The organism is Nocardia sp. NPDC003693 (assembly GCF_053981095.1).
The window spans coordinates 1-57,671 of the sequence record NZ_JBSFNO010000039.1; the positions used below are offsets into that span (position 1 = coordinate 1).

Below are 57,671 nucleotides of genomic sequence, written 5' to 3' on the forward strand. Positions count from 1 at the left end.
GGGGGGGGGGCGCGCAATTGTGGGGGGGGGGCCCGGAAAACAGAAAAGGCCGCGAGCAATGCTCGCGGCCTTTCCGGATACTGCGACCCTGACGGGACTCGAACCCGCGACCTCCGCCGTGACAGGGCGGCGCGCTAACCAACTGCGCCACAGGGCCTTACCGAAGCAGGCCATCCGGCCTGGCGACGTCGCAAACAGTATCACGCACCCGGCCGGTACATGAAATCAGCTGGTCACGAGACCGGACTAGCTCAGCAGCCGATCGGCGGCGGTGGCGATGCGCTCGTCGGTGGCGGTCAGCGCGATCCGGACGTGCTGTGCCCCACGGGGTCCGTAGAACTCGCCCGGCGCGGCCAGGATGCCGCGCTCGGCCAGCCAGTCCAGGGTGGTGCGCCCCGGCTCGTCCCGGGTCGACCACAGGTACAGTCCGGCCTCGGAGTCGTCGATCCGGAAACCGGCGTCCTGCAGCGCCTTTCGCAGCACGTCGCGACGGGCCCGGTAGCGCTCGCGCTGGATCGCCTCGTGGTTGTCGTCGCCCAGGGCCGCGGTCATGGCCGCCTGGATCGGGAACGGCAGCATCATGCCCGAGTGCTTGCGCACCTCGAGCAGCTCGGCCACCAGCGCCGGATCACCGGTCACGAAGCCGGCGCGGTAACTCGCGAGATTCGAAGTCTTGGAAAGGGAGTGGATCGCGAGCAGCCCGGTGTGATCACCGTCGCTCACCTCCGGATCGAGGATCGAGACCGCCCGGCCCTCCCAGGGCAGCCCGAGGTAGCACTCGTCCGAGGCCAGGATCGCACCGCGCTCGCGCGCGAATTCGACCACCTTGCGCAGATGCTCGACCCCGAGCACCTTGCCGGTCGGATTGGACGGCGAGTTCAGGAAGATCAGCGCCGGGGATTCCGGGCCGAGCCGCGTGACCCCGTCCGCGCGCAGGATTCGCGAACCCGACAGCAGCGCGCCCACCTCGTAGGTCGGGTACGCGATCTCCGGGATCACCACCAGATCCTCGGCGCCCAGGCCGAGCGTGCGCGGCAGTCCGGCGATCAGCTCCTTGGTGCCGATCACCGGCAGCACCGCGTCGGCGGCGATGCCGGTGATGCCGAAACGCCGTTTCAGCGCGGCCACAACGGCTTCCCGCAATTCCGGGGTGCCGTGCGTGGTCGGATAGCCGGGTACCGCCGCCACCGCGCTCAGCGCCCGCTGGATCAGCGGATCGACCGGGTCGACGGGGGTGCCGACGGACAGATCCACGATCCCGTCCGGATGCGAAGCGGCCTTCGCCTTCACCGAAGCGATGGTGTCCCAGGGGAAATCGGGTAGCAGCGCACTGACCCGGCCACGCGTACTCAAGGTCGTGCCTACTCCGCGGCCATGGGCGGTAGCGCGGCGATGAACGGCGGGTCGTAGTCGACCTTGCCGACCTTGGTCGCGCCGCCGGGCGAACCCAGATCGTCGAAGAACTCGACGTTGGCGTTCACGTAGCCGCTCCACTGATCCGGGGTGTCGTCCTCGTAGAAGATCGCCTCCACCGGACAGACCGGCTCACACGCACCACAGTCCACGCACTCGTCCGGTTGGATGTACAGCATGCGACCACCCTCGTAGATGCAATCCACGGGGCATTCCTCGATGCACGCCTTGTCCTTCACGTCAACGCACGGTTCAGCGATGATGTACGGCACTGCCGCTCTCCTAGTCTGTCCTCACACCCTGCGGGATAGTCCGCCCCGCGAAACAGTATCCCGGCGCTGTAACAATACTCCTGGTCAGCCAACCCTAACTTCACCCTCCGCGACGCTGCGGATGGTTCGCGGTGCTCACGACCCGGGACCTCGCCGTCCCGCACCGGCTCACCTCGGCCGGCGGGAGCCCCGAATCCCGGCGCGGGTGCGCGACAGCGGCTGTTCACCGTCCGCCACGGGCGCCGGGTGGGCTCCCCTCAGCCTAGCGCCAGCGGGGATTTCGCCGAAGTGTGCTGCGGCACACCGTAGGTGGTGGTGCGCTGGCGCACCGGCCTGCCGATGCCCGTCGCGATCTCGGTCAGCTCCTCGACGGTCTTGGCCGAGCCGTGCTCGGAACCGGCCATGCGGGAGATGGTCTCCTCCATGAGGGTTCCGCCCAGATCGTTCGCGCCGCCGTTCAGCATCAACCGGGTGCCCGCGGTGCCGAGCTTCACCCAGCTGGTCTGAATGTTGTGGATCCGCCCGTGCAGCATGATGCGCGCCAGCGCGTGCGCGGCCCGGTTGTCCCGCACCGTCGGACCCGGGCGCGAGGCCCCGGCCAGGTACAACGGGGCGCTCTGATGCACGAAGGGCAGCAGGACGAACTCGGTGAAACCGCCCGTGGAGTCCTGGATTCCGCGCAGCACGCGCAGGTGCCCGACCCAGTGCTTCGGGTTGTCGACGTGCCCGTACATCATGGTCGAACTGGACCGGATGCCGAGTTCGTGCGCGGTGGTGATGACCTCGATCCAGGCCGAGGTGGGCAGCTTGCCCTTGGTGAGAACCCAGCGCACCTCGTCGTCGAGGATCTCCGCCGCGGTGCCCGGGATGGTGTCCAGCCCGGCCTCTTTCAGCGCCGAGAGCCAGTCGCGGATGCTCTGCCCGCCGCGCGAAGCCCCGTTGACGACCTCCATGGGACTGAACGCGTGCACGTGCATGTCCGGCACCCGCGCCTTGATCGCCCGCACCAGATCCGCGTAGCCCGTGACCGGCAGTTCCGGGTCGATGCCGCCCTGCATGCAGATCTCGGTCGCGCCCTCGACGTGCGCCTCCCAGGCGCGGTCGGCGACCTCGGACGCGCTCAGGGTGAACGCGTCGGCGTCGCCCTTGCGCTGCGCGAACGCGCAGAAGCGGCAGCCGGTGTAGCAGATATTGGTGAAGTTGATATTGCGGTTCACGATGTAGGTCACATCGTCACCGACCGTGTCGCGGCGCAGCTGATCGGCCAGCGCGGTGATCGCCTCCAGCGCCGGGCCGTCCGCGGTGGCCAGCGCCAGATACTGATCGTCGGTGAGCCCGGCCGGATCCTTCTCCGCGGCGTGCAGCGCGGCCAGCACATCGGAGTCGAAGCGTTCGGGGGCGGCGACCGCCAACTCCTTCACCTGCTCGCGAATGGTCTCCCAGTCACCGAACGCGCCGAGCCCGTCGTTGCCGAGCGCGGAGTCGCTGCGGGATTCGGTGTTGCGGCCCTCGGAGTCGATGGCGGTGTTGAGATCGACGCGGCCGACCGACTCCCAGTCGTGGTCCGGCTCCTGCCAGGGCAGGCCGGTGGGATTCACGGTGCGCGCCAGACCCGTCGTCGGATCGGCGAGCGCGGCCACGTGCCGCGAGACCCGCGGGTCGATCCACGGGTGGCCGGCCAGCACGTACTTCGGATGCGCGGTCAGGCGTTCGGTCAGCACGTAGCCCGCGGCGGCGGTGACCTCGGCCAGGGTGTCCAGATTCGGCCAGGGGCGTTCGGGATTCACGTGATCGGGGGTGAGCGGGGAGACCCCGCCCCAGTCGTCGATGCCGGCGTCCAGCAGGGCGCGGCACTCCGCGAGCGAGACCAGGTTCGGCGGGGCCTGGATGCGCATCTTCGGGCCGAGCAGCAGCCGGGACACCGCGATGGCGGCGCGGAATTCCTCGAGATCGGCATCGGGGGTGTCGCGCATGGCGGTGTCGTGCTTGGCCAGGAAGTTCTGCACGATCACCTCCTGTACGTGCCCGAAAGCCTTGTGCGACTTGCGAATCGCCATGATCGACTCGGCCCGCTCGACGAGGTTCTCGCCGATGCCGATCAGGATGCCGGTGGTGAAGGGCACCGAGAGCCGACCGGCATCGGTGAGCGCGCGCAGGCGCACCGCCGGATCCTTGTCGGGGCTGCCGTAGTGCGCCTGACCGGGTTCGGTGAACAGCCGGGTGGAGGTGGTCTCCAGCATCATGCCCATGGACGGGGCCACCGGCTTGAGGCGGGACAGTTCGGCCCACGTCATCACACCCGGATTCAGGTGCGGCAGTAGGCCGGTCTCCTCGAGTACCCGGATCGACATGGCGCGCACGTAATCCAGGGTGGAGTCGTAGCCGCGCTCGTCCAGCCACTGGCGCGCCTCGGGCCAGCGCTCCTCCGGGCGATCGCCGAGGGTGAAAAGCGCTTCCTTGCAACCGAGTTCGGCGCCCTTGCGCGCGATCTCGAGGACCTCGTCGGGTTCGAGGTACATGCCGCGGCCCTGGGCGCGCAGCTTGCCGGGCACGGTGACGAAGGTGCAGTAGTGGCACCTGTCCCGGCACAGATGGGTGAGCGGGATGAAAACCTTGCGCGAGTAGGTGATCGGGAGGGTCTCGCCCGCGTACCCGGTCTCGCGGAGCCCGGCGTCGCGCACCCGCGCTGCCGAGGTACACAGATCCACCAGATCGGCGCCGCGCGCCTGCAGCAGCACCACCGCCTCGTCGAGGTTCAGGGTGGCCCCGTCACGGGCGCGCCGCAGTGCCCGGCGCATGCCCGCGGGGCTCGGCGCCGGTGCGGGCGGACTCGGGTTCGGTAGATCCGTCACGTCTTCGATCATGCGCCATCCATCCGACTGATCCGACTCGGGTGCCATAGAAGCTGGCAACCGGTGGTACCGGCACGCTATTCCGTCGCGAGCCCGGCGATATTCTGACCCACCCGAGGCCCGGTGGCACGGCGTGACGAGCCGAACGGTACAAATCCTTGCCAGGGTTGACCTGCTCTTCTATGGTGTCCGGCACGATTAATCGCATCCATCGATGCGAATATTCGCATTCAGGCTCATACGCAGGGCTCGGGCCGTTTCGCCCGGGGATGACGAAACGGGGAATCCGTGTTCGAGAGACTTGGCCGCGCGAGCGCGATGCTCGCGGCCGCCGCGACGCTGACGCTGACCATCGCCACCGGATCGGCCGGAGCGGCATTCGGTCCGCTACCCCCGGCCAATCCGTACCTCGGCCCGCTCGGCACCGCGACCATGCACGGCGACGCCGCCTCCTCGGACGCCACACCCTTCCCCGGGCCCGGGTCGGTGAGCGTGCGCGCGGACTTCCACGAACTCGCCGCCGCCTGCCCGACCATCCTGCAGGGCGCGGACGGCATCCCACAGGCGCTGTGTACCAAGATGATCGACCGCGCGCCGACCGTCTACCTGCTCGATCCGGCCAACGGCGACACCCTGGCCTCGCTCGATCTCGCCAAGGGCAGTCTGCTCGGCGGCGTGTACGCCTACCTCGACGAGCAGGACCGCATGGTCACCGTGGACGGCAGCGGGGATCTGCTGCGGATCGGGCACGAGCGCGGAGCCGACGGCCGGTGGAAACTGTCGATCACCTCGAGAACCAATGTCTCCCAGGCGGTTACCGCGCACTGCGGCGGCGGCAGCTGCGACGCGGTGAGCTCGGTGATGCCCGACTACGACGGCCGGGTGTGGTTCGCGACCGACAACGCCGCCGCCGGATTCGTGGATCCGGCGACCGGCGCGGCCAAGGCCATCCTGCTCGGACCGGGTGAATCGGTGGCCAACAGCATCTCCAGCGCGCCCGAGGGCGTCGCCATCGCGACCTCGCACGCGCTGTACCTGGTGGACGCCGACCCCGCGGGCAACCCGCGCGTGCTGTGGCGCCGAGCCTACGACCGCGGCCCGGCCCGCAAGCCCGGCCAGCTCAGCTGGGGCAGCGGCGCGACCCCGACCTTCTTCGGGCCCGGCAGCGGCACCGAATACCTGGCCATCACCGACAACGCCGCGAACAAGGAGAACCTCCTGGTGTTCGACACGGTGACCGGCGCGACCGTGTGCTCGATCCCGGCGATCAACGGCACCGAGAACTCGCCCGTCGGCTCGGGCAACAGCGTCTACGTGGCAAGCACCTATGGCTATCCCTACCCGCAGCTGCCGGCCAACGCCGGGCCCAGTCAGCCCGAGAGCGCGGCCTTCACCGGCGGCATGACCCGGATCGACGTGACCGGCTCGGGGTGCTCGGTGGTGTGGACCATCGACGTGCCCTCGGCCGCGGTCCCGCGACTCTCGGTCGCCGACGGCAAGATCTACACCATCACCCGGCGCGGGCCGTTCGGCTCCGGCAGCGGCGGCTCGGGCAGCCTGGGCACCGGCAGCGGCGGCGGGTCCGGCAGCGCGGGGGCGGTGACCGACTCGTACAAGTACACGGTGATCGACGCGGCCACCGGCAAGGTCGAGACCGAGCAGACCATCGGCGCGAGCATCATCCAGGACACCCTGCAGATGGTCGGGACGATCGCGCCCGGGCAGGTCCAGTACCAGGGCACGCTGAGCGGGTTCTTCCGGATCACCGCGCGCTGACGCGCGTACCCGGGCGAAAAGGGACCGCGCGGCTTGTATCAACCCCGCCCGGGCGGGTAATCGTGCAAGCATGGCAGGCATGTCCGAGCCCACCGCCGCAGGCGGCACGTCGACCGCCCCGGGCGGCATCCTCGCGGATCCCGCCCGGCGGCCCAGCCCGCGCGCCAAACTGCTGTGGGCGCTGAGCGCGATCCTGTCGTGGGTGTTCCCGATCCTGGCCGTGCTGGTGTGGATGCTGCTGGATCCGGACAGACGCGCGGTGCAGCTGATCGTGCTCGGAATCATGCTCGCGGCAACGGTATTCAACATCGCCGTGGTGCCGTGGTGGCGCTACGCGGTGCACCGGTGGGAGATCACCGACGAGGCCGTCTACACCCGCACCGGCTGGTTCACCCAGGAAAGCCGCGTCGCCCCCATCACCCGCGTGCAAACGGTCGACACCTACCGCGGCCCCCTCGAACGCCTCCTCGGCCTGGCGACCGTCACGGTCACCACCGCCTCCTCCGCGGGCGCGGTGCACATCAGCGCCCTGGAACTGGCCGATGCCCGCGCCACCGTCACCCACCTGACCGAGATCGCCGCCCGCCACCGGGGCGACGCCACATGACCTCCACCCCCGGCCCCGAGCACCCGGCCCCGGCGGACGCTCCCGGCGCCGTCGCCACGGCCGGCGCGGAGACCTGGGAGCGGCTGGACCGGCGCATGTTGCTGGTGCATCCGGTCACCGAGTTGATCCGGTTCATTCCGGTGTTGCTGGCCTCGCTGATCGCGGGAGCGCGGGCGGACAGCCCGGTGTGGAGCCTCATCGTCGTGGGGGCGATCGTCGTGGTCGCGGTGACGCGGTGGTTCACCACCACCTACCGGATCACGCCGGACAACGTCGAACTGCGCACGGGACTCATTCAGCGCAAACGGCTTTCGGTACCGCGCAACCGGGTGCGGTCGGTGGACGTGGAAGCCGATCTGCTGCACCGGGCGCTGGGACTGGCGGTGCTGTCCATCGGCACCGGGCAGCAGGCCGAGCGCGGGGACCAGTTCAAGCTCGACTCGCTGGACGCGAAACTGGTGCCGAACCTGCGCACCGAACTGCTGGCGCACACCCGGGGCGGCGCGGAAGCGCCCGCGCCCGAACAGGTTTCCGGCGGCGAGCCGGGTACGGCGGTCACGCTGCCCGGCGCGGAGACACCGGCGCCGCCCACCCGCGAGCCGGTCGAGATCGCGCACTGGCGGCGCGAATGGGTGCGCTACGCGCCGCTCTCGCTGACCGGTTTCGCCATCATCGCGCCCATCGTCGGCCTGGCGTTCCAGTACGGCATCGCCGGGGTCATCTTCGACTCCGACGCCGTGCAGGGCGTGGAAAACGGTGGCGTGCAGATCATCGCGCTCGCCGTCGCCGCCCTGATCGTCGCGCTGGTGCTGATCGTCAGCCTCGCCGCCTGTGCCCGCTACCTGGCCACCTACCACGACCTGCGCGTGGTCGACGACGGCGCGACCCTGCACATCCGCCACGGCCTGTTCACCACCCGCCAGATCACCCTGGACCTGGCCCGCCTGCGCGGCGCGACGGTGAACGAGCCCCTGCTGCTGCGCTGGGCGGGCGCCGCCGAGCTCGAAGCGATCATGACCGGCGCCGACCCCCGCCAGAAACTCCTCCCCCAGGCCCCCCGCGCGGCCGTCGACCACACCCTCGCCCACCTACTGGACGACACGGCCCGCGTGGACGCGGGCGGCCCGACGAGGCACACCGGCGGCGCGACCGATCGGAATCGAGCGGGCGTAACCGCCGGCGCCGGTGCCGATTCGGCGATCCTCCCGGCGCAGACATGCGCGGCCGAGCTCGGGCCGGGCGAGCTCGCCGCGCCGGCGCCGGTCGCCGTGGAGCTGACCCCGCACGGACCCGCCGCACACCGGCGGCGGTACACGCGGGCGCTGTCGCCGGTGGGCACCGTTGCCGGCGTCCTGCTCGTGATATCGCTTGCGGGCGTGCATATCCCGGCGTGGATCTGGGCGTTGAACCTGCTCGCCGTACCCATCGCCGTAGCGCTGGCCTGGGACAGGTACCGGGGGCTCGGGCACGCGGTCGTGCCCGCCGCGCACGGCAAGCCGACCTGGCTCATCACCCGCAGCGGGTCGCTCGACCGCGACCGCGACTGCCTCGAAGCCCCCGGCGTCATCGGCTGGACCGTGCGCCAGAGCTGGTTCCAGCGCCGGGTCGGGCTCGCGACCGTCACCGCGGCGTCCGCGGCGGGCAAGAAGCGGTATCACATCATCGACATCCCGCTGGCCGAGGCGTGGCCGCTCATCGAAGCGGTGACACCGGGCCAGCTCGGGAGCCGCTGACCGCCCGAAAACCATTGCCCCCCAGCGATCGACGGCACCGCTGCTATCCAACTGCGCGCCGCCAGGGACCAGCGCACGATCGCTTCGCCTGACAATGAAACGAACGAGGCCCGGCGGCGGACCGAAAGATCCTGTGCCGGGCCTTGATTCGCGGAACGACGCGGGGCTCACCACTGGCCGGGCACGTACTCACCGCCCGTCATCCCCGCGATCACGTTCAGGCGGTTCCAGGCGTTGATGGTGGCGATCAGGGAGATCAGCGCGCCGATCTGGTCGTCGTCGTAGTGCTTGCGGACCTGGGACCAGGTGTCCTCGGAGATCCCGTGGGAGTTGTCCGCCAGGCGGGTGCCCTCCTCGGTGAGGGCCAGGGCGGCGCGCTCGGCGTCGGTGAACACGGTGGACTCGCGCCAGGCCGCGATCAGGGCCAGGCGGACGGGGGTCTCGCCGGCGTGCACCGCGTCCTTGGTGTGCATGTCCAGGCACATGCCGCAGCTGTTGATCTGCGAGGCACGGATTTTCACCAGTTCCTGGGTCGGCTTGGGCAGCGGCGACTCGTCGATCACACGGGCGGCGGTCACCAGGCGCTTGGTGAACTTGGCGGCGATCTCGTTGGCGTACAGGGCGAAGCGGGTCATCGTCTGCTCTTCTCTGCGAGGTTGTTCGTCGGCTACGTGAAGGGGACGACGCGGCGGGACGGGGTGTGACATAGGGTGGGATGTGACACCGGACACAGCAGGTCGAGACCGGGTCGAATCACGCCTGATGTAATCGGCGATTCACTTTTTCTGCACCGGGTTCCACCAGCTCGAACGGCGAGTTGGTGAGCGGCCATTCCTGCCGCTGTGGTACAAATCACCCGAGCTTTACGAAGGGTGGATTTTCGTCATGGAACCAACGGCCGCGCAGCGGGCGGCACTGGGCATGATCTGCGATACGTTCCTGCCGGGCGACGGACTGACCCTGCCGCCCGCCTCGGAACTGGGCGCGGTCGACACGATCTTCCGGATCCTGGGGCGCAACCCCCGCGAGGCGGACAAGAAGCAGCTGGCCATGCTGCTCGGCCTGTGGGATTCACGCCTGACCGGCCTGCTCACGGGCAACGGCCCGCGCAAGTTCTCGACCCTGTCGCAGGAGCAGCGCGAAGCCGCCCTGCTGCGTCTCGGCGATTCCTCGCTGGCTCCCGTGCGCGCCATCTTCCAGGCACTCAAGGGCGCGGCCCTGCTGTCCTACAACGTGACTCCCGGCCCCACCGGCGTCAATCCGCTGTGGAAGGAGATCGGGTACCCGGCTCCGGCGGGCGCGCTGCCCACCGCGCCGCAACCGGCGCTCGCCCCGCTGCGTTTCACCGAATCCACCACGCTCACCTGCGATGTCGTGATCGTGGGCTCCGGCGCGGGCGGCGGCACGGCCGCCGCGGTCCTGGCCGCGGCCGGTCTCGACGTCATCGTGCTCGAACGCGGAAACTACTACGACGACCGCGATTTCGGCTCCGGCGAGCTCGCCGCGATCACCGACATGTACGCCCCGGGCCCGCCCTCGTCGGCCGAGGGACAGATCACCCTGGTCGCCGGTACCTGCCTGGGCGGCGGCACCGTCGTCAACTGGAGCACCTCGCTGCCGACCCCGGACGGCGTGCGCGCGGAATGGGCCGAGCTGGGCGCGAAGCAGTTCGCCGAGGCCGAGTTCGGCGACGCCCTGGACGTGGTGTCCCGGCGCATCGGCGTCACGACCGACCGCTCGCCGCTGTCCGCGCGCGACGGCGTCCTCGAACGCGGCGCGCAGGCCCTCGGCTGGGACATCGACACCCTGCCGCGCAACGTCTCCGACGCGTGCGACGCCGGAACCGAGTGCGGCCGTTGCGGTTACGGCTGCCGCCTGGGCGCCAAGCAGTCGGTGACCAAGACCTGGCTCTCGGACGCCGCCGCCGCGGGCGCGCGCCTGGTGGTCGACGCCAACGTACGCCGCGTCGCGGTGAAGAACGGCCGGGCCGAATCGGTGTCGGCGCTCACCTCCGGCGGCGCGGAGATCACCGTCAACGCCCGCGCGGTGGTCGTGGCGGCGGGCGCGATCCAGACCCCGGCGCTGCTGCACCGCTCGGGCCTGAAGAACAAGAACATCGGCAGGCACCTGCGCCTGCACCCCGCCGGCGCCGTCTTCGGCGTCTTCGACGACGAGATCCGCGCCTGGGAAGGCGGTCTGCAGACCCGGATCAGCCGCAGGCACGCCGATCTGGACGGCAAGGGCTACGGCGTCATCTACGAGACCGGCCCGCTGCACCCGGGCCTGGCCACCGGCTTCATGAGCTGGCGCGGCGCGGCGCAGCACCGCGCCACCATGCTCGACTTCGCCCGCTCCAACGCCATCGGCGTCATCACCCGCGACCGCGATTCCGGCACCGTGAGCGTCGACGGCTCGGGCGAGCCGATCGTGAAGTACCAGATCTCGGATTACGACGCCGCGCACTTCCACACCGGAATCGTCGGCGCGGCCGAGCTTCTCGAAGCCGCAGGCGCGAAGCGCATCTTCTCCGGCCATCAGGCCGGGGTGTCCTACGAGCCCGGCGTGCGCGGCTCGCACGCCGAATTCGACGCCGCCGCCAAGGCGGCCGGCTACGGTCCGGGCCGATGCGCCATGGGCGCCCTGCACATCATGGGCTCGGCCCGCATGGGCGGCTCCGCGGACATGTCGGCCACCGATCCGGACGGCGCGACCTGGGAGGTGTCCAACATCGTCGTCGCGGACGGCTCCAGCTTCCCCACCGCCCCCGGCGTCAACCCCATGGTGAGCATCGAGGCCATCGCCCACATGAACGCCACCCGCCTGGCCGCGCGCCTGAGCTGAGCCCTACATGGCCCGAATGCCCTCCAGCACCGCGGTCAACAGCCCCATATCGGTGCTGTTGCCCGTGGGCGGCGAGCGGAAGAGCAGCCTGCCGTCGTCGATGAGATCGCCGATGAGCAGTTTGGTCACCGTCAGCGGCAGGTTCAGATGCGCCGACACCTCCGCCACCGACAGCGCGGTCCGGCACAGCCGCACGATGGCGGCGTACTCGGGCTCGGTGCGCCGCAACGGCTTTCCGCGCTCCACGTCGACCACCAGCGTGGTGACGCTGAGTTCGGGACGCTCGGCCGTACTCCGGCCGCGCGTCAGGGCGTAGAGGCGGACCAGGGGCCCGGCCTCGTCCTCGTACCAGTGCTCGCGCGGCTCGTTCATGGATGCTGGGCGCCGCCCGCGTTGCTGCGCGGGTCGACCGACAGATGACTGCCGACTCGTTGCACGGTCTGATTCATCTCGTAGGCCACCAACCCCATATCGGCTGTCTCCGAAGCCAAGAGCGCCATACAGGCGTTCTCCCCCGCCGCGGTGATGAACAGCACCGCCTGATCCAGTTCCACGACCGTCTGGCACACCCCGCCCGCGTTGAAGTGCTGCCCGGCGCTGCGGGCCAGACTGTGCAGGGCCGAGGCCATCGCGCCGAACCGCTCCGCGTCCGCCCGCTCCTGCCCCGCCGAGGAACCCAGCAGCAGCCCGTCGGTGGACAGCAGCACCGCGCACTGCGCGTCGGTCAGGCCGTTGACCAATTCGTCTAGCAGCCAGCCGAGATCGATTCGCTGGGAGGTGGTCATTGGGGCCCTTTCTCTGGTTCGACGCGCGGCTGGCGGCCCTGCCGGGTGCCCTTGGCGATCGCGCTCATGAGATTGCGCGCTTCCTCCGCGGTGCGCTGACGCGGGGGTACGTACGCGGACGGCTGCGCGGCGGGCGGGATCGGTTGCGCGGCAGCGGCGCCGGCGACAGGCTCGCCCGGTGCGGCGGGCGCGACGGGGCCGGCGTGCGCGATCGGACTGCGGTGCGCCTGGCGGTTGCGGCGCGGCAGCTCCGGGCGCCCGCCCGCCGGTGCGGCCGCGGGTGCGGCCGCGACCGGTTCGGCGGGCACGATGACCTCGGTTCCGGTCTCCCACAGCGGCGGCCGCGACACCGGCGGCTGCGCCAGCACGGGCAGCGACCCGGTGGTGACCGCGTCCGCCAGCGCGGCCAGCGAGGTCAGGCTGTTCACACCGGGATCGCGCAGTTCGGTCACCCCGTTGCGCCCGGTGCCCGGCGGCGCCTGCACCGGCGGGTGATGCCGGCCGCCCTCGATGAGCACCTGCGGGATCAGCACGATGGCGCGGCACCCGCTGTACACCGATTCCACCAGCCGCACCGAGACACCGTGCCGCGACGCCAGTTTCGCCACCACGAACAGGCCGAGGCGGGTATTGCCGGACAGCGTCGCGACGCTGAAGTCCGGCGGATTCGCCAGCATCGCGTTGCGGTCGGCGTACTCGGCCTCGGACATGCCCAGGCCCTGGTCGGTGATCTCCACGACGACGCCGCGCCCGACCACCAAACCGGTGACGGTGACCATGGATTCGGGCGGCGAGCACGCGGTGGCGTTGTCCGTCAGCTCGGCCAGCAGATGGATGATGTCCGCGACCGCGTGGCTGGCGACCCGCACCTCGGGCATGCGGCCGGTCTCGATCCTGGTGTAGTCCAGGCTCTCCGCGACCGCGCCGCGCACCAGATCCAGCAGCGCCACCGGATTTCGCCAGCGCCGGCCCGGCTGCTCGCCGCCGAGAATGATCAGGTTCTCGGCGTTGCGGCGGGCGCGGGTCGCGAGATGATCGAGCTGGAACAGCAATTCGAGCTGATCGGCGTTCTGCTCCTCGCGCTCGGCCCGGTCCAGCAGCGCGAGCTGGCGGTGCACCACCACCTGGCTGCGATGGGCGATGTTCAGGAACACCGCGTTGATGCCCGCGCGGGTCTTGGCCTCGGCGACCGCCGCGCCCACGGCCACCACGTGCGCGCGGTTGAAGGCGTCGGCGACGTCACCGAGCTCGTCGGTGCCGAAGTCCAGGCGCGCCACCTCCGCCGAGGGATCGAGTTCCTCGCCGGCGCCGAGCCGCTGCATCAGCTCCGGCATCTTCTCGGTCGCCAATTCCAGTGTGTCGTCACGCAATCGGCGCATACGCGCGATGAAGCGGTTGGCCAGCACCAGGGCGGCCAGGAAGGCGAGCACCGCGATCAGCAGCACGCCCGCGCCGCCGAGCAGCGAATCACGGGTGGCGTCGTTGCTCTGCTGGTGCGCGGTGGCGTGCGCGTCGCGGCTCTGGTCCTCCCACAGCTTCTGCAAACCGGCGTTGACCTGCCCGGACGCTTCCTGCCAGGCGGCGACGGTGAGCGGGAGCGGTTCGGGCTCTTCGGTTTTGGTCTTGTCCTGGGTTCTGGCGTCCTGGGTCCGGCTCTCGGGCTTGGTCGCGTTCTCGGCGGCCGCGGCGCTGGCGGAGAAGGCGCCGCGCAACAGCAGCGCGTCCTGCATGGCAACGACCTGCTGCCAGGCCGGACTCGCCATGATGGCCTGCAGCTGCGCCAGTCGCTTACCCTGCAGCACCACCGTGGAATAGGCCACCTCACTGCGGAACTCGCCGACCCGGTGGCTGAACTCCAGCAGCGCGATGTCGGGGAACTCGCCGGTGATCACCGCGACCGCGCCCATGGTGTCGGCCTGCGACAGCGCCTCGGCCGCGCGCAGCGCCTCGATCCCGTGGTTGAGTTCCATGCTCAGCTTGGCGTCCGGCGCGACGCGGGCGGCCAGCAGCGAGGCGCCGACGATCGTGCCGATGACCGAGGTGTAGAAGGCGAACACGTCCGCGGGCGGCGATTGCTGACTGTCCACTCCGGCGCGCACGCCCGGAATCGCCGAGAAGAGCTTGAAGAAGGCCTCGACGTCGTTGACGGCGCCGTCCGGGTTGAGCTCGGAGGCGATGTCGCCCTTCTCCTTCACCGCCGCCAGCGCCTCGTCCGAGCGCTGCCTGGCGGCGACGAGCGCCTCCGCGGCGTCCGGGTCACCCACCAGCCGCAGCAGCGAGAGCCGGCGCTCCTCCTCGAAGGCGGAGACCATGAGAATCGCGGGCGCGGTGGTGCTGCTGGCCAGTTCGGACCAGTCCTTGGCCTCGTGCGCGTCGTTCACCAGGTATATGGCCGCGCCGCCGCCGATAGCCAGCAGGGTGACGCTGGAGATGACAACGATGGACAGCAGCCGGACCCGGACGCCCAGCCGGCCCTGCAGACCCTTGCCCATCGAATCGGACGTTGTACCAAGCGTTTTGCGCAGGTTGTGCCAGCTGCCCACTGAAAATCTTTCCGATCCCGAACGCGTGACGCGCCTTTAAACTCGTTTCGATCCGCCCGAAATGAGCTTTTCGTCACGCTTCCTCGTCTGGAGGAGAGTAACGGAAACATCCCGAATCGACTACAGAACCGAATCAACTTGGCGGTCAGTGCATTCGCTGATCGATTGCCACACGCGGTGGATCAGCGCCCGGACACGGCCCGTCGGTCGACCGGCCGCACTGATCGGCGGCCGGTCCGGCGATCAGCGGCCGCTCTCGCCGGCGTAGTGCGCGGTCGCGCGCCAGTACAGATACAGACCCGCGGGCAGCAGCCCGCCGACCAGCAGCGCCAGGGTCGGCCAGTCCTGCAGCAGCATGATGTCACCGCCCGGACCGGAGAAGATCATCAGCGCGAAGCCGACCGTCCAGGCGCTCAGCGGCAGCGACATGGCCGCGAAACTCGGCGACACCGTGCCCATGCCGTGCACCAGCAGCACATTGATGACCGCCGCCGCCAGCGCCGAGAGCGGCAGGGCGATCGCACCCGTCGACACGCCGGAGGCGATCGGCGCGGCGGCCTCGCCCATCCCGGGCGCGGCCGTCGGCAGGGTGCCCTGACCGACGTACAGGGGCAGGAACAGCACCTCGAGCACGAGGGTGATCAGCGCGTCGAGCACCAGCAGCCCGGCGATGGCCGCGCCCATCGGGTCCAGGCCCAGCGGAAACACGCCCTCGCGCGCGGTGCGCCCGACGCGGGCGCTCAGGGCCGAGGTCACGGCACCGGCGGGAAGCCGAGAAGGGTCAACAGGTGGCTCTGCATGTCGACGAAAGCGTAGAGCACCGTCAGGTACAGATCGTGCTGCGCCTGGAAGTTGGGGCGCTGGCTCTCGACGAACGCGGCGATCGCGTTCTGCAGATCCCAGTTGTACATGATGGTCAGTGTCTCATCTCGGCCGCGGCGGGCCCCGGAGTGTCCGCCAATCCGGCGAACAGGTCATGCTCGAGACCGTCGGCGCCGACCGGCCCGCGCTCGCCCCGCACCAGCACGTAGTGCTCCTCCGGCAGCACCGGCTGCGCGATGTCGTTCGAGAGCGCGAACTCGCGACCGGACGGCGCGAGGGTCACCTGGGTCGCGTGCGCGCGCAGCGCGGCCCGCTTGGCCGGCAGCGCGTCGGCCACGTCCACCACCGTGGTGACCGATTCGTGTGGCACACAGGCCAATTCGCCGTCGTGTGGCAGCCGCCAGCCGCGCGGCAGCGCGCCGGGCAACTGATCGACCGTGCGCCGCTTGAGCGCCTCGGTGTGCATGGCGAGCACCGCGCCGTCGGTGACGGTCCAGTACGTCTTCGGGGTGTCCCAGCCCCGCTCGGCGGCCGATTCCACCGCCGCGGTGGTGATCTCGTGCGCGCGGATGTGATCCGGATGCCCGTAGCCGCCGCGCGGGTCGTAGCCGACCACCACGCGCGGGCGCAGCTCCAGCAGGATCCGGGTCAGCTCCGCTACCGCCTCCGGACCGGAGTTCACGAACGCGCGCGGGTTGCGCGCGGCCGGGGTGCCCGCCATCCCCGAATCCCGCCAGCGGCCCGCGCCGCCCAGGAACCGCGGCGGCGCGGCATCCAATTCGGCCAGGGCCGTTGTCAATTCGAGAATGCGATAGCCGCCCAGCTGATCGGCCTGATCGGCGACCAGCCGCGCCCACCGCGCGCCGATGACCTCGCCCTCCTCGCCCAGGGTGCAGGTCACCACCGTCACCGGAATACCGAGCCGCCGGTAGTGCGCGATGGTGCCGCCGGTCGTGATCGTCTCGTCGTCCGGATGCGCGTGCACCAGCAGCAGCCCGCCGGTCCCGCCCGCCGCGCTCACGGCAGCCGCCGCCAGTTCGCCGCGTCGGCGAAGACGCCGACCTGGATGGCCCCGCTCAGCGACGCGCCGTCCACCCGGGGACCCGCCGCCGCGACCTGGGTGTCCTGCACGATCGGCAGCACCGTCCACAGGTCCCAGAGCTTGGGTTCGGACTCGGCGATCACCTTGCCCGCGTCGACGCCGCGCAGCGCGGTCTCGATGGCGGGCTGCAGCGTCGGATCGCAGACGCCGGACAGGTTCGACGGGGCCTTCTTCGCGGCCTGCACCACGTCCGAATCGCCGTCGCCGCCGGCATCGGCGGCCGTGACGGGGGCGCACCCGTAGCGCGAGGCCAGCACCGTCGCCGGATCCGAACCGGCCCGCTCCCAGCCCACGATGGCGTCCACCCCGGCCTCGGTCACATCCTTGCCGTACAACTCGGCGGCCGCGATGCTGCGGACCATGACATCGATTCCGGCACTGCGCAATTGGTCGGCGGCGGTATTGGCGACCGCGACCGTGTAGTCGTCGCCCTCGACCGCGCCGATCCGGATAGTCAGCGTCTTGCCGTTCTTGGCGATCGGACGCGGTTGCGGCGCGGGCGAAGTCGGCGACAGCGACGCCGGAGCCTCGGGCGCGCGGCCGAATCCGGCCTCGGCCAGCAGCGTGAACGCCTCCTCCGCGCTGATCCGCGCCGGGGCGGTCGGGACGTACCCCGGATCCGACGGCGTGAGCACCTGCGCCCGGGCCGGTTCCACCCAGCTGCCGGTCTGCGCGCCCACCGTGGCCAGCAGCACCGGATCCAGCAGCGAGAGCACCGCGCGGCGCACCCGCACGTCGCCGAGATCCCCACTGCGCCCGTTCAATACGAGTTGCATCTCGCGCGACTGCGCCATGATCGCCGTGCGCACCGAGGGAATCGCCGCCAGCTGCGCCTGCAACGCGACGCCGCCGTGCACCAGCGCCATCTGCGCGTCACCGACCCGCAGCGACTCGGCCACCTGCGCGGGCGTACCGCCCCGGCGCAGCAGAATCTCGTCCGGCACAGCGGGTTTGCCCCAGTACCGGTCGTTGCGCTCGAGCAGGATCTCCTCGCGGCCGCGATCGACCAGCTTGATCCGGAACTGCGCGCCGGAGATGCGAATGGTGTCGACCAGGCCCTGCTCGAACCCGGAGTCCTTCACCAGGTGCTGGGGCAGCAGATCGGTGAACAGCTGCCGCCAGGCCGGGTACTCCTGGGTCATGGTGACCGTGACGGTCTTACCGCCCGAGGACGAGCTGACATCGGAGATGAGCCGGTAGCCCGCGGGATCCACCACGCCGGGCTGGGTGATCATCTGCTGCCAGAGGTATCGGAAGTCCTCGGCCGCGATGGGCGCGCCGTCGGACCAGGACGCCTCGTTCCGAATCTGATAGGTGATGGTGAACGGCTCCAGCGACGACACCTCCGCGGACACCATCAGCGAGGGGTCGAGCACCCAATCCGACCCGCCGGGCACCCCGGGTGTCGGCACCGGCCGGAAGGGACTCGGCAGCACCATCGACGACACCGCCGCGGCGGCGGGCGACTGCTGCGCGCGCAGATGCGGATTGAACCCGATGCCGATGTCGTCCACCGCCACCACGACCGAATTCTTGCCCGGCTTGGCGGGCGTGGTCTTCGGGCTGTCCGTGCTCTCGATGGGCGGCGGCGGATTGGCGGTGCAGCCGGTCGCGACCGTCAGCACGGTCGCCACCGCGGCCAGCGCCACGCGCCATTTCCCGCGCCTGCGAGGGGCCCCACTCTTCACGTTCGGCACTCTACTTGAACGCCCTTTCCGCACCCGGTCACCGGCGATTGCCGGAAATCAGCGAGAGACCCCCGCCTCAAAAAGGCCCCTGGACAAACAAATCCCCGACTTGGATCGCCCGACACCGCCGTACGGCAACTGCCCCACCGCCGAGTTCGCGCCCGGCGCTGTTCCGACTCCCCCCGCCGACACCGGACAAACAACTCTCCCCCCGCCCCGCAGTTCGCGGCCCGTCTCGTTCTGGACTGAGTGGAGCGGGGGAGCGAAGCGGAGGAGCGGAGGGAGGGAAGAACGAGACTTCAGGGGCCGCGAACCCGCCGGAGCGGAGCGGAGGCCAAAAACTACTGCGCGGCGCGGTCGCGTGCCTTCTTGCGCGAGAGTTCACGGCCGCGCTCGGTCGCGCCCAGGATCAGCTTGCGCACGCGCACGACCTCGGGGGTGACCTCGACGCACTCGTCGTCGGTGCAGAACTCCATGGCCGCTTCGAGATCCAGCTGCAGCGGCTTGGCCAGGGTCTCGAACACGTCGGCCGTGGCGGACCGCATGTTGGTCAGCTTCTTCTCACGGGTGACGTTGATGTCGAGATCCTCCGCGCGCGGGTTGATGCCCACGACGTGGCCCTCGTAGGTGTCCGCGCCCGGCTCCACGAAGAACTGGCCGCGGTCGGCGAGCTGGATCATGGCGAACGGGGTGACCGACCCGGCGCGGTCCGACACCAGCGAACCGGTGTGGCGGGCACGGATCTCGCCGGCCCACGGCGCGTAGCCGTCGAAGATGGCGTTGGCGATGCCGGTGCCGCGGGTCTCGGTGAGGAAGTCGGTGCGGAAACCGATCAGACCGCGCGAGGGAACGATGAACTCCATGCGCACCCACCCGGCGGAGTGGTTGCTCATCTGGACCATCTTGCCCTTGCGGGCGGCCAGCAGCTGGGTGACCGCGCCCAGGTACTCGTCCGGGCAGTCCACGGTCAGCTCTTCGAACGGCTCGTGCACCTTGCCGTCGACGTTCTGGGTGACGACCTGCGGCTTGCCGACGGTCAGCTCGAAGCCCTCGCGGCGCATCTGCTCGACCAGGATGGCGAGCGCGAGCTCACCGCGGCCCTGGACCTCCCAGGCGTCCGGGCGGCCGATGTCGAGCACGCGCAGCGACACGTTGCCGATGAGTTCCTTGTCCAGGCGGTCCTTGACCATGCGCGCGGTCAGCTTGTGCCCGGACACGCGGCCGACCAGCGGCGAGGTGTTGGTGCCGATGGTGACCGAGATGGCGGGCTGGTCGACGGTGATGCGCGGCAGGGCGACCGGGTTCTCCACGTCGGCGAGGGTGTCGCCGATCATGATCTCCGGAATGCCCGCGACGGCGGCGATGTCACCGGCGATGGCCTCTTCACCGGGCTTGCGCTCGACGCCGATGGTCTGCAGCAGCTCGGTGATCTTGACGGTCTTGGTGCCCTCGGGGGTCATCCACGCGACGTTCTGGCCCTTGCGCAGGGTGCCGTTGTGGATGCGGACCAGGCCGATACGGCCGAGGAACGGCGAGGCGTCGAGGTTGGTGACGTGCGCCTGCAGCGGGGCGTTCTTGTCGCCCTTCGGGGCGGGCACGTGCTTCATGAGGACCTCGAACAGCTCGTCGAGGTTCTCCGCGTCGGGCGCGCTGCCGTTCTCGGGGCGGGTGGTCGAGGCCTTGCCCTCGCGGCCGGAGGCGTACAGGACCGGCAGGTCCAGGGCCAGCTCGGCGGCTTCGGAGGCTTCGTCGTCGAGGTCCGAGGCCAGGTCGAGCAGCAGGTCGTGCGACTCCTCGACGACCTCCTCGATGCGGGCGTCGGGACGGTCGGTCTTGTTGACCACGAGGATGACCGGCAGCGAGGCGGACAGCGCCTTGCGCAGCACGAAGCGGGTCTGCGGCAGCGGGCCCTCGGAGGCGTCGACGAGCAGCACGACGCCGTCGACCATGGACAGGCCGCGCTCGACCTCGCCACCGAAGTCGGCGTGGCCGGGGGTGTCGATGACATTGATGACGGTGATCGAACCATCGGCATTGTGCCGATGCACCGCGGTGTTCTTTGCGAGAATGGTGATGCCCTTCTCGCGCTCCAGATCCCCGGAGTCCATCACCCGGTCGACCATCTCGGCACGCTCGGCGAACGCGCCGGACTGACGCAGCATGGCGTCGACCAGTGTTGTCTTGCCGTGGTCGACGTGCGCCACGATGGCGACGTTACGGAACTCGACAGACGACACGTTAGATTCCTCCTGGTGAAAAGGGTTGGCCGGACCCGGCGGGGTCATGCATGGGGAAGTAAGCGAGATTCCACCGGGCATGCGGCGAGCTACACACTACCGTCCGCCGAAGTCACAGGTTTAACGCACCCGAGTTAGGCTAAGCTAACCAACATGGGCAAGGTGAAGGCTAAGGACGTTTCCGGTCTGAAGCCCAAGAAGAAGTGCTGCCGCAAGAAGACGCGGTGCCTCAAATGCCCCGTGGTCATCATGCGCATGAAGAAGCTCGAGGCCGCGGGCTGCCACGGCAAGGAGCTCAAGAAAGGGCTCAAAGCCGCGCGCGCAGCCTGAGTGCGGGGTACACCGGAGACATGACCACCCCACCGCTCTCCGAAGACGCCATCGTCACAGCACTCGCCGACCTCCCCGAGTGGACCCGCACCGGCGACAGCATCGCGCGCACGATCTCGGCCGCCTCGTTCCTGGCGGGTATCGAACTGGTACGCCGGGTCGCGGTCGCCGCCGAAGCCGCCAATCACCATCCGGACATCGATATCCGGTGGCGGCGAGTCACTTTCACGCTATCGACCCACGATGCCGGCGGCCTCACCCGGCTGGATGTGGCGCTGGCGCACGAGATAGATCGGCTGCAAGCCCAGAGCTAGCGCGCCCCGCGCGGATCACCCACACGTAGAAGGCCACCGCGCCCACCGCGTAGACGGTGCCGAGCCACGACATCAGGCCCGGCCGCGAGATCGTCCAGATAGACGTCTGGAAGTTCAGCAGCACCCACGGCACGCCGATCAGGGTGGTGAGGAACCAGAACCCGGCCAGCACCCGCGCCCCGGCGGCGCGCCGCAGTGGGCCGTAGACCAGCCACAGCATCACCGGGATCAGCCAGATCCAGTGGTGCGACCACGAGATCGGCGACACCAGCAGGCCGAACAGTTGCACGATGAGCAGCCTGCCGAGCACGTCGTCCGCGGCCAGGGCGCGCCAGGCCAGCACCGCCAGCGCCGCGGCGATCAGCACCGCGATCAGCCAGACCGGGCCGCTCACCACGTCGTGGCCGAGCAGCCGGCTGAGCGCGCCGCGCAGCGACTGGTTCGACGCCGAGCCGACCGGGCCGATCCGCGACGCGTCGCCGAGCAACTCGCCGAAGTACGTGCGGGTCTCGGCCGGGGTGATCAGATAGGTCAGGCCGATGGTGCCGAAGAAGACCACGCCCGACCACACCGCGGTGAGCCACCGCCGGCTCGCCGCGAAGTAGACGCCGGTGATGGCGGGGGTCAGTTTCACCCCGGCCGCCACGCCGACGAGCGTGCCCGAGATCCACCAGCGGTCACTGCGCACCGCGAACAGCGCGAGCAGTACCAGGAACACGTTGACCTGTCCGTAGTCCAGGGTCATGCGCATGGGTTCGAGCCAGATGCCGACCGCGGTCCACGCCAGCGCGACGGTCCGCCAATGCTCTTCGCGCAGAGCCGCTTTGCCGACCATGAACTCCAGCGCCAGCCACACCACGCCGAACAGCGCCGCCATGGTCGCCAGTAGCCAGACAATTGCGACAAATGTGAAGGGCAACAGGTGTAATGGATAGAAGACGAGCGCCGCGAACGGCGGATAGGTGAACGGCAGCGCGAAGTCCGGCGTACGACTCCGGTCGGTCCACTCGTAGAGGTGACCCGAGCCGAGCGCGGCCGAACCATCCACGTACACATGGAGATCCACGAAGTTCATGCCGTTGGGTAGCAGTAAGACCCAGGCCAGACGGGCCAGTACCGAAATACCGAGCGCCACGGCGGCCAGTCGGACAGGTCGATTCACGGCGCGGACTTTCCGTTCGGGCGGCAAGGGCGCCGGAGAATCCCGGCGGGCGTTCGGCCGCGACAAGAATAGTCGTACGGGGGAAACAGCCGGGAAACCCGGACTCACTGCTGTAACATTCGCATCACCGGACACTCTGGTAACACACAATTTGGTCGAGTGTTCGATAGCGTGAGGCAATCGTGGACAGCAAGATCACACCTTGGCTGTACAACAGGGCGACCAGGTACCTAGAGTGGCGCGGAGCGATGTCCATATCGCTGCATCGCTGCTTGATGTACCCCGAGGTAAGGACGGCTACACCAGTGCTTCGCACCCGAGGATCGCGGTTCACAATGTCCGCGCTGGCCCTTGCGGCCTGCGCCACTATTGTCGTGCCGACCGCTTCCGCCGCACCGGCTCCTGCCCCGCAAACCACCGCGTTTGTTCCCATGATTCCGGAGGGCGTGCCGGTCGAGGCGCTGGCCTCCCTGGTGCCCGCCATCATCGGCGCGGCGGCGGGGCCGGCCGATATCGCCGCCCCCGGCCCCCAGGCCGCCATTCTGGCGCAGGCCCGGACCATTCTCGCGACGCTGAATCTGCCCCCGCAGATCAAGTCGACGCTGGAACGAATCATCACCTTCCTGGACGGCAGTGGCGGCGGTGGCGTCGACATTCCGCAGGACGGTCCCGTCATCTCCCAGTTCCTGTGGCCGACCCTGGGCAAGGGCTGCATCAGCGACAGCGGCGACTCGGTCGGCACCGCGCTGGCCGTGGGCGGCCCCGCGACGCTGCCGCCGCCCGGACCGGCGAACGGCCAGACCGGTTTCGTCTTCACCGCGCTGGGCACCAAGAAGCCCACCGAGGTCCAGACCCCGCCGATGACCGTGCAGTGGATCAACCTGGACACCCGCCAGAGCGGTGTGCAGAACCTGACCGACGAGGCCAAGATCAACCCGGACGGCCCGGCCACCCTGTCCACCATCGCGAACACCGGCTCCGGCCGGATCGTCGCCGTGGTGTCGGGCTCGCTGACCACCCAGGCCGACGCCGAGTCGCAGCCGCGCACCTGCTCGTTCCTGCCGACCGTCGGGTTCTTCACCGTCGCGTAGGCCGGTCCGGCCACGGCCGGACCCCCAGCTTCCGCCCCCGTTCCGGCCCGCGACAAGCGGACCGGCCCGGGGGCGAAACGCGTTTCCGGGCGGCGATTCTGTGGTAGACCGCTACCTATGGCCGCTGTGAAATCCCGCGCGCGGGGACTGCATTCGCGCCGCTCCATCCTGTCCATCCGCTCCGAGGGCTCGATCCTGTCGATCGGCTCCGCCTATTCGGTGCTGTCCATCGGCAGCGTCGGATCGGTGCTGTCCATCGGATCCGCGGGCTCGTTCGGCTCGATCATTTCCTCGGGCTCGTTCGGCAGTCTCGGATCCGCCTTCTCCGGCCTGTCCCGCTGGTCCATGTTCTCGTGGATGGGCGATCGGCAGGCGTTCGGCGAGGGCCGCGAGGATCGCGACCCCCGGCCGGCACTCCGCGTGGTCGCCGACGAACCCGACCTCCGCGCCGACCCCACCTGCCACTGTCAGACCTGAGCAGCGGGCGGTCTCACCACCACTGGCCGTAGGCCGGGTGCAGGACCGAGTTCACGTCCACCCCGATGCCGTCGACGGCGCGCTTGTCGATCTCGAACTGGTGCAGGTGCGCCTCGGGGTGCACGTAACCCCGCGGGGTGCCCCAATTGTGTTGCCAGTAGAGCGAACACAGGCCCGCGCCGAGGATGTTGTCGATGGTCGGGGAGTTCGCGTACACGCCGGTGCGCTCGTGCCCGATGACCGATTCCCAGCCGCGCAGGTACGGCTCGATCTGGGTCTCGAACTCCTCGTCGCTGGGATTGTCGTCGATCGAGGCGTAGATGGGCGCGGTGTCGGGGCCGCCGGCGGCCTGGTGCAGCACCTGCCCGCGGGTGGCGTGCTCGACGCCCGCCTCGTACCCGCCGCGCCAATCCGCGGTGGGGCCCTTGCCGAATTGGTAGCAGGAGACCACGGAGAGTCCGGCGGCGGCGAGCGCCTCGACCTCGCGCGCGAGCAGTGGTTTGCCCGCCATCCATTCCGCGCCCGGCCGTCGATCCGACACGTAGCGGATGACGCCGATGTGGCCCGCGGCGCCGATGGCGTGCGCGGCGGGCACCCCGCCCGCGTAGTCGAGCAGGGTGCCGATCTCCTGCCGGCGCGCGGCGGCGGGAGCGGGGAGCGCGAATCCCGCGGACAGTCCCGCGGCCAGGACGGCCGCACCGGACAACAGGGATCGGCGGTTCATCGGGACGGAACGCATGAAGGACTCCTTCGCACACTCGCCTGGTCTGGCACATGCCGGTCGAACACGATCCGGTGGAGCTGAGACTTGCGGGCGGCGTGCCCGGCGCACCTTCCCCGATGACCTGCGGTCATCTGTGCGCCGGGAGCCCTGAACGTGCCCTCATTTCACCATAATCACTATGGGATCGCCAGGCGCACAGGACACACGAGCATCATGAGTCCCAATAGTCTCAGAACGGTCAGAGCCGGTGAGACAGCGTCAGACGCGGGTACCGTTCAATCGCGCGGCGACGTCGATGGTGCGCCGCGACGGATCGGCGACCTCCCGGCGCACGACCGCCGCCACCTGCGCGACGACCTGTTTGCGAATGCCCGCCACGCGGCCGAGCGCCGCGGCGCGCAGACCCTCGGCCTCGAATTCCAGCGTGATGTCCTCGGCGTGCGGCGGCTCCGCCTCGATCACGATGAGCAGGGGGTCGGCCGCGCGCGCGACCAGGGCCACCGGCACCTGCACCTCGGCGCGGTAGCGGTTGGACTTGAGTACGTCCACGGTGATGTCCAGCGAGACCGGGATGGTCATGTCGAAGGCGACCAGCGCGGGATCGCGGTCGGCGGCGGCGAGCGTCTCCCCGTTCACTTCGGGGGCGGGCGGCGCGGCCGGAACCACGGGCGGCAGTTCGGCGATGCGGGGTTCGGGTGTGGGCTCGGGGCGCTCGGGCGACTCACCCGCGCCGACCACGCGCGGCAGCCGCACCTGGCCGTGCACCGACACCTGGGCCTTGCGGCCCGGTCCGGTTCGCAGCGGGCCCACCTCGATGGGCTTGCCCGCCATGGATTCCACGGCCTCGCGCACCCGGTCGGCGGTCACCACGCGTTCGAAGAAGCGATGCCCGAATTCGTCGTAGCCGATCCACCGGAAGTCCACCGGTCCGCGATAGCCGGACTTGGCGCCGTCGAGAATGGCTTCCACGTCGAAGGTGCGCCCGCGCCGGGCGTCCGGGTCGGCGAGAATGGCGTTGATGCGGGTGGCGACCTCGCGCTGTACCAGTTTGGCGATGGGGTCGAGCAGCAATTCCCAGGCGCTGCCGATGGCCTGGGCGCGCATGACGAAACTTACGTCGCGATTGGTGACCGGCTCGATGTCGATGACGATCAGCAGCGGCTCGGCGGTGCGCGCGTGCAGCTTCAGGTCGATGTCGACGATCGCCTCGAGCCCGAGGCGCTGACCGCCCAGGGTGACGTCGACGCGGAGTGTGACCGGCAGGGCGACGTCGAAGTGCACGTGCGGGCCGCGGCGAATGATGGTCGGTTTGCCGACGCTGCCCTTGGCGACGAATCGGGCCAGGCCCGCGGGTCCGATGGAGAAGGGACCGATCGTCATACCGCGCCCGGCCATTCCGGACACGGCCGCGTCGATTCTGGATTCGGTAACCGCCGCCGCGACGAAACGTTCGCCGAATTCGGCGTAATCGATCCAGGTCGGTTCGGACGGGGTCATCCAGCTACTTTCCTCGGGCGGGGATCCCTGTCCTGCCGATGAGGGGGCAGCAGGACAGGGATCGATCGGCGATGCTGCCGGGCACCGCCGCAACCATCGTAGGCGGTGCGATGGCGAGTGCCCACCCTCGCGTCCCGGCATTTCCAGAATGTGGAACCTGCGCGTTCACAACCTGCCGAAACCGACCAGTCCTGAAACCGCGGCGGGCGCGTAACGATGGATGGTGATCTCGCCGAATTCGTTGCCGCCCAACGTGGTAATCGTGTCGCCGGCGACGTCGATCACGATATTGGTGTGGTGGTTGAACGCGCTGTCGGGTGCGTACAGGACGACGTCGCCCACGCGCGGCCGATATCCGCGATCTTCGAATCTGCGCTCGCCCCGGTAGTACTCCTCGAGGGTGTACACCCCGGGAATCCGCCACGACCCCGAATTGGGATTGGCGAGCGGCTGTCCCGCTTCGCGCATCACCCAGCTCACGAAATCCGCGCACCAGGCTTCGTCGATGCCCTCGGAGTATTTGGTCCCGGGGTCCTGCGCCTGGAATTCCCGTGCCGTCACGGTGAGAATCCGCCGCTGCGTATCGCTCAATCCTTCCCGGTCCACGTCCGGGAACTCCCGCAGCCGCTCCCCCGCCAGCACCGGCAGCGATCGGTCCTGCCACCACCGCACGCCCGCGGCGCCACCGACCCCGACGAGCACCAGCACCGCCAGGATTGCGGCCACGACCGCCCACCGCGTGGACCCCGCCCGCCGCCGTCCGTCCAGCTCGACCACCCGAAACCTCCCGCTCTCCGCCGCCCCGGCTCCCCCGGCGCACTCCTCGTTATCGAGAATGCCCCATCGAGCGATAACAGTGGCGGGCAGCTCGTGTCCGGCCGCGGGCCCGGGCCCGGCCGAGCGCACGAACCCACCCGGCAACGATGACACCGCCGCGGACGTTCAACTGCGCCCCGGCGGCCACTTCCTGCCGAACGGCAGGCACCACAGGCCGCGTCGACACTTGGAACACGCTGTGGCGCAGCGTGTCACTCGGCCGGAGCGGGCGTGAGGGGTAGGGACGTCAGGGGCGGGGCTCGGGATCGGGGGCGCGGAACGTTCTGGGGCGCACCAGGACCCGGCCCGCGGAGGATCGGCCTGCGAGGACGTCCAGGTCCGCCTGGAGGCGGACCTCCAGGGCCTCGGCGGCGGCGCGGTGGGCGGCGGCGCGGGCGGAATCGCCCACGGCCGTGGCGAGATCGGCCAGGACCGTGTCGATGGGGCTCAGGACTACCGCGCCCGTCTCCAGGCCGGCGATGGTGCCGGCGTAGGGCAGCAGCTGATCGTAGAGTTCGCGGGCCGCGGCCAGGTCGCCGAGGGCGATGACCGCGCGGGCGCGCACGGCGCTGAACGTGGACCAGAACTGCGGGCCCAGCGGCGGCGCGTCGGCCAGCACGCGGCGGGCCTCGTCGTGTCGCCCGGCGTGCACCAGCGCGAGCGCGTAGCCGTAGACGAACAGCTCGGGTTTGATGGCGACCCGATCGCGCAGTTCGTCGACGTAGTCGGACATGTCGTCGGCGAGCCAGGCGAGCGAGATCGCGATGCCGATGTGCAGGGTGTTGGGATCGCGGGACGGTTCGGCCGCGCCTTCCTCGGAGAGCGCGACGATGCGTTCGACGGGCGCGAAGCCCACCGCCAGCAGGTAGTGCACCTCGTCGGTGTCCCCGCGCAGCAGTTCGAGCATCATGTCGAACGGCGCGAGCGCGTCGAGCAGGTGGCGCAGTTGGCCGTCGGAGGCGTATTCCCCGGCGTGCCGGGCATGTTCGGCGGCGGCGAGCAGATTGGCGTCGGCGAGTTCGGCGCGGAACAGCAGATAGTGTGCGAGCGCGCGGAATTCGGTGAGCTGCGCGGCGGTCGACACCTGAAGCAGCCGTGTCGCATGCCGTTTCACCTCCGTCGCGCGCAGGAACCCGCCGTCACCGAAGGCCGCGAAGGCCTGCGCGTTGATGGCGGTGCAGAGCAGTTCCGGATCACCGTGCGGCTCGGCGAGTTCGGTGGCCGCGGCCGCCGCCAGCGCGGTCGCCTCGAAGTCCTCGAGCGCGAGCTCGAAGACGGTGGTGACCTGGAGCCGCACCTGCGCGGCGACCGGCAGCGCGGGGTCGGCGAGCGCGGTGCGCAACGGTCCGCGAATGCGCGGGTCGGGGGTGTGCCAGTCGTGCACGGACCAGATCAGCGGCGTCGGCCAGCAGGTGGCCGCGTGCGCGAGCAGCGCGGTGTCACCGAGGGTTTCGGCCAGTTCGAGCGCCTGCTCCCGCGCGGCGCGTGCGGCGATGTGCTGTCCGTCGTAGGCGAGCGCGATGACGAGTTCACACCGGGCCCGCAGCAACGCGACCCGGTCCGCCCGCGCCACGGTGATCTCCTCGCGCGGCGCGACCCGGTCGGCGAGGACGAAGATGCCCTCCCCGGACGTGCGTCCGGCCTCGTCACCGGGGATCTCCCCCTGTTCGGCGACAACGGGTTCCGGGCTGGAATCCCCCGCACCCCGCAGACTGCCTTCGACCTCGGCCGCGCCGTACGCACCAGCCGCTCCGTACCCACCGGTCGGAGAGGTCGCACCGGTCGGAGAGGTCGCACCGCTCGGAGCGGTCGCAGCCGACCCGTCTGTCGCGCCGGACCCAGTGGCCAGGCCGGACGCGCCGACGGCGGCATTCCCTGCGGCCGGGCCGGTTTCGCCGATCGGGGCGGAAACGTCGGTCGCGGCAGCGTCACTGGTCGCAGCAGACGAGCCGACCTCGTCCATCGCTCCGGCCACTCTGGCTGCGGAAGTCTCGCTGCCGGGACCGTGGCCGGTAATCGCCTGCGGCACAGCGGTATCGCGGGGCACGACCGTAGACCACGTGACCTCGGCGGCCGAGGCGCGTTCGAGGGACGCGGCGGCGCTCGCCTCGGCGGCCAGTTCGGCGAGGGTGAGGTGGTCGGTGAAAGTCGCGCGGTGGGTGCCGGACTCGCGGCTGGTCAGGGCGGGCCAGTCGGCGAGGGTCTGGTGGGTGGGCTCCGTGGTCGGCCGAATCCCGCGGGGCGCATTGTGTCCGGCGAGTTCGTGCAGCGCGAGCACCGACCGCCAGCGGCGCACCGCGTCGGCGCGCATGCGGCGTTCGCCGCAGCGGTGGGCGGCGGCCCGCACGTAGCCCAGGGCCAGTTCGGCGGTGTCCACGCCCGCGCCCAGCGCGGCGTGGTGGGCCAGCGCGTCGACTCCACCGGCGCGGGCCAGGCCGGGATTCGACCGCAGCAGTTCGAAAGCCGCCCAGTGCATTCGGGCGCGCCGCAGGACCGGAATGTCGTGATACACGGTCTCCCGGACCAGGGCGTGGTCGAAGCTGACGCGTCCGCTGCGGTCGGTGCGCAGCAGCCGGGCGGCCTCGGCGCCCGCGATCAGATCGATGATGTCGTCCGCGGGCCGCCCGGCCGAGGCGGCCAGGGTATCCACGTCGATGTGCTCGCCCCAGACCGCCAGGTGCCGCAGCAATTCCACGACCGTGTCCGGCAGTTGGGCGATGCGCCGCCCCAGCAGATCGCGCACGGTCACCGGCAGCGCGTCCGACGCGCCCTGGGTGGCGAAGAGTTTCGCGAGTTCGCGCACGAACAGCGGGTTCCCGCCGGTCCGGTGGCGCAGCAGCGCCACCGTGCGATCGTCGACCGCGGTGAGTCCGGCGGCCAGCGCCGCCTGCCGGGTCCCCGCCAGATCGAGCCCGTCGAGTTCGACGCGGTCGGCGGTGAACAGCGCCAGGGCGGCGGCGGTATCGCGCACCCCGGGCCCGGCCTCGGTGCCGCGCAGGGTGGCGACGATGAGAATGGGCCGGTCGCGCAGCCAGTTGACCACCTGGCGCAGCACCTGCAGCGTGGCGGCGTCGGCCCCGTGCACGTCCTCCAGCACGATGGCGACGGGTCCGTGCGCGGTCCGCTCGCGGCAGGACCGCACCACCCGCCGCGCCAGGGTGAAAGCGTCGGCGGCGGTGTAGGTTTCGGGATCCGCGGCGTCCAGCCCGGTGAGCACCTCGGACCAGGCCCAGGCCGGCGGCGCACCGTCTACCTCGGGGCAGCGCGCGACGACGGTGGCCCAGGACCGGCCGGCCAGGCGCGTCAGCACGGTCGCGGCCAGGGTGGTCTTGCCCGCCCCGGCCTCCCCCGCTAGCCAGACCAGCCGCACCTCACCGGCTTCCGCCGCCGCCGCGGCCTCGAGGATCGCGGCCCGCTGCGCCCCGTATCCGCTGTCCACCACCGGTTCCGGGGCCGGAGACCGCTCGGGCGCCCGCACCGCGACCGCCGCGACGGACGGCTCCGCCTCGACCGAATGGGTGAGGATGGCGGTTTCCAGATCCCGCAGCCCGGGTCCGGGATCCACCCCGAATTCCAGGGTGAGGAATTCCCGGCTCCGGCGCACGGTGGCCAGCGCGTCGAGCGACTGCCCCAGCCGGTACTGCGCCAGCGCCAGCAACCGCGCGCATTCCTCCCGGCCCGGATGCTCCTCGAAGATGGGCCGCAGCGCGAGCACGACGTCGGCGGGCCGGTTCGTTTCCAGCGCGGCCTGTGCGCGCAGTTCCGACGCGGTGAGCCGCAGCGCCGCGAGCCGCGCGATTTCCTGTGCCGCCCAGGAGGTTCCGGCGAACGATTCGAACGCGCTGCCGTGCCAGCAGGCGAGCGCGGCGTCGAGCACCCGCAGCTGTTCGAGCGGTTCGGGCCGGACGGCGGGATCGCGCATGGCCGTTTCGTGCCCGTGCAGCAACTGTTCGAAGTGCCAGGCGTCGACCTGCTCGGGCTCCAGATTGAGTGCGTAGCCGTGTGATTCGGAGACGATCACGCGCGAGCGCGCCCGGCGCGGGCGGTCGGGTTCGAAGACCCGGCGCAGATTGTGGATGTACACCTGGAGCGCGGCAACGGCTTTGGTCGGCGGGTCACCGCCCCAGAGATCGTCGATCAGCCGGTCGGTGGGCACCACCCGGCCCCCCGCGGCCACCAGCCGCCCCAGCACCGCGCACTGCATGGGCGCCCCGGGGGGTACGCGCTTGCCGTCGATGCTGATGTGCAGTGGACCCAGCACACCGATTCGCGTGGTCGTCATATCGCCGAGCCACCCCCATACCCACAACAGAACAAACCAAACCGAATGTCCAATATGACAGAAATTCTGCGACAACACCCAGTCTTGTGATCGGACTTAACCCGGCGCGAAGAGAAAATGAAGAGTGGTGCCGCACACTGCCAGGGTGTTCGACCCCTCCAGCCCGCCGCCCGCCGATCTCGCGCTGCTGCACAGCCTTCCGCACCCGGCCTGCCTGCATGACGGCGCCTACGACGTGGTGGAGACGAACTCCGCGTTCAGCGAGCTGTTTCCCGGCACCGGGCCGGGCGCGAACCTGCTGACCGCCATCATGCTCGAGCCCATGTCGCGACTGCGCCTGAGCGATTGGGAATCCGAAGCGCAGCTGATGGTTTCGGCCTTCCGCGACCTGCCCGAGGGTCTGATCCGCCCCGAGCGCCGCGAGGAGATCATCACCCTGTGCCGGCGCACCCCCGAATGGGATCGCATGTGGCGCAATATGACCGATGTCGGGCAGGCCGCCGAGCGCACCATGCTCATGCGCAATCCGGAGTCGGACTCGGACCGCCGCATGCACGTGCAGACCTTCCAGTTCAGCTTCCCTCGCCGGCCGTGGTCCCTGCTCTCGGTCATGCCGATCGAGTAGCGACCGCCCGGGCCCGGTTCACGCTTCCGCGGCGGGCTCCTCGAACCACCCGTCCTCGGGCGCGGCGAAGCCGTGATAGATCAGCGGGATGCGCCGATCGACCCCGAAGTGCCGGTACACCGCGAGCATGGCCGTGCGCACCGCGTGATCGTGGAAGTCGTCGATGCGCCGCGCGCCCAGGGCGTGCTCGGGCAGCAGGTCGAGCCGGGCCATCTCCGCCTGATCGTCCAGGTCCAGGCCCAGCGGAGCCGGGTCGGCGATGAAGTGATCGTGCAGCACCGCGCGCACGCGGGGCGGGTCGTGCCGGCCGGGTGCGAAGGCCCGGAAGCGGGCGCACATCGCCGGTGTCGAATGCACCTGCAACCAGTCGACGAGGGTGCGGTCGGTGGGCCGCAGCCGGTCGCCCAGCAGCGGGGCCTGTTCGAGCAGGTGCAGCATGGCGCCGCCGCGTACGCGTGGTTCGGGGGCCAGGAAGAGGGTGAGCGCCGCGGCGCCGGAACGGGTGTCCGCGAGGTAGACCCGGGTGGACATGGGGTCGGGCATGCGCGTCTCCTTCACGAGGAAGAGGGGGCCGCCCTGCCCGCGCCGCCACCCGGCGGACGTCTGGGCGCGCGACCCCGCGCCCGGTTGCTGACTATGTGATCCGAGGGTTCCGCCGGCCGCCGAGTCACCCGACTCGGACTGATCTCTCCTCGGCGACCGACCAGTGCAACACCCGGAAGTATAGTCGCGAAACTACGCGTCGATCAGTCTGTCCCGAGTCGCCGGAACCGCGCGCAGCTGCCCGTGGATGGTCTCGCGCACGTGCGGCCATTCCTCGTCGAGGATGGAGTAGAACGCGGTGCTGCGCACCTCGCCGTCCAGTCCGCGCGAGTGCGCCCGCCGGACTCCGTCGCTGGTCGCCCCGATGCGCTCGATGGCCATGCGGGAGCGCAGGTTCCGCATATCGGCCCGCAGCGCGATGCGCCGCACCCGCCAGGTGTCGAAGGCGTGCGCCAGCAGCAGGAGCTTGGATTCGAGGTTGATGCCCGTCCCGCGGGCCTCGCGAGACAGCCAGGTGTTGCCGATCTCGGCGGCGTCGGGCATGGCCAGCAGCGGATCGCCGGACGGCAGTCCGTGCACCAGCGGCCACACCACCGGGCCCTGCCAGTAGTCGAAGCGGGTGAACCTGGTGGAGCCGAGCACTCTGCCGCTCGCGACGGCGATGATGGCGAAGGCCAGCGACGTGCCGGCCGCGTGTCCGGCCAGCGCGGCCGAGACGTACTCCAGCGCCTCGTCGACCCCGTGCGGCACGGGGGTGAAGGCGTAGTCGTCGCGGTTCCCTGCTGCCGCCTCCGCAAGACCCGAAGCATGCTGTGGCGCAAGGGGTTCCAGCCGTACCAGACGGCCGGCGAGAGTAAGGGGTACAGGCACGTTCCCTCGATCTTTCGGAGACGGTCGGGGGCTCGCTTTTCGGCAGTGCCGGACCGGTCGAGTGCTCCGGAATCGACGAATCAACCTTGGCGCGCCAGTAGCAGCATCGAACAGTGCGATGAACGATAGCGGAACACACGCTCACAACCAGGAAGGCTGCGCGAGAATTCTCCCCCGCCGCTGAGCGTGTCGCGCCGAGTCGCTGGCGCGCCTTCGGGCACGGCCGCCGCGGCCGCCGGAAATCGCCCGAATCGTACCGACTACCGGGGATTTCGCCCGTGTCCGGGACGGTGCGAACCGAGCCGCGAGACCCGCGAACGGCAACCGCCCGCCGGGCGCGCGAGGCGACCGGCGGGCGGTGCGAACCGGGCGGTGCCGCCCGATTACTTCGGGACCTATTTGCCGGAGTCCGCCGCCTCCAGTTTGCGGGCCGCGACGAGGCTGGTGATGGTCGTGACGACCAGGACGCCGCAGATGACGCCGAGCGAGAGCGGGGTGGAGATCTGCGGGACGTGGACGCCGGACTCGTGCAGCGCGTGCAGCACCAGCTTGACGCCGATGAAGCCCAGGATGACCGAGAGGCCGTAGCTCAGGTGGATGAGCTTCTTGAGCAGTCCGCCGAGCAGGAAGTACAGCTGGCGCAGGCCCATCAGCGCGAAGGCGTTGGCGGTGAACACGATGTACGGATCCTGGGTCAGGCCGAAGATGGCCGGGATCGAGTCCAGGGCGAACAGGATGTCGGTGGTGCCGATCGCGAGCATGACCACCAGCAGCGGGGTCATGATGCGCTTGCCGTTCTTGACGATGAACAGCTTGGTGCCGTGGTACTGGTCGGCGACGCCGAACCGGTGCTCGATGGACTTCAGGAGGCGGTTCTCCTCGAATTCCTCGTCCTCTTCCTCGGCGCGCGCCTCCTTGATGAGCTTCCACGCGGTGTAGATCAGGAACGCGCCGAAGATGTAGAACACCCAGGAGAAGCTGGAGATGATGGCCGCGCCCGCGCCGATGAAGATGGCGCGCAACACCAGCGCGATCAGTACGCCGAACAGCAGCACGCGCTGCTGCAGGTGCGAGGGCACCGAGAACTTGGCCATGATCAGGACGAAGACGAAGAGGTTGTCCACGCTCAGCGACTTCTCGGTGATGAAGCCGGCGAAGAATTCGGTGGACGCCTGGGATTCGCCCATGAAGAGCAGACCGAGACCGAACACCACGGCCAGCGCGATCCAGACCACGGTCCAGATGCCGGCTTCCTTCATGGAGACGTCGTGCGGCTTGCGCCCGATGAAGAAGTCGACGGCGATGAGGGCGCTCAGCGCGGCGACCGTCACCGCCCACATGGTCAGAGAAACATCCACAGCACAAGCCTCCGGGGCAGGTCCGCACAACACGATCAAGGATTGGTCGCCAGCGGGAGAGCCCCTGGGTCTTCGTCGAGGCTACCGGGATCCCGAACAAAGGTAAAGAAAGTCAAAAGTTAAGGTCAGTTAACAGTCAACGTTGGGATCCCGCTCACATCCCGCGACGATCAGCTCCGGACTCGCTCCCACAGTCGCAGGTACACCTCCGCGCCGCGGAAGACATCGGTCATGATCTCCGGGCCGCCGAGGACCCGGACGGCCTCGAGCCAGTCGGCGTAGGTGCCGTAGGTGGCGGTGCCGTCGGCCCCGATATCGAAGGTGCGCTCACCCCAGCGCTCGCGATCGAAGACCACGCTGCCGTCGTGCGAGGTGAAGGGGTAGGAGACGATCCCGGGCCCGATGGGGCCGCCCTGCCCGGCGATGCCGTTCATATCCGAGCCGAAGCCGAAGCCGAACTCACCCGGGCGGGGCATGGCGCGGGCCGCGCGCCAGTTGCGTACGAAGCTCTCCGGGCCGCCCGCGTAGGGCGTCGCGAAACCACCCGCGGCGTAGACCCGCGCGGTCGTCTTCTCCGAATCCCAGCCGTGCGAGGACAGCACGCCCGGATAGCCGCGCTGCTCGATGATGGTCATGACCTCGTCGGCGGTGGCCTCACTCAGGTGATCGACCTCGATGAGGAACCCGAGGTCGATCATCCGGTTGATGAGGTACTCGCCCAGATCGGTCAATCCGCGTGCGTTGCAATGGGATCCGGGCGCGTAGAGCGGTAGCGGCGCCCCGCCGAGCAGCGGCCCGGTGAGCAGGGCCAGGAACTGGTTGACATCACCGGCGATGGGCACCGAGGGCTGGGTGCTGTCGTGTTCGGGCCCGGGGCAGGACTGAACGTTCCAGAAGGTGCCGGTCTGCATGAAGTTCCCCGCGTTCACCAGCAGCCCGGTGACGTCGTGGTCCATCTTCGTGCCGCCGAAGGCGTTGTCGAACTTGTGCACCGGGAAGAAGCTGCTCACCCCGATGGCACGCAACTCGGTCAGCCAGCGGTCGACGTCGCCGCGCGTGCAGGTGGGTTGGCCGAGAAACACCCCGCAGCCCAGTGGATCCGACAGTTCCATGCCCAGGACCACGGCCAGCTTGCCGGACGCGGCGACCGCACGGGCCTGGCCCGGATCGGTGACGATGCGGAAGAAGCCGAGCCCGGGGCCGCCGGCTTGAGCGTCGATGTAATCCTCGAGCGCGCGCAGCCCGGCCGCCTGGGTGCGCACCGATGTCATGTCGTCACAGGGGTTTCGACGATCGGTCATCATGGCGCACAGCGATTCGTTGTCCACCAGATCGACGGTCATGACCCGCAGTCCGGCCTTCCACGCCCGTTCGATGCCGGTCCAGTAGGCGCCCTCGGCGGTGAGAACCGACGGCGCGGGCCAGTCCCGGAAACTCGGCCAGCCGACCGTGTCGGTCTTGCGGAACGGTTCGCCGTAATCCAGGAAGCTCGCGATCAAACCGTTGGTGCCGGTGCGGTTTCCGGCGCAGTCGCCCAGCGCGGCGGTCACGCCGAACCGGTGCCAGGGACGCCCGCAGTGGAAGTTGCCGCCCATGAATTCGTAGGCGGTGACGTGGGCGTGCGCGTCGATGGTGCCCACGATCGATCCGTCGGCACCTGCACTCGAGCCCGGGGTGCCGTGGGCATTGGCCTGGGCCTCGGGGAAGTCCGCGCAGCCGGTGTCGGGCACGAAGGTGGCGGGCGTCGCGGTCGCGCCGTTGGTGATGGTAAATCCGGCCGCGCCGGAACCGTTCACCCGCCACACGGCGGCGTCCGAGGCGTTCTTCGCGGTCCGGATCGTGCCCTCGGCGGCCTCGAGCACCTCGCGGGTGCGCCCGTAGAGCAGGTACTCGCCGAGGGCGGTGGCGCGCAGGCGATACGGGCTCGCCGCCGCCACCAGTGGACCGGCGGGGGTATCGATCCGGTAGCAGCCGTTGACCAGTGAATAGCGGGTCTGCCCGGGTTCGGGGGCGGGATCACCGGTGGCGGGCCCGGCAAGGCCGGTGGCGGTCAGCACGGCGGCGACCAGTACCGCCAGGCGTCTGCGGCGCGTGCGCCCTTTTCGGGAAATGTTGCAGTGCAAGGGATCTCAATTCTGAACTAGTTCCATTTCACAATGAGCGCCGACGAGATCCGCACCCGTGACAATCGGACGCGGCCCGCATCGGCGCGCACCCGTGCGCCAAAATACTATGGAACATAGTTTTTTGTGGCCGATTACCCGGCCACGAGCAACACCAGCCCCGCACTGAGCCCCACCGCGAGCACCGAGGCGGCCGGGACCAGCAGCGTCGTCGCGAGCAGCAGCGCCGTCGCGGTCCGCCGGGAGGCCGACCGCGACTCCGGCGCGGCCGCAAGACATTCCAGCCGGGTCGACAGCTCGGCGTCGATCAATCCGAGTCGCGCGGCGGGCGTCGCGGACGCGTGCGCGGCGACGGTGTGCAGCGCGGTGTAGAGCGCCCGCGGATCGGTCGAGGCCGCCGCGCTGCGATCGGCGGCGAGTTCGAGCAGCGCGGCGATCGCGGCGGGCAGGGCCGCGAAGAGCGGAACCCACGAGAACGACCGCGCCAGAACGTGACACGCGCCGAGGATGTGGTGGTGACGGCCGCGCAGGTGCGCGCGCTCGTGCGCCAGCACCGCGTGCCACTGCGCGTCGGTCAGGCAGTGCGCGAGACCGTCGGTGACCACCACGTAGCCCCCGCGCCCGGCCACGCTGTACGCCAGGGGAACCGGGTGTTCGAGCCGCACCAGATTCGCGCCCGAGGGATCGGCCCGGCCGAGGATCTCGATGAGCTCTTCGTGCCTGCGCCGCTGGGCCGCCGCACGCCCGCGATGCCCGAGGGCGATGCGCGCCAGTTGCCCGGTCGGCACGAACACGCCGATCACCACCAGCGGCGTGATCAGCCCCGCCGTCCAGGTGACCACCAGCGGCTCGACCGCCGCCAGACTCTGCGCCACGCTGCCCGCGAACGCCTCGCCGGGCGGATCGCCCGGCCAGGCCAGTGCAATCAATATCATTGTGCCGCAACACATCACCGCACCGACCGCCCCGATCCAGGCCGCGATGCCGACACCCGGCGCGGCGCGGAAGTCGACGCGCGACAGCACCGCGGGCCCGCCGGCCGCCAGCGCGATGCCCGCCGCCAGCAGGGCGGTGATGACGATCATGGCCGCTGCTCGCCGCCGGAGAGTCCCTGCCGCAACGCTTCCACCTCGCGCGCGCTCGCGGTCCGTGCCAGATGCAGCAGCACAGCGGGGGCGTCGGGACTGTCGTCGAGGATCTCGCGCAGCAGGTCCGTGGTGGCCTCCGCGCGCGTGCGGCGCGGCCGGTACCGGTAGGACCGCCCCACCTTCTCCCGGACGACCCAGCCCTTCTCCCACAGGTGCGTCACCACGGTGAGCACCGTCGTGTACGCGGGCACCCGCTCCCCCGCGCTGAGCCCCGCCACCAGATCGTGCACGGTCAGCGCGTCCGCGCTCTCCCACAGCACACCCATGGCCTGCTTCTCGAGCGCTCCCAGCCCCTTCATCGCCCCTCGTTCGCTCCGGCCGTGGCGCCCGTCCGGGCGCCGCCAGCCCAACCTACTATTCGGCGTAGTTTTTCGGGCCGATACGGGCGCCGGGATCCGCTCCCGGGGCAGCGGTTTCGGGTTTCTCCGACAGCCCGAGCCGCAGATGCTCGCTGTGATAGATCGCCTCGTCGAGCAGCTGGGCGACGTGCTGGTCGTAGAGGCTGTAGATGATGCTGCGGCCGTTGCGGGCGCCGACGACCAGGCCGAGATTGCGCAGCAGGCGCAGCTGATGCGAGACCGCCGACTGCTCCATGCCGATCGCCTCGGCCAGTTCGCTCACCGGCAGCGGACCGTGCCGCAGTTCGGTGAGGATCAGCAGCCGGCTCGGGGTCGCGAGGGCCTGCAGGGTGTTGGCGACATGGGCGGCCGCGGCGGCGTCCAGCCGCACCGGGGGGCGGTCACGCCCGTCGACTCCGTGTCCCATGCCGGAGAGCTTAGTGTGCCACAACACATGAACACCTCTTCATATCTTCTGATATGTTGGCCGCGTTCCCCGCCCGTCCGATCCAGAGGTGACCGATGATCGCGCCGACGTCCACGCCGCGCCGCCCAGCACCGCCACCCGTCGCGATACGCCGCACCCGGCTCTTCGATCTCACCGAAACACGCTGGGCCGCAGCGGCTCTCGTACTCTTCGCACTCGGGCTCGGAGCCCAGCTGGCCGGAGCTCCCGCGTGGGTGTACTGGGCGGCGTACCTGACCTGCTACGCGGCGGGCGGCTGGGAACCCGGGCTGGCGGGGCTGCGGGCGCTGCGGGACCGGACCCTGGACGTGGATCTGCTCATGGTCGTGGCGGCGCTCGGCGCGGCCTCGATCGGGCAGATCACCGACGGCGCGCTGCTGATCGTCATCTTCGCCACCTCGGGGGCGCTGGAGGCGTTCGCCACCGCGCGCACCGAGGACTCGGTGCGCGGGCTGCTCGATCTCGCGCCGGAGACCGCGACCCGGCTGTCCCCGGCGGGCGCGGAACAGGTGGTGCGCGCGGCGGAGCTGGCGATCGGCGACATACTGGTGGTGCGGCCGGGTGAGCGAATTCCCGCGGACGCCACCGTGATCGGCGGCGGCAGCGAGGTCGATCAGGCCACCATCACCGGCGAACCGCTACCGGTCGACCGGACGATCGGCGACGAGGTGTTCGCCGGAACCCTCAACGGCACCGGCACTTTGCGACTGCGGGTGGATCGGCGGGCCGAGGACTGGGTGGTGGCGCGGATCGCCACGCTGGTGGAGACCGCGGGCCGTACCAAGGCCCGGACCCAGCTGTTCATCGAGAAGATCGAACAGCGGTATTCGGTGGGCATGGTGGTGGCGACCCTGGCCGTCTTCGCGATTCCCCTGCTGCTGGGCGACACCCTGCGGCGAGCCCTGTTGCGCGCCATGACCTTCATGATCGTCGCCTCACCGTGCGCGGTGGTGCTGGCGACCATGCCGCCGCTGCTGGCCGCCATCGCCACCGCCGGACGGCACGGCGTCCTGATCAAGTCGGCGGTGGTGCTCGAACAGCTGGGCGCCGTCTCACGGGTGGCGTTCGACAAGACCGGAACGCTCACGCGCGGCCTGCCGGAGCTGGTCGAGATCGTCTGCCTGGAAACAGGTTTCGAGGAATCGGAACTGCTGCGCCTGGCCGCGGCGGCGGAGCACCCGAGCGAGCACCCGCTGGCCGCCGCGATCGTGCGCGCTGCGCGGGCACGGGACATCACCCTTCCCGCCGCCGTGGACTTCGCCGCCCGCCCCGGTCGCGGAGTGTCGGCGCGGATCGACGATCGTCATATCGAGGTCGGCTCCCCCGCCACCCTGGACGATTCCGATCCGGCGGCGAAAACCGTTGCACGACTGCAGGACCGCGGGCTCACGGCGGTGGTGGTGACCCGCGACGGAACCCCCGTCGGCGTGCTCGCCCTCAGCGACGAGACCCGCCCGGAGGCCGCTGCCGCCGTCCGCGCCATCCGGACCGTGACCGGCCACGATCCGGTCCTGCTGACCGGCGACAATCACCCCGCCGCCCAGCGCCTGGCCGCCGAACTCGACATCACCGACGTCCGGGCGGACCTGCTCCCCGCGGACAAGGTGGCCGCGGTGCGCGAACTCCAGGCGAACGGCGACCACGTCGCGGTCATCGGCGACGGCATCAACGACGCCCCCGCCCTGGCGACCGCCACCGTCGGCATCGCCCTCGGCGGCGCGGGCACCGACCTGACCCTGCACGCCGCCGACGCCGTGATCGTCCGCGACAACCTGTCCACCATTCCCACCGCCATCGCCCTGGCCCGGCGGGCCCGGCGCGTGGTAATCGCCAACCTGGCGATCGCGGCCACCTGCATCGCCGTCCTGGTCGTCTGGGACCTCACCGCCACCCTCCCCCTGCCGCTCGGCGTGGCCGGGCACGAGGGCTCCACGATCCTGGTGGCGCTCAACGGCCTTCGCCTCCTGCGCACCGCCGCGTGGCACCGCGCCGCGAACGCTGCCCGGCCATGATGTCCCGGTCCGCGGGAAGATTCGACAGCGCTCGATCTCAGCGGCCCTCCGCTCGGCGAGCTCCGAGCGATTGCGACCCTTGTAATTGAATTCAGAGTAAATTACCTTCAGTTCAATTAATGGGCGGCAGCGAGAGGAGACGGCTGTGACGCGGTCGTGGTGGGGTTGGGGGAACGTCGAGGACGCGGTCACCGGCAAGGAGCGGGAGGCGCTCACGCGGCGGGTCACGGCCATCGCGCCGGACGCGGACCTCTCGGTGCACGAGGCGCCGGCGTTGCGCGAGCTGACCGTGGCCGAATCTCGTGTCCGAGCGCCGAAAGCGCTGGCGGAACTGGCTTCCCACGATCTCGGGGACCGGGTCGCGCACGGGCACGGCCAGGCCTTCCGGGATGTGGTGCGCACCCTGCTCGGACGCGTGGACAACGTGCCGGATCTGGTGGTGCGCCCGCGCACCGAACAGGATGTGGTCGACGTCCTGGACTGGTGCACCACCGCCGGGATCGCCGTGATCCCCTTCGGCGGCGGGACGTCGGTGGTGGGCGGGGTCGAACCGCGCGGCACCGCCGACTACGCCGGCGTCGTCTCGCTGGATCTGGGTGCGCTGAACCGCGTCCTGGAGGTCGACCACACCAGCCGGGCCGCGCGTATTCAAGCGGGCATGCTCGGCCCGGCCCTGGAGCAGGCGCTCAAAACCGAGGGCCTGACCCTGCGGCACTTCCCGCAATCGTTCGAGTTCTCCACCCTCGGCGGCTGGCTGGCGACCCGCGCGGGCGGGCACTTCGCCACGGTCTACACCCATATCGACGACATGGTCGAGTCGATGCGGGTGGTGACGCCGGTCGGAACCAGCGAATCGCGCCGGCTGCCCGGTTCGGGTGCGGGGCCGTCGCCGGACCGCATGTTCCTGGGGTCCGAGGGCGTGCTCGGCGTGATCACCGAGGCGTGGATGCGCGTCCAGGTGCGACCGCGCTGGCGAGCCGGGGCCTCGGTGCTGTTCGACGACTATTCCGCCGCGGTCGCCGCGACCCGGACCATCGCCCAGTCCGGGCTCTTCCCGGCGAACTGCCGCCTGCTCGACCCGATGGAGGCCTTCCTCAACGCGGGTACGCCGACATCCGGCGGCGTGCTCGTGCTCGGTTTCGAATCGGCGGATCACCCGGTGGACGCGGCGCTGTCGCGCGCCGTGCAGATCTGCCACGACCACGGCGGCCGCACCCCCGACGGCGTGAGTTCCTCGGACTCGGAACAGGATTCGGCTCGCACCGGCGCGGCGGACACCTGGCGATCGTCCTTCCTGCGGATGCCGTACCAGCGCGACGCCCTCGCCGCGCAGTCGATGATCGTGGAAACCTTCGAAACCGCCTGCACCTGGGACCGTTTCGACGAACTGCGGGCCGCGGTCGGCGACGCGGCCACCCGGGTCTTCGAGGCTCTCGGCATCACCGGCGTGGTGACCTGCCGCTTCACCCACGTCTACCCCGACGGTCCCGCACCGTACTTCGGCATCTACGCCGCCGGGCAGTGGGGCCGGACGGTGGAACAGTGGGACGAGATCAAAGCCGCTGTGTCCGAGGCACTCTCGTCCGCGGGCGGCACCATCACCCACCATCACGCCGTCGGTCGCGACCACCGCCCGTGGTACGACACCCAGCGCCCGGACCCGTTCGCGGTCGCCCTGCGCGCGTCGAAGGCGGCCCTGGATCCCGCCGGAATCCTCAACCCCGGCGTCCTGATCGACCCCGCGACACCGGCGCGATGAGCACCGTGGGCCGCGCCGGGACCAAGGGCGTACCGCGCGAACAGCGCGAACAGCAGATTCTCGACATCGCCACGAGCGAGTTCGGTGATCGCGGCTACGCCAACGCCTCCGTCGCCGACATCGCGACCGCGGCCGGGGTCTCCAAGCCCCTCATCTACACCTACTTCGGCTCGCGCGACGGCCTGCACGCCGCCTGCGTGCGGCGCGCCGGTGAGAGCCTCGTGGCGGCGGTCGCCGACGCCCAGGTCGTGCCGGGCGCGCACGGCAAGGCGCTGGCGACCCTCGCCGGCATCTTCGCGGCGCTGGACGGCCGCACCCAGAACTGGCGGATCATCTACGACACCACGCTGCCCCGCCCGAGCGAGGCGTACGACCGCGCCCACGGCTATCAGCGCGCCCTCAACACGATGGGTTCGGAGGGCGTCACCGAAGTGCTGCACGGTGCGGGCGTGTCCGCGCCGCAGGATCACTCGCTCCTGCTGGCCTGGTGGTTCAGCATCGTCTCCACCACCATCACCTGGTGGCGCGATCATCCCGGCTATTCGCCGGAGGAGATGACCGAGCACTGTCTGCGCGTGTTCACCGCCATCCGCCAATCCCCGCTGTAGACGCGGGTCGGCGGGTATCGGGGATTGCGGACGGCGGTGCGAACGCCGCGGCACTAGGCCGTATCCGCCGTCCCCTGCCCCGCGGAATCCACCAGGCCGTTCGACCACCTGGCGTAGGTGGCGAAGGGATTCACGGTGATCACGTCGGTCACCTGGATCAGATGCGCGGGCACGACGCCGTCCTGGAAGTGCTCGATACCCGGCACGAACACCGCTTCCGCCCGGGTCCGCGCGATGGTGGCCTTCAAACCGGCCAGTGGCCGGTCACTGCAACGCCCGTCCACCACAATCATTTTCGCGAAGTCGTACCCGAGCCTGCGGGCACGGCTCCGAATCTGCTCCTCGTCCCAAGCCTGCTGCACCCGGGAGACATCACTCCGAATGTAGCCAAGCGCTGTCGGTCGAAAATTCACGGCTGTTCCTCCGCTCCTGATCGCCTTGCTCGATAAGCGACTCGGCCCGGGAACCGCGCACCCGCACCGAGCGCCGATAGCCGGCACACGCCTGCAGCAGTAAGGGGGTTTCCCGAATCACGCCCACCGAAACAGATCCCGCGAATTGCCAGCACACTTCCCCGCCGATGTCGGAGGATAGTCCCGAATCGGGCTGCCGGGCGGGATTGTCCGGGCGCGACACGCTCGCGGAATGCGATACGCAAGGCGGAAACCGCCGAAGCGTCCGATTAATCCGGTTCTCTGCCGCAACGACTTTCGTCTCCGCGAGGTGTCGGCGCAGCTCACCCCGGGTGTGCCGGGCAGCGGTACCGGATGCGGCTTCCCCGCATCGTCACGGCGCGAGCCGAGACGCCCGATAACGGCACCGAACGCCGAGCGAGGTCGCGGCGACTCCGATCGCCCGCGTTCCGAACCCGCCGGTCGGCCTCGAGCACACTTCGAGCTTTCCCGCGCCGGTCAGAGATTCTCGCCGGCGAACCACTCGAGGACGGCGGTGTTGACCGCGCCCGGCTGTTCCACCTGGAGGAAGTGACCGGCCTCGGCGATGACCGCTCCGCGCGAGCCCGGGGGCAGGTGATTCTCGATCTCGGGATCGATCGCCTCGAGGCCCAGGCAGCCGTCGTTCGCGCCGTGCAGGTAGAGGGTGGGCACCTTGCTCGCGGTAAGGGGCTGCGCGGCAGTGGTTCCCGGGCGGCGGGCCGGTTTCAGCATGGTGCGGTAGTAGCCGAGGGCGGCGGCGATGTTCTCGGGGGCGCGCAGGGCTTCGAAGACGGGCGTCAGATCCTCGGTGTGGCCGGGTGACCAGTCGCGCCACAGGCCGGCGATGAAATCGGGCGTGAGGACCGATTCGGCCAGTGGCGTCTGGAACAGGAAGATGTAGAAGGATCGCTTCAGCTGCTCGTACCCGAGGAATCCGGCGCGCAGGGCCGTGGTCGGGGGCATGGACATCGTCACGGCGCGGCGCCAGCGCTCCGGCGCGGCCGCGATCGCGCCGTACACCGCGGGCGCGCCCCAATCATGGCCGACGAGAACGGCATCCGGGCCACCGCCGAGCGCCGCGTGCAGCGCGTTGGCGTCCGACGCCAGGGCCCCGGCCTGGTACGCGCCGTCGGCGGGCACCCCGGTCGGCGCGTATCCCCGGGTATACGGCGCGATCACGCGGTATCCCGCCCCGGCGAGCGCCCCCGACAGATGCCGCCACGAGTGCGGCGTATCCGGAAAACCGTGCAGCAGCAGCGCCAGCGGACCACCGGCGGGACCGGCCGAGTGGTAGGCGAATTCCAGCCCGTTCGCCTCGACCGTCGCGATCTCGTTCACGCCTTCACCGTAGGCGACGAACGGGTCCCGACGGGTCGCCGACGGCGCCCCAGCGCGCGGGCTCGCGCGCTACCGAATCGATGGCGGGATCGAACGCGACGGGTGGTTCGACCGATATCTCCTGGGGACACAGGCCGACACGCTCCGGATTGCGAGGTCCCGCATGGACATCACCGCCCCGACCACCGCCGAATTCGCACGGGCACTGGCGATTCGCTCGGTGCGCATCATGGCCGACGGCGAACTCGCCGACTTCGACGCGGTCATCCACCCCGAGGCGACCAACCGGGAGGCCGCCGCCGAGCCGCCGGACACGCGAGGGCGGGGTCCAGCGGCCTACTACGCGACGGCGCTGTGGCTGCGCTCGGCGTACTCGGAGCTGCGGCACACCGTCGAGTCCGCGGTCGTGGAGGGGGACCTGGTCGCCCTGCACACCACCATGCACGGCCGGCACACCGGACCGTTCGTGACCTACGGCGCCGACGGGAGCGTGGAGCAGGTCTTCCCGCCGACCGGGAAGACTTTCGCTGTGACGCAGTCACATTGGCTGCGGATCGCGGACGGCAAGGTGATCGAGCACTGGGCCAATCGGGACGATCTCGGTCAGGCGGTACAGCTCGGGTGGGTGCCGCCGACGCCGGGATATCTGCTGCGGATGGCGCGTGCCAAGCGTAAGGCGCAGCGGGAGAACGACGTTCGCTGAGACAGCGATTCCAGACCTCGAGTGACCGGTGGGCGGCGCCACGTTCCTCGTCCGTGACGGCCCCGCCGGGTCGTGGCGAACCTCCGGCCACGCTCCCCCGAAACACCGGGTTGGGCTCGGCGTTGTGACGACACGGGCGGCCGACGCGCGGGATGCCTCTATGTTGAAGAGGCTTTCGACGTACCGGGGACCCATACACGAGGAGCGAAGAAATGCCGCGCACGCCCATCGACATCACCGTTCCCGATCTGTCCGGGAAGCGCGCCGTCGTCACCGGCGGCAGCGACGGGATCGGCCTCGGCATCGCCACCCGGCTCGCTGCCGCAGGCGCCGAAGTACTGCTGCCCGTGCGTAATCCGGACAAGGGCGCGGCGGCCGTCGCGACGATCGAGCGGACCGCGCCCGGGGCGAAGGTCTCGCTGTACCGGCTCGACCTGTCCGCACTGGATTCGGTGGCCGAGCTCGGCGAGACCCTGCTGCGCGAGGATCGCCCGATCCACCTCCTGATCAACAACGCCGGGGTGATGACGCCGCCGAACCGGCAGACCACCGCCGACGGGTTCGAACTCCAATTCGGCACCAACCATCTAGGCCACTTCGCCCTGGTCGCCCGCCTGCTGCCACTGCTGCGCGCCGGCCGGGCCCGGGTCACCTCGCAGATCAGCGTCTCGGCGAACCGGGGCGCGATCAACTGGCAGGACCCGAACTGGGAGAACTCCTACAGCGGCCAGAACGCCTACAGCCAATCCAAGATCGCCCTGGGCCTTTTCGGCCTCGAACTCGACCGCCGCGCCCGCGAGAACGACTGGTCGATAACGAGCAATCTCGCCCACCCCGGTGTGGCCCCCACCAACCTACTGGCCGCCCGTCCCGAGGTGGGCCGCGACCGCGACACCCTCGGCGTCCGCGTGATCCGCGCCCTGTCGGCCCGGGGCATCCTCCTCGGCACCGTCGAGACCGCCCAACTCCCCGCCCTCTACGCCGCGACCGCCCCCGACGCCCGCGGCGGCCGCCTGTACGGCCCGAAGGGCCCCGGCCACCTGGGCGGCGCACCCGCCGAACAGAAGCTCTACTCCCGGCTCCGCAGTCCGGAGGACGCCCGCCGGATCTGGCAGCTGTCGGAGAAGCTGACCGGCGTGAGCTTTTCCGGGGACTGACCGCTCAGCCTTCCTCGCGCGCCACCGGCCGGACGCGAATCGCCGTGGGCACGCCGTGCCGCGCCCGGGCCGAGCTGCGGATCCGCTGGGGTGTGGTGCCGAACCAGCGGCGCACCACCCGGGTCAGGGCCGACTGCTCGCGCAGCCCGGCCAGCGCGGTGATCCGGCTCATCGGCAGGTCGGTCTCGCACAGCAGCCGGTAGACGGTGTCGCGGCGGGTGATGTCCAGGACCTCGTTGAAGGTGGTGCCCTCGGCGGCCAGCGCGCGCTGCAGGGTGCGCTCGTGCATGATCAGCGCCCGCGCCACGGTGCCGATATCGGGTTTGGCCGTGGTGATCACCTGCTCGATCGCGATACGGACGCGCGAGCTCATGGTGTGGTCCAGGGCGGGGAAATTCCTGGTCAGGTAGTCCACGGACATGGCGCGCAGGGTCTGGTCGCTGCCCGCGATGGGACGGGCGGGCAGCTCGCGGGGTAGCCGGAAAACCGTGTACTCGGACTCGAAAACCACCGGCGCGCCGAAATATTCGGTGTACAGCTGCACGGGTGCGAGCGGCGGATGCGGCAGGTGAATGGAGAGCAGTCCGTAGTTCGCGCCCGCCATCTGACACAGATTCTTGTGAATCGTGCCCGCGGACAGACCGACGCCCTGCGCGAAACCGGTCGCGGCGGCGGTATCCCGGTATTGCAGGCCGATGACCTCGGGCCGGCCTTCCGGGTCATCGATCAGGCGTAGCGAGATCCCGCTGTTGTGTGTGAACACGAAGCGCGCGGCGAAATCGAAGGCGTCCCCGATCGTCTCGGCGTTGGCCACCGCCACCGCCAGCGGACCGAGGACCGCGGTGTCCTGACGCGCGGCCAGCCGCAGGCCGAAATCCGGGCAACCCAGCTCGGTGGCGGCGGCTTCCAGCGCCCAGCCGATCGACTCGGCCGGGATGATCGCGGCGTCGTCGGCGACCGCGGCGGGGGAAATTCCGAAGCGGGTCAGCAGCGCCGCGCCGTCACCGCCCAACTCGTCGACGAGGGCCGGATAGTCGCGCAGGCCGGCGGCTCGTGCCGTGGTCACCATGTGTGGATCGCCTTTCCCGCGGGGGCGGCCGGATACCTCCCCATGGCTACTAGCGAGTAAAGACGCTAATGCAGATCGGCGATCCACCGCAATGCTCCGAACGTTTCCGGGAACGGGAAAAGCGCGCTTCCCTATTCACCAGGGCACGGGGGCGAAAAATATTGTCGCCGTGGGATAAATAGCCGTCCACAGGCTTCTGACCAGGCGATTGCCCGATCGATGCGTAAAGCGACCGGTTGCCGTTCCGATGTGGCCCGCATTACAGTCCCTACCCGCCGGTAACTCGTCATCGGCCGATGCGGCCGAACTCCGGAAAACGTTGATGTTTCGGATTTTCCGAATGAATGTGGAGCGATATGAAATCGAGGGTGGGGGCACGATTGTTCGCCAGAAATGCGAGCGTGGTCGTTATCGGCGTGGCCGTGGCGACCCTATTCATCCGTCCGGTGGCAACCGCCGAGCCCGAATTCACCGGGATCGACGGCGGGCGGTACGCGGCCGCCTGGACCGCGGCGGTCGATGGGCCGCAACCGTATGCCGAGATCATTCCGGACCTGGCGCAACCGGTCACCCTGAGCGACGGAACGGTGATCAAACTCGATGTCACCCGCCCCGGCAGCGGCGGGCGGGCCATCGACGCCAGGCTGCCGACGATCGTCGAGTTCGAGACCTACAGCAAGGTCGCGATCAACCTGGCGTCGGCGCTGCTGCAGGTGCCCGGCGTGGACGACGTGCTACTGCCCTGGATCGGGTCCATCAGCGCGCCGCCCGGATCCGGGCTCGAGGGCCTCACCGATCTGAGTCAGCAGTTGCGTTCGGGGGCGGTGCAAACCTTCCTGCACAACTTCGACCTGGTCAAAGCCGGGTACAACATGGTGCACGTCGACATCCGCGGAACCGGGACGTCCCAGGGCAAGTGGCAGATGTTCGGCGATCAGGAGCGGCAGGACGCGGCCGAGATCATCGACTGGATCACCGCGCAGCCCTGGAGCGACGGCGGCGTGGCGGTGAAGGGCACCTCCGCCACCGGCATCGCCGCCCTGCGCGCCGCCGACCGCGGCAACCCGGCCATCAAGGCCGTCTTCAGCTACATCGGCAGCGGCGACCTGGTGAACGACATCGTGGCCCCGGGCGGCGCTGTCGGTTTCGGCTTCGCGGCCTTCTGGCCGATGGTGGTGAACCTGGCCAAGTTCGCACCCGACGTCGAGTCGATCATCGCGGGCAGATTCGATCCCGCGCAGCAGCTGAAGTGGTTGCAGGACAGGCTCGCCGACCCGTTGACCATGGTCGACGTCGTCGCCAACGCCTACACGGCGATGAACACCGGCCAGCTCACCGCGGGAACGCGGGATCTGATGGATCCGGATTCGGATCTGCGCCGGGGACTGAAGGCCGACAGCGCGAACGTCACCGCGCCGACCTTCATGGTCAGCGGCTGGTGGGATCTGTTCGGCAGCACGCCCACCGACACCTACCGGGCGCTGCCGCAGACCCCGGACCGCAAGAAGCTGGTCGTCGGCGAGGGCTTCCACGCGGGTGCGGGCGTCAAGGGCTTCGGTGATCCGGGCATGCCGCCGCGACTGGATGTGCTGCAGCGCGCGTGGTTCGACAGGTGGCTCAAGGGCATCGACAACGGCATCGACCGGTTCAGCCCGCTCACACTGTTGCAGCAGGGCGGCGGATGGATCGCCTCGGACGCCCTACCGTCCGCCGAAACCGGTTACCGCCGTATGTATTTGAACGATGAGGTTTCCGGCACCGCGAACTCGCTGTACGACGGCGGGCTGTCCGGCGAGCCCCGGCAGGGCGGCGTGCGCGATCTGACGGTAGCGCCCGGGGTGCTCGGGGTGTGCTCGCGTGACACCGCGCGCATCCTGGCGGGCGTGCCCTCGATCGTCATGGCCTGCGGCGAGGATTCGCGCATCTGGGAGAACAATGGCCTCAGCTTCACCAGCGCGCCCGTCACCCGGCCGACGGTGATCTCCGGTCCCGTCAGCGCACACCTCAACACCGTGCTCGATCAGCCGGACGGGTACTGGGTCGTCACCGTGAACGACGTGTCGCCCGACGGCCGTTCGCGCGAGCTCACCTCGGGCCAGCTGGTGGCGTCGCTGCGTCAGATCGACGAATCCCGCAGCACGAGAACGGCCGACGGCGACTACACCCGGCCCGTGTATCACATCGATCTCGACCGGCGAGAGCTCGTGACACCCGGTGAGCCGCTGGTGCTCGACATCGCATTGGATCCCACCGAGGCGGTGCTGCAGCCCGGGCACCGGTTGCGCGTCGACGTGTACGCGAGCAACTTCCCGAAGGGCCTGCCGCCCATGCCGATTCTCGTCGACAGCAAGCTCGCACCGCAGCATCTGCGCCTGGATCCGGAGGCGCCCAGCTGGGTGAATATCGCACTGAGCGAACCGATTTCGTAGCAGACCGACAGATTTTCCCCGGCACCGCGCATCGCATGGGGTATGCGCGGCGCCGGGGTTCCCACCCGTGTTCGAATCACTCGGAAGAACGATGCAGACTCATCACACCGCCCGCGCGCGCCGGCCGTTCGCCGCCCTCATCCGTTCGGCGACGGTCTCGGCCGCGCTCGTGCTGGCCGGCGTCCACGGCCCGGCCGGAGTTCCGGTTGCCGTCGCCGATCCGGCCGCCGATCCGCTCACCATTCAGCCCGATTCCGCCGAACCCGTTGCCGCACAGGTGGGACCGATCGACCACTTCTACGATCCACCCGCAGGATACGAATCGACCACGCCCGGAACGATTCTCGCCAGCCGATCGGTTCCGGTCGACGTGGCGCCGTCCGTTCCGATCGCGGTCGGCGCGTGGCAGTTGCTCTACCGCACCACCGATTCCGACGGGAATCCCTACGCGGCGGTGACCACCGTGCTGGTCCCGGCAGGCGGATCCGGGCCGCGTCCGCTGCTGTCGGTGCAGGTGGCCTACGACGCCGTGCAGCGCGTGTGCATGCCGTCCTACCAGCTGACCGCGAACGACGCGTCCTCGCCGCCGCCGGGCGAGGCCCTGCAGGTCGCGGCCGCGCTGGATCGTGGCTGGGCGGTGTCGATTCCGGATCCGGGCGGCATCGACAACCGCTTCCTCACCCCGCGCGTCATGGGATACACGGTGCTGGACGGGATTCGGGCCGCACAGGCTTTCGCGCCCCTCGGCCTGGACGGCGCGGCCACCCGCACCGCCTTGACCGGGTACTCGGGCGGGGGCGTCGGCACCAGCTGGGCCGCCGAGATGCACCCGTCCTACGCCCCGGAGCTGAACATCGTGGGTGCGGTGCTCGGTGCACCTGTACCGGATCTCGCCGCGGCGATGCACTCGGTCAGCGGCCGCGTCTCCGGCGGCCTGATCGCCATGGGCGTCGCGGCGCTGCTGCACGACTCCCCCGAGTTCTCCGCCGCGCTCGATCCGTACCTGAAGCCGCACGCCCGCGCGGTTCTCGCCGCCGCGGGCCGCGACTGCGTCTCCACGACCGTCGCGAAGAACCTCTTTGTGACTCACTCCGACCTGCTGACGGTCCCCCTCGATCAGGTGCTCGCCGACCCGGTGATCCGCGCGGTCATCGCCGAACGCGCCCGCGGAACCGCGACGCCCACAACGCCCCTGTACGTGGTGAACGCCGTCCACGACGAGGTGAGCCCGATCCGGTCGGTCGACGACCTGGTCGCCCGCTACTGCGCCGGCGGCGCGTCGGTGACCTACGTCCGCGACGACCTCCCCGACCTGGTGAGCAATCACAGCATCGAGGCCCTGACCTCCACCGGCGGCACGTTCACCTGGCTCGACCACGCCCTGGCCTCGGATATCCCCGCCCGACCCGCCTGCACCACGACGACCGTCCCCTCCACCCTGATCGACGGGTCCTGGTCGACCCAGCTCTCCCCCCTCGCCCAGGCCCTGGCCCGCACCCTCCTGGGACAGGCTCTGGGACAGTAACTTCCGGCCGAACCCCGTGTGAACGACCGAGCCCCACCCGGAAAACCGGGTGGGGCTCGGTATAGCCGTGCGGGCGCGACCCCGCGAAAACCTAGACGTTGAAGCGGAACTCGACCACGTCGCCGTCGACCATCACGTAATCCTTGCCTTCGATCCGGACCTTGCCGGCGGCCTTGGCGGCGGCCATCGAGCCGGCCTCGACGAGGTCCTTGTAGGCGACGATCTCGGCCTTGATGAAGCCGCGTTCGAAGTCGGTGTGGATCACGCCGGCCGCCTTGGGGGCGGTGTCGCCCTGGTGAATCGTCCAGGCGCGGGACTCCTTCGGGCCCGCGGTCAGGTAGGTCTGCAGGCCGAGGGTGTGGAAGCCGGCGCGGGCCAGGGCGTGCAGGCCGGGCTCGGACTGGCCGATCGACTCCAGCAACTCCAGGGCCGACTCGTCGTCGAGCTCGATCAGCTCGGACTCGATCTTGGCGTCCAGGAACACCGCGTCGGCAGGGGCGACCGCCGCCTTCAGCTCGGCCTTGCGGGCCTCGTCGGTCAGCACCGCCTCGTCGGCGTTGAAGACGTAGAGGAACGGCTTGATCGTCAGCAGCGACAGTTCCTTGAGCAGCTCGACATCGAGCTCCTTCTGGGCCGCGAACAGGGTGCGGCCGCTGTTCAGAATGTCCTGCGCCTGCTTGGCGGCATCGGCGACCGGCTTGCGGTCCTTCTTGATGCGCGCTTCCTTGTCCAGGCGGACGACCGCCTTCTCCAAGGTCTGCATGTCGGCCAGGATCAGCTCGGTCTCGATGACCTCGATATCGGCCAGCGGATCGACCTTGCCGTCCACGTGCACCACGTCATCGTCGGCGAACACGCGCACGACCTGGCAGATGGCGTCGGCCTCACGGATGTTGGCCAGGAACTTGTTGCCCAGGCCCTCGCCCTCGGAGGCGCCCTTCACGATGCCCGCGATATCGACGAAGGTCACCACGGCGGGCAGCTGCCGCTCGGAACCGAAGATCTCCGCGAGCACCCCCAAGCGCGGATCCGGCAGCGGCACCACACCGGTGTTCGGCTCGATGGTCGCGAACGGGTAGTTCGCCGCCAGCACGTCGTTGCGGGTCAGCGCGTTGAACAGCGTCGACTTTCCGACGTTGGGCAGGCCGACGATTCCGAGGGTGAGACTCACGAGAAAGAGAGCTTACCTGCGCACTCACCACCCGGACACGCCGGGCGGCGCGGACGGCCCGGGCCGCGGGCGCGGCGGGCGCCGCACGACCGGACGCCCCGCGCGCGAGGGCACACCCGCCGGTGTCGGCACCGCAAAGAGTTCATTGATTGCCTGTAATTTGCGATTCCGATGTGCAATGGTCGATTTGCCGCATGAGAACAGCTATGCAACTGATGAAGACGCCGCACCGTAGATAGCCGATAAGTCGCGGTGAGTGTCCGCCGCTCCCGGGCACGGGAGCCGGCCGCCGGTCGAAGGGATGCAGCCTTGGCCACGAAGACCCACCACACCCCCGCCAAAACCATGCCGCTGCTCACCCTGTCGGCCATGGTGGTCGGCTCGATGGTCGGCGCGGGCGTGTTCTCGCTGCCGCGCAACTTCGGCCAGGCCACCGGCGGTTTCGGCGCGATCATCGCCTGGACCATCGCGGGCACCGGCATGTTCACCCTCGCCCTGGTCTTCCAGAGCCTCGCGGTCCGCAAACCCGATCTCGACGCGGGCGTCTACGCGTACGCCAAGGCCGGGTTCGGCGAATACCTCGGCTTCATCTCGGCGTTCGGCTACTGGGCCAGCGCGTGCGTGGGCAACGTCTCCTACTGGGTGCTGATCAAGTCGACCCTCGGTCAGGTGCTGCCCATCTTCGGCGAGGGCAATACCGTGCCCGCGGTCCTGCTGTCCACGGTCTTCATCTGGGCCTTCCACTTCACCGTGCTGCGCGGCGTGCAGGAGGCCGCGACCATCAACAAGATCGTGACGATCGCGAAGATCGTGCCCATCCTGGTCTTCGTCATCGTGCTGCTGTTCTACTTCGACCCCGGGGTGTTCGCCGACAACTTCTGGGGCGGCGACGGCTACACCGAATCGCTGTTCAGCCAGGTGCGCGCCACCATGCTGATCACAGTGTTCGTCTTCCTCGGCATCGAGGGCGCGAGCGTGTATTCCCGCTACGCCCGCAGCCGCGCGGACATCGGCCGGGCCACGATTCTCGGATTCCTCAGCGTGCTGGCGGTTTTCGCCTCCGTCACCATGGTGTCCTTCGGCATCGTGCCGCGCGAGGAACTGTCGGGCATGCAGCAGCCCTCGATGTCGCCGGTCTTCGAATCCGCGGTCGGCCCGTGGGGCGCGTGGTTCATCAGCATCGGGCTGATCGTCTCGGTACTGGGCGCGTACCTCGCCTGGACACTGATGGCCGCGGAAGTGCTGTTCGTCGCCGCCGAGGACGACGACATGCCCTCGTTCCTGGCCCGGGTCAACGCCAATCGGGTGCCGGTCGTGGCGGTGACCTTCACGACCGTGCTGATCCAGCTGGTCCTGCTCACCACCCTGTTCTCCGACGACGCCTTCACCTTCACGCTCAAGCTCAGCAGCGCGCTGTCGCTGGTGCCGTATCTGCTGGCGGCGGCGTACGCGCTGAAACTGGCGGGCACCCGCGAGACCTACGACGAGATCCGCCCGCAGGACCGCAACCGGGAACTGTTCATCGCGGGCGTCGCGACGTTCTATACCGCCTTCATGATCCTGGTCGCCGGACTCGAATTCGTCCTGCTGTCCTTCATCATCTACGCCCCGGGCACCGTCCTGTTCATCCTCTCGCGCCGTGAGCGTGGCGAAAAGCTGTTCAGCCCGGCGGAATCGGTGCTGTTCGCCATCACCGTGCTCGGCGCGATCGCCGCGATCATCGCCCTGGCCACCGGTTTGATATCCATCTGAGGAGACCGAATCATGAACAGCCCGACAGCATTCGGCGTGCACTCCGAGGTGGGCGCCCTGCGCAAGGTCCTGGTCTGCGCCCCCGGCCTGGCCCACGACCGGCTCACCCCGTCCAATTGCGACGACCTGCTCTTCGACGACGTGCTGTGGGTGCAGAACGCCAAGCGCGACCACCTCGACTTCGTCACCAAGATGCGCGATCGCGGCATCGAGGTCGTGGAACTGCACGAGGTACTGGCCGCCACCCTGGCGATCCCCGAGGCCCGCGCCTGGCTGCTCGACCGCACCATCACCGTGAACCAGGTCGGACTCGGCCTGGTGGACGAGGTGCGCTCGTACCTGGCCGAACTGAGCGACCGGGACCTCGCGGTGTACCTCATCGGCGGTATGGCGGTCGCGGACCTGCCCGGTGAATACGCCGCCGGATACCGCGCGCTGGCCCGCGAACAGGCCGGGGTGCGCGAATACCTGCTGCCGCCGCTGCCGAACACGCTGTACACCCGCGACACCACCTGCTGGATCTACGGCGGCGTCACGCTCAATCCGCTGTATTGGCCCGCACGCCATGACGAAACGCTGCTGATGAAGGCGATCTATACTTTCCACCCCGACTTCACCGGCGCGCGAATCTGGTGGGGAGACCCCGAAAAAGACTGGGGCAACGCCACTCTCGAGGGCGGCGACGTCATGCCGATCGGCAACGGCGCGGTACTGATCGGCATGAGCGAACGCTCCTCACGACAGGCCGTGGCCCAGCTGGCCAAGGTCCTGTTCGACAGCGGCGCCGCGACCCGGGTCATCGCCGCCGGCATGCCCAAACTGCGCTCGGCCATGCACCTTGACACCGTCTTCACCTTCGCCGATCGCGACCTGGTAACCGCGTATCCCGATGTGGTGGACGGGATTCACACGTTCTCACTGCGGCCGGGGGATACCGCGGCGGGCGTCGAGGTCACCGAGGAGACGTCGTCGTTCCTGGACGTCGTGGCGGACGCGCTGAACCTCGCGACGCTGCGCGTGGTGGAGACCGGCGGCGGCTACTACGCCAATCAACGCCAGCAGTGGGACAGCGGCAACAATCTGGTCGCGGCCGAACCCGGGGTGGTGTTCGCGTACGACCGCAACACGCACACCAACACCGAGCTGCGGCGACAGGGCGTCGAGGTCATCACCATCGTCGGCGCCGAACTCGGGCGCGGGCGCGGCGGCGGGCACTGCATGACCTGCCCCATCGCCCGCGACCCGCTCGACTAGTCCAGCCGGGTCGTCTTCCACCACGCGACGATGTCGGGCTTGTCGCTCGAGGAACGCGGGCGCGAGTACATCAGGAAGGGCGCGCGATCATCGGTGTCCAGGAAGACGGTGACGATCGATTCACCCCAGTACGACTTCACGCGATAGTTCACGTACGAGGTGCCGCGGTTGTCCTCGGTGAACCTGGTGGCGGGGTCGAGCAGGGCGGTCACCGCGCGCACGTCGTCGGCCGAGCGATAGGCGTAGAAGCGGAAGGTCGGGTCCTTGTAGCTGCCGCCGCCGTCGCACTCCCACTGCGCGGTCCAGCGGCCCACGTCCAGGCCGTCGTCGCTGTCCGACGGGCGGTCCTTGGGCTCGTAGCTCTTGCAGGTGGCGGCGTTGAAGCCTTCCTTGCGTCCCTTGTCGACCGGCACCATGCGCGGGAACGCCTCCCACAGCGCGTCCAGGTCGCCGGCCGAGGTCTGATTGCCCGCGGCGCCCCGGTCCATGAAGAACAGGCCCGCGGCCACCGCCAGGACGACGGCGAGCACCGCGGCGCCGATGCCCGCGAACAGCCCGCGGCGCGAACGGCGCGGCGCGGGCGCGCTCGGCGGCGCGATCACCCGCGTCTGTTCCGCGCGCGCCGGTGCGCCGGTGAACGGCACGGTCGCGGTCGCGTCGATCCCGTCGGCCAGCGCCCGCCGCGCCGCCGCGGCGAACTCCGCACAGGATCCGAACCGATCCTGCGGCCGTTTGGCCATGGCCCGCGCCAGCACCCGGTGCAGCGCGACCGGCAGATCCGGCCGGATCGCGGACAGGGACGGCGGCTGCTCGTACAGGTGCCCCTGCATCACCACGGCCGGATGATCGGACTCGTACGGACCGACCCCGGTCAGCAACCGAAACATCGTGCACGCCAGCGAGTATTGATCGGCCCGGGCGTCGAGCTGCTCGCCGGAGAGCTGCTCGGGCGACGCGTAAGCCAAAGTGGCGGTGAAGGTTCCGGTGCGCGTCAGATGCCCGGCGTCATCGCGCAGGCGCGCGATTCCGAAGTCGGTCAGCAGCACTCGTTCGGGCCGCCCGTTCGCGGACTGCTCCAGCAGAATGTTCGCGGGCTTGATGTCGCGATGCAGGACGCCGCGGCTGTGCGCGTGATCCAGCGCTTCGGCCACCTCCGAGACGATGCGCACCGCGCGGTCGGCGGTCATCTCGTGATCGGGAACCGCCGAGGCGTCCGGGCCGTCCACGTACTGCATGGAGATCCACAGCTGTTCACCCTCGGCGCCGCGATCGTAGATCGCCACGATGTTGGGATGATCCAGCCGCGCCACGAGTTCGGCTTCCCGATCGAAACGGGCCCGGCTCTCCGGATCGGAGAACAGGTGCCGATTCAGCACTTTCAGCGCAGTCAATCGCGGCAGGCGCGGATGCCGGGCCAGGAACACCGAACCCATGCCGCCGCGACCCAGCTCGCCTTCGACCACATACTCGGCGAAAACCTCACCGCTGCGCAGCATCTTCGAACTCCCGCATTCCCCGACAGCAAATCCCGCGGCGCGCGACAGGCCCTCGGCCTCGAGATCGTTGCGGCGCGGCCCGCACCGGACAACATAACCGGAATCGGTGGCGGGTGTTCACCCGCGTCC

The 57,671-nt window shown here is 69.8% G+C and carries 47 protein-coding genes and 1 tRNA gene; 18 read left to right on the plus strand and 30 right to left on the minus strand.

Features of this window, described 5'->3' with window-relative positions:
- Nucleotides 1-83: 83 nt before the first annotated feature.
- The 4 genes from ACWDOP_RS31305 to ACWDOP_RS31320 all read right to left on the minus strand — a co-directional run bounded on the left by ACWDOP_RS31305 (nt 84) and on the right by ACWDOP_RS31320 (nt 4,549).
- Nucleotides 84-157, minus strand: a tRNA-Asp gene (locus tag ACWDOP_RS31305).
- Nucleotides 158-246: 89 nt separating this feature from the next.
- On the minus strand, nt 247-1,353 hold the full coding sequence (dapC, locus tag ACWDOP_RS31310) for a succinyldiaminopimelate transaminase (protein WP_456347935.1): 1,107 nt from the start codon (nt 1,351-1,353) through the stop codon (nt 247-249).
- A gap of 8 nt (nt 1,354-1,361) precedes the next feature.
- A complete protein-coding gene (fdxA, locus tag ACWDOP_RS31315; protein ID WP_067572375.1) occupies nt 1,362-1,685 on the minus strand; it encodes a ferredoxin in 324 nt (107 codons plus the stop codon).
- A 257-nt stretch (nt 1,686-1,942) separates the two neighbouring features.
- Nucleotides 1,943-4,549, minus strand: coding sequence for a bifunctional FO biosynthesis protein CofGH (locus tag ACWDOP_RS31320; protein ID WP_456347936.1), 2,607 nt, complete (start codon nt 4,547-4,549; stop codon nt 1,943-1,945).
- A 276-nt stretch (nt 4,550-4,825) separates the two neighbouring features.
- Between ACWDOP_RS31320 and ACWDOP_RS31325 the strand changes: the two genes are divergently transcribed.
- From ACWDOP_RS31325 to ACWDOP_RS31335, 3 genes are all read left to right on the plus strand, one after another.
- Entirely contained in the window at nt 4,826-6,313 is a 1,488-nt protein-coding gene (locus ACWDOP_RS31325) for a hypothetical protein (protein ID WP_456347937.1), read from the plus strand.
- Nucleotides 6,314-6,383: 70 nt separating this feature from the next.
- Nucleotides 6,384-6,920 (plus strand): PH domain-containing protein, encoded by a 537-nt coding sequence (locus ACWDOP_RS31330; RefSeq protein ID WP_456347938.1) that lies wholly within the window; start codon nt 6,384-6,386, stop codon nt 6,918-6,920.
- The gene (locus ACWDOP_RS31335) at nt 6,917-8,653 is read left to right on the plus strand and encodes a PH domain-containing protein (protein ID WP_456347939.1); all 1,737 of its coding nucleotides are present in this window, start codon (nt 6,917-6,919) and stop codon (nt 8,651-8,653) included. Before ACWDOP_RS31330 ends, ACWDOP_RS31335 begins: the two co-directional genes overlap by 4 nt.
- A 167-nt stretch (nt 8,654-8,820) precedes the next feature.
- Here ACWDOP_RS31335 and ACWDOP_RS31340 read toward each other — a convergent pair whose 3' ends face one another.
- Entirely contained in the window at nt 8,821-9,288 is a 468-nt protein-coding gene (locus tag ACWDOP_RS31340) for a carboxymuconolactone decarboxylase family protein (protein ID WP_456347940.1), read from the minus strand.
- Between the two features lie 250 nt (nt 9,289-9,538).
- On the opposite strand from ACWDOP_RS31340, the gene ACWDOP_RS31345 reads away from it, so the two are divergent.
- Nucleotides 9,539-11,494 (plus strand): GMC family oxidoreductase, encoded by a 1,956-nt coding sequence (locus tag ACWDOP_RS31345; protein ID WP_456347941.1) that lies wholly within the window; start codon nt 9,539-9,541, stop codon nt 11,492-11,494.
- A gap of 3 nt (nt 11,495-11,497) precedes the next feature.
- On the opposite strand, the gene ACWDOP_RS31350 is transcribed toward ACWDOP_RS31345, so the two are convergent.
- The 8 genes from ACWDOP_RS31350 to typA form a co-directional block, all read right to left on the minus strand.
- Nucleotides 11,498-11,866, minus strand: coding sequence for a DUF742 domain-containing protein (locus ACWDOP_RS31350; RefSeq protein ID WP_454202763.1), 369 nt, complete (start codon nt 11,864-11,866; stop codon nt 11,498-11,500).
- Nucleotides 11,863-12,279: a roadblock/LC7 domain-containing protein gene (locus ACWDOP_RS31355; protein WP_454202762.1), complete on the minus strand. Its 417-nt coding sequence runs from the start codon at nt 12,277-12,279 to the stop codon at nt 11,863-11,865. The genes ACWDOP_RS31350 and ACWDOP_RS31355 overlap by 4 nt, the downstream gene beginning before the upstream one ends.
- Nucleotides 12,276-14,771 carry a nitrate- and nitrite sensing domain-containing protein gene (locus ACWDOP_RS31360; RefSeq protein WP_456347942.1) on the minus strand — a complete coding sequence of 832 codons (2,496 nt, stop codon included), beginning with the start codon at nt 14,769-14,771 and terminating at the stop codon, nt 12,276-12,278. Before ACWDOP_RS31360 ends, ACWDOP_RS31355 begins: the two co-directional genes overlap by 4 nt.
- A gap of 294 nt (nt 14,772-15,065) precedes the next feature.
- Nucleotides 15,066-15,578 (minus strand): hypothetical protein, encoded by a 513-nt coding sequence (locus ACWDOP_RS31365; RefSeq protein ID WP_456347943.1) that lies wholly within the window; start codon nt 15,576-15,578, stop codon nt 15,066-15,068.
- Nucleotides 15,575-15,733, minus strand: coding sequence for a hypothetical protein (locus ACWDOP_RS31370; RefSeq protein WP_354989252.1), 159 nt, complete (start codon nt 15,731-15,733; stop codon nt 15,575-15,577). Before ACWDOP_RS31370 ends, ACWDOP_RS31365 begins: the two co-directional genes overlap by 4 nt.
- A gap of 5 nt (nt 15,734-15,738) precedes the next feature.
- The gene (gene mshB, locus ACWDOP_RS31375; protein ID WP_456347944.1) at nt 15,739-16,665 is read right to left on the minus strand and encodes an N-acetyl-1-D-myo-inositol-2-amino-2-deoxy-alpha-D-glucopyranoside deacetylase; all 927 of its coding nucleotides are present in this window, start codon (nt 16,663-16,665) and stop codon (nt 15,739-15,741) included.
- Nucleotides 16,662-18,443 (minus strand): ABC transporter family substrate-binding protein, encoded by a 1,782-nt coding sequence (locus ACWDOP_RS31380; RefSeq protein ID WP_456347945.1) that lies wholly within the window; start codon nt 18,441-18,443, stop codon nt 16,662-16,664. The genes mshB and ACWDOP_RS31380 overlap by 4 nt, the downstream gene beginning before the upstream one ends.
- Before the next feature lie 332 nt (nt 18,444-18,775).
- Nucleotides 18,776-20,671 carry a translational GTPase TypA gene (typA, locus tag ACWDOP_RS31385; RefSeq protein ID WP_456347946.1) on the minus strand — a complete coding sequence of 632 codons (1,896 nt, stop codon included), beginning with the start codon at nt 20,669-20,671 and terminating at the stop codon, nt 18,776-18,778.
- Between the two features lie 153 nt (nt 20,672-20,824).
- Here typA and ACWDOP_RS31390 point away from each other — a divergent pair, with 153 nt between their 5' ends.
- Both ACWDOP_RS31390 and ACWDOP_RS31395 read left to right on the plus strand, forming a co-directional pair.
- A complete protein-coding gene (locus tag ACWDOP_RS31390) occupies nt 20,825-21,001 on the plus strand; it encodes a hypothetical protein (protein WP_456347947.1) in 177 nt (58 codons plus the stop codon).
- Between the two features lie 20 nt (nt 21,002-21,021).
- Complete coding sequence (locus ACWDOP_RS31395; RefSeq protein WP_456347948.1) at nt 21,022-21,315, plus strand: 4a-hydroxytetrahydrobiopterin dehydratase; 294 nt, start codon at nt 21,022-21,024, stop codon at nt 21,313-21,315.
- Here ACWDOP_RS31395 and ACWDOP_RS31400 read toward each other — a convergent pair.
- Nucleotides 21,257-22,504: a mannosyltransferase gene (locus ACWDOP_RS31400; protein WP_456347949.1), complete on the minus strand. Its 1,248-nt coding sequence runs from the start codon at nt 22,502-22,504 to the stop codon at nt 21,257-21,259. The genes ACWDOP_RS31395 and ACWDOP_RS31400 overlap by 59 nt on opposite strands.
- 308 nt (nt 22,505-22,812) lie before the next feature.
- On the opposite strand from ACWDOP_RS31400, the gene ACWDOP_RS31405 reads away from it, so the two are divergent.
- Both ACWDOP_RS31405 and ACWDOP_RS31410 read left to right on the plus strand, forming a co-directional pair.
- Nucleotides 22,813-23,568 carry an Rv1157c family protein gene (locus ACWDOP_RS31405; protein WP_454202754.1) on the plus strand — a complete coding sequence of 252 codons (756 nt, stop codon included), beginning with the start codon at nt 22,813-22,815 and terminating at the stop codon, nt 23,566-23,568.
- Nucleotides 23,569-23,685: 117 nt separating this feature from the next.
- Nucleotides 23,686-24,045, plus strand: coding sequence for a hypothetical protein (locus tag ACWDOP_RS31410; protein ID WP_456347950.1), 360 nt, complete (start codon nt 23,686-23,688; stop codon nt 24,043-24,045).
- A 13-nt stretch (nt 24,046-24,058) separates the two neighbouring features.
- Here ACWDOP_RS31410 and ACWDOP_RS31415 read toward each other — a convergent pair whose 3' ends face one another.
- The 4 genes from ACWDOP_RS31415 to ACWDOP_RS31430 form a co-directional block, all read right to left on the minus strand.
- Nucleotides 24,059-24,784 (minus strand): DUF1906 domain-containing protein, encoded by a 726-nt coding sequence (locus tag ACWDOP_RS31415; protein WP_454202752.1) that lies wholly within the window; start codon nt 24,782-24,784, stop codon nt 24,059-24,061.
- Between the two features lie 243 nt (nt 24,785-25,027).
- Nucleotides 25,028-26,266 (minus strand): hypothetical protein, encoded by a 1,239-nt coding sequence (locus ACWDOP_RS31420; RefSeq protein ID WP_456347951.1) that lies wholly within the window; start codon nt 26,264-26,266, stop codon nt 25,028-25,030.
- A gap of 165 nt (nt 26,267-26,431) precedes the next feature.
- Entirely contained in the window at nt 26,432-27,043 is a 612-nt protein-coding gene (locus ACWDOP_RS31425; RefSeq protein WP_456347952.1) for a CHAP domain-containing protein, read from the minus strand.
- Between the two features lie 286 nt (nt 27,044-27,329).
- Complete coding sequence (locus ACWDOP_RS31430; RefSeq protein WP_456347953.1) at nt 27,330-31,364, minus strand: BTAD domain-containing putative transcriptional regulator; 4,035 nt, start codon at nt 31,362-31,364, stop codon at nt 27,330-27,332.
- Between the two features lie 145 nt (nt 31,365-31,509).
- Between ACWDOP_RS31430 and ACWDOP_RS31435 the strand changes: the two genes are divergently transcribed.
- Nucleotides 31,510-31,989 carry an MmyB family transcriptional regulator gene (locus ACWDOP_RS31435; RefSeq protein ID WP_456347954.1) on the plus strand — a complete coding sequence of 160 codons (480 nt, stop codon included), beginning with the start codon at nt 31,510-31,512 and terminating at the stop codon, nt 31,987-31,989.
- An 18-nt stretch (nt 31,990-32,007) separates the two neighbouring features.
- On the opposite strand, the gene ACWDOP_RS31440 is transcribed toward ACWDOP_RS31435, so the two are convergent.
- The 7 genes from ACWDOP_RS31440 to ACWDOP_RS31470 all read right to left on the minus strand — a co-directional run bounded on the left by ACWDOP_RS31440 (nt 32,008) and on the right by ACWDOP_RS31470 (nt 38,796).
- The gene (locus ACWDOP_RS31440) at nt 32,008-32,532 is read right to left on the minus strand and encodes a hypothetical protein (protein ID WP_454202747.1); all 525 of its coding nucleotides are present in this window, start codon (nt 32,530-32,532) and stop codon (nt 32,008-32,010) included.
- Between the two features lie 192 nt (nt 32,533-32,724).
- Nucleotides 32,725-33,402 carry a GNAT family N-acetyltransferase gene (locus tag ACWDOP_RS31445; protein WP_456347955.1) on the minus strand — a complete coding sequence of 226 codons (678 nt, stop codon included), beginning with the start codon at nt 33,400-33,402 and terminating at the stop codon, nt 32,725-32,727.
- Between the two features lie 395 nt (nt 33,403-33,797).
- On the minus strand, nt 33,798-34,760 hold the full coding sequence (locus tag ACWDOP_RS31450) for a TerC family protein (RefSeq protein ID WP_456347956.1): 963 nt from the start codon (nt 34,758-34,760) through the stop codon (nt 33,798-33,800).
- A 170-nt stretch (nt 34,761-34,930) separates the two neighbouring features.
- The gene (locus ACWDOP_RS31455; protein ID WP_456347957.1) at nt 34,931-36,883 is read right to left on the minus strand and encodes a peptidase; all 1,953 of its coding nucleotides are present in this window, start codon (nt 36,881-36,883) and stop codon (nt 34,931-34,933) included.
- 134 nt (nt 36,884-37,017) lie between these two features.
- Nucleotides 37,018-37,968, minus strand: a complete 951-nt coding sequence (locus ACWDOP_RS31460) for a M56 family metallopeptidase (RefSeq protein WP_456347958.1) — start codon at nt 37,966-37,968, stop codon at nt 37,018-37,020.
- Entirely contained in the window at nt 37,965-38,330 is a 366-nt protein-coding gene (locus ACWDOP_RS31465) for a BlaI/MecI/CopY family transcriptional regulator (protein ID WP_456347959.1), read from the minus strand. The genes ACWDOP_RS31460 and ACWDOP_RS31465 overlap by 4 nt, the downstream gene beginning before the upstream one ends.
- A 55-nt stretch (nt 38,331-38,385) precedes the next feature.
- Nucleotides 38,386-38,796, minus strand: a complete 411-nt coding sequence (locus ACWDOP_RS31470; protein ID WP_456347960.1) for an ArsR/SmtB family transcription factor — start codon at nt 38,794-38,796, stop codon at nt 38,386-38,388.
- Nucleotides 38,797-38,891: 95 nt separating this feature from the next.
- Between ACWDOP_RS31470 and ACWDOP_RS31475 the strand changes: the two genes are divergently transcribed.
- From ACWDOP_RS31475 to ACWDOP_RS31485, 3 genes are all read left to right on the plus strand, one after another.
- Nucleotides 38,892-40,847 (plus strand): heavy metal translocating P-type ATPase, encoded by a 1,956-nt coding sequence (locus ACWDOP_RS31475; protein ID WP_456347961.1) that lies wholly within the window; start codon nt 38,892-38,894, stop codon nt 40,845-40,847.
- Between the two features lie 145 nt (nt 40,848-40,992).
- Complete coding sequence (locus ACWDOP_RS31480) at nt 40,993-42,606, plus strand: FAD-binding oxidoreductase (RefSeq protein ID WP_456347962.1); 1,614 nt, start codon at nt 40,993-40,995, stop codon at nt 42,604-42,606.
- Nucleotides 42,603-43,214, plus strand: a complete 612-nt coding sequence (locus ACWDOP_RS31485; RefSeq protein ID WP_456347963.1) for a TetR/AcrR family transcriptional regulator — start codon at nt 42,603-42,605, stop codon at nt 43,212-43,214. The genes ACWDOP_RS31480 and ACWDOP_RS31485 overlap by 4 nt, the downstream gene beginning before the upstream one ends.
- A gap of 53 nt (nt 43,215-43,267) precedes the next feature.
- Here the strand turns inward: ACWDOP_RS31485 and ACWDOP_RS31490 are convergent, their stop codons facing one another.
- Together ACWDOP_RS31490 and ACWDOP_RS31495 are read right to left on the minus strand one after the other, a co-directional pair.
- On the minus strand, nt 43,268-43,576 hold the full coding sequence (locus tag ACWDOP_RS31490; RefSeq protein ID WP_456347964.1) for a hypothetical protein: 309 nt from the start codon (nt 43,574-43,576) through the stop codon (nt 43,268-43,270).
- Nucleotides 43,577-44,125: 549 nt separating this feature from the next.
- Nucleotides 44,126-44,986: an alpha/beta fold hydrolase gene (locus ACWDOP_RS31495; protein WP_456347965.1), complete on the minus strand. Its 861-nt coding sequence runs from the start codon at nt 44,984-44,986 to the stop codon at nt 44,126-44,128.
- Nucleotides 44,987-45,149: 163 nt separating this feature from the next.
- On the opposite strand from ACWDOP_RS31495, the gene ACWDOP_RS31500 reads away from it, so the two are divergent.
- Nucleotides 45,150-45,689, plus strand: a complete 540-nt coding sequence (locus tag ACWDOP_RS31500) for an ester cyclase (RefSeq protein ID WP_456347966.1) — start codon at nt 45,150-45,152, stop codon at nt 45,687-45,689.
- 212 nt (nt 45,690-45,901) lie between these two features.
- Nucleotides 45,902-46,846, plus strand: a complete 945-nt coding sequence (locus ACWDOP_RS31505; RefSeq protein WP_456347967.1) for an SDR family oxidoreductase — start codon at nt 45,902-45,904, stop codon at nt 46,844-46,846.
- Nucleotides 46,847-46,850: 4 nt separating this feature from the next.
- Here the strand turns inward: ACWDOP_RS31505 and ACWDOP_RS31510 are convergent, their stop codons facing one another.
- On the minus strand, nt 46,851-47,915 hold the full coding sequence (locus ACWDOP_RS31510; RefSeq protein WP_456347968.1) for an AraC family transcriptional regulator: 1,065 nt from the start codon (nt 47,913-47,915) through the stop codon (nt 46,851-46,853).
- Between the two features lie 446 nt (nt 47,916-48,361).
- Here ACWDOP_RS31510 and ACWDOP_RS31515 point away from each other — a divergent pair, with 446 nt between their 5' ends.
- Both ACWDOP_RS31515 and ACWDOP_RS31520 read left to right on the plus strand, forming a co-directional pair.
- On the plus strand, nt 48,362-50,344 hold the full coding sequence (locus tag ACWDOP_RS31515; RefSeq protein WP_456347969.1) for a CocE/NonD family hydrolase: 1,983 nt from the start codon (nt 48,362-48,364) through the stop codon (nt 50,342-50,344).
- Nucleotides 50,345-50,435: 91 nt separating this feature from the next.
- Nucleotides 50,436-51,869 carry a lipase family protein gene (locus tag ACWDOP_RS31520; protein WP_456347970.1) on the plus strand — a complete coding sequence of 478 codons (1,434 nt, stop codon included), beginning with the start codon at nt 50,436-50,438 and terminating at the stop codon, nt 51,867-51,869.
- Nucleotides 51,870-51,960: 91 nt separating this feature from the next.
- Here the strand turns inward: ACWDOP_RS31520 and ychF are convergent, their stop codons facing one another.
- Nucleotides 51,961-53,040 carry a redox-regulated ATPase YchF gene (gene ychF, locus ACWDOP_RS31525; protein WP_456347971.1) on the minus strand — a complete coding sequence of 360 codons (1,080 nt, stop codon included), beginning with the start codon at nt 53,038-53,040 and terminating at the stop codon, nt 51,961-51,963.
- Between the two features lie 309 nt (nt 53,041-53,349).
- Here ychF and ACWDOP_RS31530 point away from each other — a divergent pair, with 309 nt between their 5' ends.
- Nucleotides 53,350-54,792, plus strand: coding sequence for a basic amino acid/polyamine antiporter (locus ACWDOP_RS31530; protein WP_456347972.1), 1,443 nt, complete (start codon nt 53,350-53,352; stop codon nt 54,790-54,792).
- Between the two features lie 12 nt (nt 54,793-54,804).
- Entirely contained in the window at nt 54,805-56,046 is a 1,242-nt protein-coding gene (locus ACWDOP_RS31535) for an arginine deiminase (RefSeq protein ID WP_456347973.1), read from the plus strand.
- On the opposite strand, the gene ACWDOP_RS31540 is transcribed toward ACWDOP_RS31535, so the two are convergent.
- On the minus strand, nt 56,043-57,542 hold the full coding sequence (locus ACWDOP_RS31540; RefSeq protein ID WP_456347974.1) for a serine/threonine-protein kinase: 1,500 nt from the start codon (nt 57,540-57,542) through the stop codon (nt 56,043-56,045). The two genes, ACWDOP_RS31535 and ACWDOP_RS31540, sit on opposite strands and share 4 nt — an antisense overlap.
- Nucleotides 57,543-57,671: the final 129 nt, after the last annotated feature.

What these genes read in the sequence shown, in the direction of transcription:
- ACWDOP_RS31320 (WP_456347936.1), bottom strand. Translation starts at nt 4,549, where the DNA reads ATGATCGAAGACGTGACGGATCTACCGAACCCGAGTCCGCCCGCACCG.
- ACWDOP_RS31330 (WP_456347938.1), top strand. Translation starts at nt 6,384, where the DNA reads ATGGCAGGCATGTCCGAGCCCACCGCCGCAGGCGGCACGTCGACCGCC.
- ACWDOP_RS31335 (WP_456347939.1), top strand. Translation starts at nt 6,917, where the DNA reads ATGACCTCCACCCCCGGCCCCGAGCACCCGGCCCCGGCGGACGCTCCC.
- ACWDOP_RS31340 (WP_456347940.1), bottom strand. Translation starts at nt 9,288, where the DNA reads ATGACCCGCTTCGCCCTGTACGCCAACGAGATCGCCGCCAAGTTCACC.
- ACWDOP_RS31345 (WP_456347941.1), top strand. Translation starts at nt 9,539, where the DNA reads ATGGAACCAACGGCCGCGCAGCGGGCGGCACTGGGCATGATCTGCGAT.
- ACWDOP_RS31350 (WP_454202763.1), bottom strand. Translation starts at nt 11,866, where the DNA reads ATGAACGAGCCGCGCGAGCACTGGTACGAGGACGAGGCCGGGCCCCTG.
- ACWDOP_RS31355 (WP_454202762.1), bottom strand. Translation starts at nt 12,279, where the DNA reads ATGACCACCTCCCAGCGAATCGATCTCGGCTGGCTGCTAGACGAATTG.
- ACWDOP_RS31360 (WP_456347942.1), bottom strand. Translation starts at nt 14,771, where the DNA reads ATGGGCAAGGGTCTGCAGGGCCGGCTGGGCGTCCGGGTCCGGCTGCTG.
- ACWDOP_RS31370 (WP_354989252.1), bottom strand. Translation starts at nt 15,733, where the DNA reads ATGTACAACTGGGATCTGCAGAACGCGATCGCCGCGTTCGTCGAGAGC.
- ACWDOP_RS31390 (WP_456347947.1), top strand. Translation starts at nt 20,825, where the DNA reads ATGGGCAAGGTGAAGGCTAAGGACGTTTCCGGTCTGAAGCCCAAGAAG.
- ACWDOP_RS31395 (WP_456347948.1), top strand. Translation starts at nt 21,022, where the DNA reads ATGACCACCCCACCGCTCTCCGAAGACGCCATCGTCACAGCACTCGCC.
- ACWDOP_RS31405 (WP_454202754.1), top strand. Translation starts at nt 22,813, where the DNA reads ATGTCCGCGCTGGCCCTTGCGGCCTGCGCCACTATTGTCGTGCCGACC.
- ACWDOP_RS31410 (WP_456347950.1), top strand. Translation starts at nt 23,686, where the DNA reads ATGGCCGCTGTGAAATCCCGCGCGCGGGGACTGCATTCGCGCCGCTCC.
- ACWDOP_RS31415 (WP_454202752.1), bottom strand. Translation starts at nt 24,784, where the DNA reads ATGCGTTCCGTCCCGATGAACCGCCGATCCCTGTTGTCCGGTGCGGCC.
- ACWDOP_RS31420 (WP_456347951.1), bottom strand. Translation starts at nt 26,266, where the DNA reads ATGACCCCGTCCGAACCGACCTGGATCGATTACGCCGAATTCGGCGAA.
- ACWDOP_RS31430 (WP_456347953.1), bottom strand. Translation starts at nt 31,364, where the DNA reads ATGACGACCACGCGAATCGGTGTGCTGGGTCCACTGCACATCAGCATC.
- ACWDOP_RS31440 (WP_454202747.1), bottom strand. Translation starts at nt 32,532, where the DNA reads ATGCCCGACCCCATGTCCACCCGGGTCTACCTCGCGGACACCCGTTCC.
- ACWDOP_RS31460 (WP_456347958.1), bottom strand. Translation starts at nt 37,968, where the DNA reads ATGATCGTCATCACCGCCCTGCTGGCGGCGGGCATCGCGCTGGCGGCC.
- ACWDOP_RS31465 (WP_456347959.1), bottom strand. Translation starts at nt 38,330, where the DNA reads ATGAAGGGGCTGGGAGCGCTCGAGAAGCAGGCCATGGGTGTGCTGTGG.
- ACWDOP_RS31470 (WP_456347960.1), bottom strand. Translation starts at nt 38,796, where the DNA reads ATGGGACACGGAGTCGACGGGCGTGACCGCCCCCCGGTGCGGCTGGAC.
- ACWDOP_RS31475 (WP_456347961.1), top strand. Translation starts at nt 38,892, where the DNA reads ATGATCGCGCCGACGTCCACGCCGCGCCGCCCAGCACCGCCACCCGTC.
- ACWDOP_RS31485 (WP_456347963.1), top strand. Translation starts at nt 42,603, where the DNA reads ATGAGCACCGTGGGCCGCGCCGGGACCAAGGGCGTACCGCGCGAACAG.
- ACWDOP_RS31500 (WP_456347966.1), top strand. Translation starts at nt 45,150, where the DNA reads ATGGACATCACCGCCCCGACCACCGCCGAATTCGCACGGGCACTGGCG.
- ACWDOP_RS31505 (WP_456347967.1), top strand. Translation starts at nt 45,902, where the DNA reads ATGCCGCGCACGCCCATCGACATCACCGTTCCCGATCTGTCCGGGAAG.
- ACWDOP_RS31510 (WP_456347968.1), bottom strand. Translation starts at nt 47,915, where the DNA reads ATGGTGACCACGGCACGAGCCGCCGGCCTGCGCGACTATCCGGCCCTC.
- ACWDOP_RS31520 (WP_456347970.1), top strand. Translation starts at nt 50,436, where the DNA reads ATGCAGACTCATCACACCGCCCGCGCGCGCCGGCCGTTCGCCGCCCTC.
- ACWDOP_RS31535 (WP_456347973.1), top strand. Translation starts at nt 54,805, where the DNA reads ATGAACAGCCCGACAGCATTCGGCGTGCACTCCGAGGTGGGCGCCCTG.
- ACWDOP_RS31540 (WP_456347974.1), bottom strand. Translation starts at nt 57,542, where the DNA reads ATGCTGCGCAGCGGTGAGGTTTTCGCCGAGTATGTGGTCGAAGGCGAG.